The sequence below is a fragment of the Coprococcus sp. TM115-187 genome (assembly GCF_027679115.1).
Taxonomy (GTDB): domain Bacteria; phylum Bacillota; class Clostridia; order Lachnospirales; family Lachnospiraceae; genus Allocoprococcus; species Allocoprococcus comes.
The window spans coordinates 57,672-107,022 of record NZ_JAQEKS010000010.1; the positions used below are offsets into that span (position 1 = coordinate 57,672).

40 protein-coding genes, 1 pseudogene and 1 riboswitch are annotated in these 49,351 nt (G+C 43.1%); of the genes and pseudogenes, 30 read left to right on the top strand and 11 right to left on the bottom strand.

Going from position 1 to position 49,351, the window contains the following annotated elements:
- Positions 1–125 precede the first annotated feature (125 nt).
- From PGW42_RS08735 to PGW42_RS08785, 11 genes are all read left to right on the top strand, one after another.
- On the top strand, positions 126–2,735 hold the full coding sequence (locus PGW42_RS08735; protein ID WP_270203200.1) for a cation-translocating P-type ATPase: 2,610 nt from the start codon (positions 126–128) through the stop codon (positions 2,733–2,735).
- A gap of 71 nt (positions 2,736–2,806) precedes the next feature.
- Positions 2,807–4,048 (top strand): AI-2E family transporter, encoded by a 1,242-nt coding sequence (locus PGW42_RS08740; protein WP_270203199.1) that lies wholly within the window; start codon positions 2,807–2,809, stop codon positions 4,046–4,048.
- A gap of 337 nt (positions 4,049–4,385) precedes the next feature.
- On the top strand, positions 4,386–4,997 hold the full coding sequence (locus PGW42_RS08745) for a nucleoside recognition protein (protein WP_270203198.1): 612 nt from the start codon (positions 4,386–4,388) through the stop codon (positions 4,995–4,997).
- 169 nt (positions 4,998–5,166) lie between these two features.
- Entirely contained in the window at positions 5,167–6,162 is a 996-nt protein-coding gene (locus tag PGW42_RS08750) for an ABC transporter substrate-binding protein (RefSeq protein WP_270203197.1), read from the top strand.
- 24 nt (positions 6,163–6,186) lie between these two features.
- Positions 6,187–7,122 carry an ABC transporter permease gene (locus tag PGW42_RS08755; protein ID WP_118218425.1) on the top strand — a complete coding sequence of 312 codons (936 nt, stop codon included), beginning with the start codon at positions 6,187–6,189 and terminating at the stop codon, positions 7,120–7,122.
- An 8-nt stretch (positions 7,123–7,130) separates the two neighbouring features.
- Entirely contained in the window at positions 7,131–7,925 is a 795-nt protein-coding gene (locus tag PGW42_RS08760; protein WP_172679847.1) for an ABC transporter ATP-binding protein, read from the top strand.
- Positions 7,926–8,187: 262 nt separating this feature from the next.
- Positions 8,188–9,759, top strand: a complete 1,572-nt coding sequence (locus tag PGW42_RS08765) for an ABC transporter substrate-binding protein (protein WP_270203196.1) — start codon at positions 8,188–8,190, stop codon at positions 9,757–9,759.
- 70 nt (positions 9,760–9,829) lie between these two features.
- The gene (locus PGW42_RS08770; protein WP_055297364.1) at positions 9,830–10,780 is read left to right on the top strand and encodes an ABC transporter permease; all 951 of its coding nucleotides are present in this window, start codon (positions 9,830–9,832) and stop codon (positions 10,778–10,780) included.
- A gap of 12 nt (positions 10,781–10,792) precedes the next feature.
- Positions 10,793–11,656, top strand: coding sequence for an ABC transporter permease (locus PGW42_RS08775; protein WP_117824651.1), 864 nt, complete (start codon positions 10,793–10,795; stop codon positions 11,654–11,656).
- Complete coding sequence (locus tag PGW42_RS08780; RefSeq protein ID WP_055297360.1) at positions 11,649–12,620, top strand: ABC transporter ATP-binding protein; 972 nt, start codon at positions 11,649–11,651, stop codon at positions 12,618–12,620. The genes PGW42_RS08775 and PGW42_RS08780 overlap by 8 nt, the downstream gene beginning before the upstream one ends.
- Before the next feature lie 13 nt (positions 12,621–12,633).
- A complete protein-coding gene (locus PGW42_RS08785) occupies positions 12,634–13,611 on the top strand; it encodes an ABC transporter ATP-binding protein (RefSeq protein ID WP_117824653.1) in 978 nt (325 codons plus the stop codon).
- Between the two features lie 266 nt (positions 13,612–13,877).
- Here PGW42_RS08785 and PGW42_RS08790 read toward each other — a convergent pair whose 3' ends face one another.
- The gene (locus PGW42_RS08790) at positions 13,878–15,857 is read right to left on the bottom strand and encodes an ABC transporter ATP-binding protein (protein ID WP_270203195.1); all 1,980 of its coding nucleotides are present in this window, start codon (positions 15,855–15,857) and stop codon (positions 13,878–13,880) included.
- Positions 15,854–17,617, bottom strand: coding sequence for an ABC transporter ATP-binding protein (locus PGW42_RS08795; protein ID WP_270203194.1), 1,764 nt, complete (start codon positions 17,615–17,617; stop codon positions 15,854–15,856). Before PGW42_RS08795 ends, PGW42_RS08790 begins: the two co-directional genes overlap by 4 nt.
- A gap of 203 nt (positions 17,618–17,820) precedes the next feature.
- On the opposite strand from PGW42_RS08795, the gene PGW42_RS08800 reads away from it, so the two are divergent.
- The 4 genes from PGW42_RS08800 to PGW42_RS08815 all read left to right on the top strand — a co-directional run bounded on the left by PGW42_RS08800 (position 17,821) and on the right by PGW42_RS08815 (position 23,492).
- A complete protein-coding gene (locus PGW42_RS08800) occupies positions 17,821–19,185 on the top strand; it encodes an MATE family efflux transporter (RefSeq protein ID WP_055248143.1) in 1,365 nt (454 codons plus the stop codon).
- An 87-nt stretch (positions 19,186–19,272) separates the two neighbouring features.
- Positions 19,273–19,797, top strand: coding sequence for a spore maturation protein (locus PGW42_RS08805; RefSeq protein WP_270203193.1), 525 nt, complete (start codon positions 19,273–19,275; stop codon positions 19,795–19,797).
- 186 nt (positions 19,798–19,983) lie between these two features.
- On the top strand, positions 19,984–22,227 hold the full coding sequence (locus tag PGW42_RS08810) for a beta-L-arabinofuranosidase domain-containing protein (protein ID WP_270203192.1): 2,244 nt from the start codon (positions 19,984–19,986) through the stop codon (positions 22,225–22,227).
- Positions 22,228–22,439: 212 nt separating this feature from the next.
- Complete coding sequence (locus PGW42_RS08815) at positions 22,440–23,492, top strand: PTS transporter subunit IIC (protein ID WP_270203191.1); 1,053 nt, start codon at positions 22,440–22,442, stop codon at positions 23,490–23,492.
- Between the two features lie 95 nt (positions 23,493–23,587).
- Here PGW42_RS08815 and PGW42_RS08820 read toward each other — a convergent pair whose 3' ends face one another.
- Positions 23,588–25,351 carry a DUF885 domain-containing protein gene (locus PGW42_RS08820; RefSeq protein WP_270203190.1) on the bottom strand — a complete coding sequence of 588 codons (1,764 nt, stop codon included), beginning with the start codon at positions 25,349–25,351 and terminating at the stop codon, positions 23,588–23,590.
- 185 nt (positions 25,352–25,536) lie between these two features.
- On the opposite strand from PGW42_RS08820, the gene nadA reads away from it, so the two are divergent.
- From nadA to metG, 5 genes are all read left to right on the top strand, one after another.
- Positions 25,537–26,445: a quinolinate synthase NadA gene (gene nadA / locus PGW42_RS08825; protein ID WP_118199142.1), complete on the top strand. Its 909-nt coding sequence runs from the start codon at positions 25,537–25,539 to the stop codon at positions 26,443–26,445.
- Positions 26,446–26,515: 70 nt separating this feature from the next.
- Positions 26,516–27,718 carry an L-aspartate oxidase gene (locus PGW42_RS08830; protein ID WP_270203189.1) on the top strand — a complete coding sequence of 401 codons (1,203 nt, stop codon included), beginning with the start codon at positions 26,516–26,518 and terminating at the stop codon, positions 27,716–27,718.
- Positions 27,719–27,753: 35 nt separating this feature from the next.
- Entirely contained in the window at positions 27,754–28,605 is an 852-nt protein-coding gene (gene nadC / locus PGW42_RS08835; protein ID WP_022220419.1) for a carboxylating nicotinate-nucleotide diphosphorylase, read from the top strand.
- 110 nt (positions 28,606–28,715) lie between these two features.
- Positions 28,716–29,231 (top strand): transcription repressor NadR, encoded by a 516-nt coding sequence (locus tag PGW42_RS08840; protein ID WP_118218414.1) that lies wholly within the window; start codon positions 28,716–28,718, stop codon positions 29,229–29,231.
- Positions 29,232–29,665: 434 nt separating this feature from the next.
- Positions 29,666–31,570: a methionine--tRNA ligase gene (metG, locus tag PGW42_RS08845; RefSeq protein ID WP_270203188.1), complete on the top strand. Its 1,905-nt coding sequence runs from the start codon at positions 29,666–29,668 to the stop codon at positions 31,568–31,570.
- 64 nt (positions 31,571–31,634) lie between these two features.
- On the opposite strand, the gene PGW42_RS08850 is transcribed toward metG, so the two are convergent.
- The 4 genes from PGW42_RS08850 to PGW42_RS08865 all read right to left on the bottom strand — a co-directional run bounded on the left by PGW42_RS08850 (position 31,635) and on the right by PGW42_RS08865 (position 34,998).
- A complete protein-coding gene (locus tag PGW42_RS08850) occupies positions 31,635–31,871 on the bottom strand; it encodes a hypothetical protein (protein WP_117558755.1) in 237 nt (78 codons plus the stop codon).
- A gap of 172 nt (positions 31,872–32,043) precedes the next feature.
- Complete coding sequence (gene thiC / locus PGW42_RS08855; protein ID WP_117824574.1) at positions 32,044–33,354, bottom strand: phosphomethylpyrimidine synthase ThiC; 1,311 nt, start codon at positions 33,352–33,354, stop codon at positions 32,044–32,046.
- A 273-nt stretch (positions 33,355–33,627) separates the two neighbouring features.
- Positions 33,628–34,134, bottom strand: coding sequence for an energy coupling factor transporter S component ThiW (gene thiW, locus PGW42_RS08860; protein ID WP_270203187.1), 507 nt, complete (start codon positions 34,132–34,134; stop codon positions 33,628–33,630).
- Positions 34,135–34,274: 140 nt separating this feature from the next.
- A riboswitch (TPP riboswitch) is annotated at positions 34,275–34,383 on the bottom strand.
- 324 nt (positions 34,384–34,707) lie between these two features.
- Positions 34,708–34,998, bottom strand: a complete 291-nt coding sequence (locus PGW42_RS08865) for a hypothetical protein (protein ID WP_022220418.1) — start codon at positions 34,996–34,998, stop codon at positions 34,708–34,710.
- 205 nt (positions 34,999–35,203) lie between these two features.
- On the opposite strand from PGW42_RS08865, the gene PGW42_RS08870 reads away from it, so the two are divergent.
- The 6 genes from PGW42_RS08870 (at position 35,204) to PGW42_RS08895 (ending at position 40,411) form a co-directional block, all read left to right on the top strand.
- Positions 35,204–35,965, top strand: coding sequence for a TatD family hydrolase (locus PGW42_RS08870; protein ID WP_270203186.1), 762 nt, complete (start codon positions 35,204–35,206; stop codon positions 35,963–35,965).
- Positions 35,966–35,998: 33 nt separating this feature from the next.
- Complete coding sequence (rsmA, locus tag PGW42_RS08875; protein ID WP_270203185.1) at positions 35,999–36,883, top strand: 16S rRNA (adenine(1518)-N(6)/adenine(1519)-N(6))-dimethyltransferase RsmA; 885 nt, start codon at positions 35,999–36,001, stop codon at positions 36,881–36,883.
- On the top strand, positions 36,873–37,556 hold the full coding sequence (locus tag PGW42_RS08880; RefSeq protein WP_055248162.1) for a TIGR00266 family protein: 684 nt from the start codon (positions 36,873–36,875) through the stop codon (positions 37,554–37,556). Before rsmA ends, PGW42_RS08880 begins: the two co-directional genes overlap by 11 nt.
- Before the next feature lie 110 nt (positions 37,557–37,666).
- A complete protein-coding gene (locus PGW42_RS08885; RefSeq protein ID WP_008374090.1) occupies positions 37,667–39,055 on the top strand; it encodes a citrate/2-methylcitrate synthase in 1,389 nt (462 codons plus the stop codon).
- A 151-nt stretch (positions 39,056–39,206) separates the two neighbouring features.
- A complete protein-coding gene (locus tag PGW42_RS08890; protein ID WP_055155739.1) occupies positions 39,207–39,464 on the top strand; it encodes an HPr family phosphocarrier protein in 258 nt (85 codons plus the stop codon).
- A 47-nt stretch (positions 39,465–39,511) separates the two neighbouring features.
- Entirely contained in the window at positions 39,512–40,411 is a 900-nt protein-coding gene (locus tag PGW42_RS08895; protein WP_008374087.1) for a LysR family transcriptional regulator, read from the top strand.
- 16 nt (positions 40,412–40,427) lie between these two features.
- Here PGW42_RS08895 and PGW42_RS08900 read toward each other — a convergent pair whose 3' ends face one another.
- Positions 40,428–41,516 carry a DUF3810 domain-containing protein gene (locus PGW42_RS08900; RefSeq protein ID WP_270203184.1) on the bottom strand — a complete coding sequence of 363 codons (1,089 nt, stop codon included), beginning with the start codon at positions 41,514–41,516 and terminating at the stop codon, positions 40,428–40,430.
- 632 nt (positions 41,517–42,148) lie between these two features.
- Positions 42,149–43,519, bottom strand: a complete 1,371-nt coding sequence (locus PGW42_RS08905; protein WP_117824578.1) for an MATE family efflux transporter — start codon at positions 43,517–43,519, stop codon at positions 42,149–42,151.
- A gap of 305 nt (positions 43,520–43,824) precedes the next feature.
- On the opposite strand from PGW42_RS08905, the gene PGW42_RS08910 reads away from it, so the two are divergent.
- The 4 genes from PGW42_RS08910 to guaA all read left to right on the top strand — a co-directional run bounded on the left by PGW42_RS08910 (position 43,825) and on the right by guaA (position 47,579).
- A complete protein-coding gene (locus PGW42_RS08910) occupies positions 43,825–44,055 on the top strand; it encodes a hypothetical protein (RefSeq protein ID WP_156330642.1) in 231 nt (76 codons plus the stop codon).
- A 62-nt stretch (positions 44,056–44,117) separates the two neighbouring features.
- Complete coding sequence (spoIIID, locus tag PGW42_RS08915; protein WP_055155744.1) at positions 44,118–44,372, top strand: sporulation transcriptional regulator SpoIIID; 255 nt, start codon at positions 44,118–44,120, stop codon at positions 44,370–44,372.
- 100 nt (positions 44,373–44,472) lie between these two features.
- Positions 44,473–45,837: an MATE family efflux transporter gene (locus tag PGW42_RS08920; RefSeq protein ID WP_270203183.1), complete on the top strand. Its 1,365-nt coding sequence runs from the start codon at positions 44,473–44,475 to the stop codon at positions 45,835–45,837.
- A 194-nt stretch (positions 45,838–46,031) separates the two neighbouring features.
- The gene (gene guaA / locus PGW42_RS08925; protein ID WP_008374035.1) at positions 46,032–47,579 is read left to right on the top strand and encodes a glutamine-hydrolyzing GMP synthase; all 1,548 of its coding nucleotides are present in this window, start codon (positions 46,032–46,034) and stop codon (positions 47,577–47,579) included.
- A gap of 75 nt (positions 47,580–47,654) precedes the next feature.
- Here the strand turns inward: guaA and PGW42_RS08930 are convergent.
- Both PGW42_RS08930 and PGW42_RS08935 read right to left on the bottom strand, forming a co-directional pair.
- Positions 47,655–48,844: pseudogene (locus tag PGW42_RS08930) on the bottom strand (tyrosine-type recombinase/integrase).
- Positions 48,845–48,879: 35 nt separating this feature from the next.
- A complete protein-coding gene (locus PGW42_RS08935; RefSeq protein WP_009265203.1) occupies positions 48,880–49,074 on the bottom strand; it encodes a DUF3173 domain-containing protein in 195 nt (64 codons plus the stop codon).
- Between the last annotated feature and the right edge of the window lie 277 nt (positions 49,075–49,351).

Consider the following 49,351-nt stretch of genomic DNA (forward strand, 5'->3'; position numbering starts at 1 on the left):
GAGACTTTTATTGCATTATTTGTTGTGCAATAAGGGTTTCTTTTTTTGTACATTTTTATCGAAAGAGAGCTTCGTTGCATAAGAAATTCAGGAATGTGAATACTCAGAAACAGGAGGCGGAAAGGATGAAAGAAATTTATCAGTCATCGGTAAAAGAAGTGCTTGGACAGATGGGAAGCAGAGAAGAGGGACTTACGATAAAAGAAGTGGAAAAGTCCCGTGAAAAATGTGGATGGAATGAGCTCGCGGAGGGAAAGAAAAAAAGTGTGCTGCAGATTTTTTTGGAGCAGTACAAGGATTTCCTGGTGATTATCCTGATTGCATCAGCGATTATTTCAGGAATTTTAGGAGACGCAGAAAGTGCGGCAGTTATTGTGATCGTCATTACAATGAATGCGATTTTGGGAACCGTGCAGACGGTAAAAGCAGAGCAGTCGCTTCAGAGCCTGAAAAAGCTTTCAGGACCGGAGGCGAAGGTTCTCAGGAATGGTACGGTGACACCGATTCCGGCAAGAGAACTGGTAGTTGGAGATGTGATCCTTCTGGAAGCCGGGGATTATGTTCCGGCAGACGGACGACTGATCGAGAATGCAAGTCTGAAGATCGATGAAAGTGCACTGACCGGGGAGAGTCTTGCAGTTGAGAAGAGCCTGGATGAAATCGAAGAGGAAGTGCCGCTTGGTGACCGGAACAATATGTTATTTTCGGGAAGCTTTGTTACTTACGGACGTGGAAAAGCCGTTGTGACAAGTGTAGGTATGCAGACAGAAGTCGGAAAGATTGCCGGACTTTTGAAATCAACATCTGAAAAGCAGACTCCGCTTCAGGTGAATCTGGAAGAGTTCGGAAAGAAGCTTTCGGTTCTGATCCTGGTATTTTGCGGAATCTTATTTGGAATCAGTGTATTTCGTGGAGAAAATATCGGAAGCGCGTTTATGTTTGCAGTAGCACTTGCGGTTGCAGCAATCCCGGAGGCATTAAGTTCAATTGTAACAATCGTCCTTTCTTTCGGAACGCAGAAGATGGCCAAGGAGCATGCAATCATTCGAAAACTGCAGGCGGTAGAAGGTCTTGGAAGTGTCTCCGTGATCTGTTCGGATAAAACCGGAACTCTCACGCAGAATAAGATGACTGTTGAAGATTATTATATAGAAGGCAGAAGAATCCGGGCAGATGAGATCGATATGGTAGATCCGGCACAGAGATTTCTGCTTGATTGCAGCATTTTATGTAACGATTCTACCAATGAAAATGGAGTGGAAATCGGAGATCCGACAGAGACAGCGCTGATCAATCTGGGAAGCCGCTATGGAGTGGAAGCTGCAGAAGTAAGAGAAAGTTATCCAAGAGAAGATGAGATTCCATTTGACAGTGACCGGAAAATGATGTCGACGCTTCACCGGATAGACGGCGAAAACCGGATGATCGTCAAAGGTGCGGTTGACCGTCTCCTGGATCTGACAGACCGGATCTGGACAGAAAATGGAATACGGGAGATTACAAAAGAAGATAAAGAAAAGATTCAGAGCCAGAATCAGGAATTTTCAATGGAAGGTCTTCGAGTGCTGGCATTTACCTTCCGGGAGATTCCGGAAGAACATCTGCTGACCGCAGAGGATGAGGACCATCTGGTATTTCTCGGAATGATCGCAATGATGGATCCGCCGAGGGAAGAGTCAAAAGCTGCAGTAGAAGAATGTATCAAAGCAGGCATCCGTCCGGTGATGATCACGGGAGACCATAAGATCACGGCAGCAGCGATCGCAAAACGGATCGGCATTTTAAAGGATTTATCCGAAGCCTGTGAGGGCGCGGAGATTGAAAATATGAGTGACGAGGAGTTGCGGGGATTTGTCCCAAAGATTTCTGTCTATGCAAGGGTTTCGCCGGAACATAAGATCCGGATTGTCCGTGCATGGCAGGAGCGCGGAAATATTGTATCGATGACCGGCGACGGTGTCAACGATGCACCGGCTCTTAAGCAGGCAGATATAGGTGTTGCAATGGGAGTAACCGGAACAGAAGTTGCCAAAGATGCAGCGGCGATGGTACTTACAGACGATAATTTTGCCACAATTGTAAAAGCAGTGGAAAACGGACGAAACTTATACCGTAATATCAAGTATGCGATCCAGTTTCTGTTATCGGGAAACTTCGGTGCAATTCTCGCTGTTTTATATGCATCGATCGCAGGACTTCCGGTTCCGTTTGCACCGGTTCATCTGCTTTTTATCAACCTGCTGACGGATAGTCTCCCGGCAATTGCACTGGGAGTAGAACCGCATACCAGTGATGTGATGAATGAGAAGCCAAGACCGGCAGATGAGTCGATCCTGACAAAGGATTTCCTCGCGAAGATCGGACTGGAAGGCCTGGTGATCGGCGCAATGACCATGGTCAGTTTTCTGACTGGATATCACCAGGATGGTGCACTTCTTGGAAGTACTTATGCATTTGGAACACTTTGCCTGGCGCGGCTTTTCCATGGATACAACTGTAAATCCGATCGGCCGGTGATTTTTACAAAGCGGTTTTTCAATAATAAATGGATGCAGGGCGCATTTGTACTTGGCGCAGTCCTGATCACGGCAGTACTTACTGTTCCGGGACTGCATCAGGTGTTCAAAGTAGAAACATTGAACTTTGAACAGCTTGGAAATGTCTACCTGTATGCATTTGCCTGTTTCCCAATCATACAGCTTCTGAAGTGGGTACGTGGAAAATTATCTGAGTAACAATATGGGAAAATTCTTACTGGCTGTAGGGGAATTACCCATAAATATGTTGTAGTAGAATGGAGAAAATAGTGGAATTTAGTAAATTATCGATGAAAAAAATCCGGGAACTGATCGTATTTACAGCGCTGATCGTAGTTGCATTGTGGAAATTTGATGTGGTTCTTGGCGTGATCAAGGCGGTATGGGGGATTATTTTCCCCTTCGCTCTTGGCGGTGCAATCGCGTTTGTGATCAATGTTCCGATGAGCTTTCTGGAGAAAAAATTATTTGGAAAGGCAAAAGAGAAAGGAAGTAAAGCGGCAGGAAAGCTTGCAAGACCGATCAGTCTTCTTCTTACGATCGTACTGGTAGTGGGGGTGATTGTGCTTGTTATGTTCGGTCTGATTCCGCAGCTTACGGCAACAATTGGAAGTCTGATGAACAGTATTGCAGAATTTATTCCGCAGATGCAGAGCTGGGTACGGGAATTTACGCACAATAACCGGGAAATCATGGATCTTGTGAACCAGGTGGAGTTCAATCCGAATAAGGCAATCCAGTGGGGGATGAGTATTCTCGGAAATGGTGCGGGAAATTTTATGAATACAACGATGACAGCGGTTGGCTCCATCGTCAGTGGAGTTACTACATTTTTTATTGCCTTTTCCTTTGCCTGCTATATTCTTTTCCAGAAAGAAAAACTGCATGTGCAGGTGAGAAAAGTGTTTTTCGCGTTTATTCCAAAACGAAAAGCAGAAGTGATTCTTGAAGTCTGTTCCCTGACCTACCGTACCTTCGCAAACTTCCTTACCGGACAGTGTCTGGAAGCAGTCATTCTCGGAAGTATGTTTGTAATTACATTAAGCATACTGAAAATGCCATATGCCCTGTTGATTGGAATCATCATATCCTTCACAGCCCTGATCCCAATCTTTGGAGCCTTCATCGGCTGCGTACTCGGCTGCCTCCTGATCTTCATGGTGAGCCCGAAACAGGCAATCCTTTTCATCCTTGTATTTCTGATCCTTCAGCAGATTGAAGGTAACCTGATTTACCCACACGTAGTCGGCAGCTCCGTAGGGCTTCCCTCCATCTGGGTCCTCGCTGCAGTCACCATCGGCGGCAACCTCCTGGGAATCGTAGGAATGCTCGTCTTCATCCCGCTAGTGTCAGTCCTTTATACCCTCTTCCGGGAATATGTGTATTTGCGTTTGAAAAAACAACACATCAAGAAAGTGACGAAAACTGAGGTAGAAGAGTATACTCAAGAAGAAATTGACAAAATGAAAGAACTATACGAAAAAGAGCACCCTGAAAAATGTCTTGAATAAGGAAGCAATTTCATACATATAAATGTATTGAAATCGCAGCAAAAGCCTGCAACTTTGAGATGCAATCTCAAAGAGCAGGCTTTTCGACTCCCCATTTATAGTTTGGCGGAAAAGTATGACTTGTAGAATGTCAGCCGGGCGGAAAATAAATTGTGTTCAAATTCAATTTTTTGTGCAATGGAGACGAAACTCAGGAATCGTGGAAGCCATTGCTGAACACGATTCTCGCTCTAAGAGGTTCGTCGGAATGGTTTGCACAACTTGAATTTGAACACAATTTATTTTCCACCCGGCGTCCCCTTTCCCAACGTTTCCCCCATCCAAGAAAGGAGAAAAAATGCTCAACTACCTGTGGTCGGGAATGATTCTTATTGGCATCCTTTTTGCCGCTTTCTCCGGCAAAATGCCGGACATCACCACCGCCGCCTTAGATTCCTCCAAAGAAGCTGTCACACTCTGTATTACCATGATGGGCGTCATGTCCTTCTGGACCGGACTCATGGAAATCGCAGAAAAATCCGGCATTCTGAAAACGGCAACCGTCCGCCTTTCCCCTCTGATCCATTTCCTCTTTCCAGAACTGCCAAAAGATCACCCGGCAGAAAAACCAATCGCGGCAAACATCATTGCAAATATCCTCGGACTTGGCTGGGCGGCAACTCCGGCAGGTCTTGAAGCAATGGAAGAACTGCAGAAGCTAGAAGAGGACCGCCGCCTTGGAAAAGCGACAGGACCGGTAAGAAAAAGAGGCGTTGCAAGCAATGAGATGTGTACCTTTCTGATCGTAAATATTTCTTCACTGCAGCTGATCCCGGTGTCGGTGATCGCCTACCGGAGCCAGTACGGAAGCGTGAATCCGACAGCCGTTGTTGGACCTGGGATTGTGGCAACGGCGGTCAGTACCGGGGCGGCGATTTTGTTTTGCAGGATAATGGACCGGAAAAGCTAGAATTTCTGTAGCTTTTTGTAACATACCTTGACTAAAGTACAAAAAAACGCTATAATCAATATCACGGCAAAGCTTTAAACCATTGAAGTTTAAACCGCTAAAGTTTAAAGCTGTAAAGCCAAAACGGAAAAAGTTTGTTCGAAAAGAACATAGATGGAGGTATGTTATTATGAAAGCAAGAAAATTATTAGCAGTATCCCTTACTGCGGCAATGACACTGGCACTTGCTGCCTGTGGCGGAAGTTTATCAGACAAAGAATCTTCTTCAAAGGATTCATCAGACAAGGTATATAAGATCGGTATCTGCCAGCAGCTTGAGCATGCAGCTCTTGACGAGGCAACCAAAGGATTTGAAGAAGCCTGTGAAGAAAAATTTGGAAAAGACAAAGTGAAGTTCGATCTGCAGAACGGACAGGGTGAACAGGCAAACTGCGCAACCATCGTAAACAATTTTGTGGCAGACAATGATGACTTGATCCTTGCAAATGCAACAACTGCTCTTCAGTGTGCAGCAGCTGCAACAAGCACGATCCCGATTCTTGGAACATCTGTTACAGATTATGCAACTGCTCTTGATATTTCTGACTGGACAGGATCAACAGGTATGAACATTTCAGGAACCTGTGACCTTGCACCGATCGATGAACAGGAAGCAATGCTTAAAGAGCTCCTTCCGGATGCAAAAACAGTAGGTATCCTTTACTGTTCAGCAGAACCGAACTCAGCATACCAGGCGAAGAAGTTTGAGGAAGCACTTGAAAAAGATGGAATTAAGTATAAAGAATACACAGCAGCAGATTCTAATGAAATCCAGTCTGTAGTGACAAGTGCAGTAGATGAGTGCGACGCACTTTACATCCCAACTGATAATACAATGGCATCTAACACAGAGATTATCAACAATATCTGTCTTCCGGCAAAAGTACCGGTAATCGCAGGTGAACAGGGAATCTGTGAAGGCTGTGGTATTGCAACTCTTTCTATCAGCTACTATGACATCGGATACAGAGCAGGTGAAATGGCTTACGATATCCTTGTAAATGGAAAAGATATCTCAACCATGGATATTGAAAGTGCACCGAATGTTACAAAGATGTATAACAAAACAATTTGTGACGAACTCGGAATCACTGTTCCGGACGATTACGAAGCAATTGAGGAATAATCAGTATAGAAAGAGGCAAGAACAATGTATTTAGCAGCTTTAGATCCGATGTCTCTTGTGCGTGCACTTCCGGGAAATGTAGCGCAGGGGATCATCTGGGGAATTATGGCGCTTGGCGTTTATATCACCTTCCGCATTCTGGATTTTGCGGATTTGACGGTTGACGGATCGTTGGCGACAGGTGGAGCAGTTGCAGTTATGCTGATCCGCGGCGGTATGAATCCGGCACTGGCACTTCTTTTCGCATTTCTGGCAGGTATGGCAGCCGGATTTGTGACAGGTATTTTACATACGTTTTTTGGAATTCCGGGCATTCTGTCCAGTATTCTGACGCAGATCGGACTTTACTCGGTGAATCTCGGAATCATGGGAAAATCCAATCAGGCAGTCAATGTTATGCAGTATAAATTGGTTGCATCTCTTCGTTATGTGACCGGCGAAGGAAGTGAACTGTTTTTTGTAAAACTGATCGTGGCAGCACTTATCCTGATCGCAATTATTTACTGGTTCTTTGGAACCGAGCTTGGTGCATCGATCCGTGCAACCGGATGTAATCCGCAGATGGCAAGTGCACAGGGAATTAATACAGGCTTTACAAAGGTTCTGGCGCTTATGATCTCCAACGGACTTGTGGGACTTTCCGGTGGGATTTACGCACAATACCAGGGAGCAGCCGATGTTAATATGGGACGTGGTGCCATTGTAATCGGACTTGCAGCCGTTATCATCAGCGAAGTTATTTTTGGGAAATTCTGTGCAGGCAGAAAAGCAGCCTTTGCATTTACACTTGGAGCAATCTTTATCGGAGCGATTATTTACTATATTGTAATCGCACTGGTATTGTGGCTGAAGATGCCTTCTGATTATATGAAACTGTTCTCAGCGGTAGTGGTTGCATGCTTCCTTGCAGTTCCGTACATGAAGGGTAAATATTTTACAAAGAAACGGAGGACTGCATAATGGGATATATGTTGGAAATCCAGAATATTCATAAAACCTTTAATCCGGGAACGATCAACGAAAAGGTCGCACTTAACGGAGTGAATCTGAACCTCAATCCGGGTGATTTCGTGACTATCATCGGTGGAAATGGTGCAGGAAAATCCACCACACTGAATGCGATCGCAGGAGTGTGGTCTGTAGACGAAGGAAAGATCATCATTGACGGAGTGGATATTACAAAGCTTTCAGAGCATAAAAGAGCACTTTATCTGGGAAGAGTTTTCCAGGATCCGATGACTGGAACGGCGGCAACCATGTCGATTGAAGAAAATATGGCGATCGCAGCCAGACGTGGTGAGCGCAGAGGTCTTGGATGGGGCATTACGAAAAAAGAGCGGGAGCGCTATAAAGAAGCCCTGAAAGAACTTGATCTTGGACTGGAAGACCGTCTGAGCAGTAAAGTCGGACTTCTTTCTGGCGGACAGCGTCAGGCGATCACTCTTTTGATGGCGTCTCTTAAGAAGCCAAAGCTTTTACTTCTGGACGAGCATACTGCAGCACTTGACCCGAAAACTGCAGCGAAGGTACTTGCCATCTCTGATAAGATCATTCAGGAGCATCAGCTTACTGCAATGATGGTAACACATAATATGAAAGATGCCATCGCGCACGGCAACCGCCTGATCATGATGCATGAAGGAAAAATTATCTACGATGTATCAGGAGAAGAGAAGAAGAATCTGAAGGTTGCAGATCTGCTGGCGAAGTTTGAAGAAGTCAGCGGCGGCGAGTTTGCGAATGACCGGATGATGTTGTCGTAGAGAATAATTTAAAAATGAAATAATAGTAGAAAACAGGAACGAGGTTTTACGATTGATGTAGAGCCTCGTTTTTTTGCACGTCTTGTTTAAATGTACTATTAAAAAACAGAGCAGATTCTGAAATACTATAAAATTATAGAGAATACCTATTAGTAATACAGGATAGAAATTATCAATTGGACTTATAAATAGAGTAGTAGTACAATAGAAAAAACAGCAACATGTCGAATGTCGACAATGTTATATTATTAGGAGGTTTACAATGAAGAAGAAAGTACTCAGCGCTTTACTTTGTGCAGCTATGGCAGTTTCTATGCTTGCCGGATGCGGCGGATCAAAGTCAGACAGCAAAGAAGCTGACAAGAGCGCAACAGAATCAACAAAAGCAGCAAGTGATACATTTACATTTGCAATCGGTGGGGACACAGGTAATACACTGAATCCGATTACTGCAGATGACCGATGGGGACTTATGACATGTCATATGGTTTATTCACCTGCGTACTATATTTACCAGGATGGAACAATCGACTGGATTCTTGCAGAAAGCATGGATGCGTCAGAAGATGGTAAAGTTTATACGATGAAGTTAAAAGAAGGATTAAAGTGGAGCGATGGAGAACCGTTAACAGCAGATGATATTGTATTTACTTTTAATTCTATTAACGATATGAAGCAAAATCTTTATGTAGGTGGGGAACCGATCAAAGTTGAGAAAGTAGATGATACTACAGTAACATTTACACTTGCAGAACCAAGTGCTTCTGTAGTAGAACTTCTGTCGGCAGAGACATTTATTGTTCCAAAGCATATCTTTGAAGGAAAAGGAAGCTTTGACGTGAATATGCTTGAAGATAAAGTTGTTGGATCTGGTCCATATATGCTTGAAGAATATAAGACAGGTGAACATCTTAAATTTGTGAAGAATCCGAACTACGCAAACGGAGAAGCAAATATTGATACAGTTGTATATAGAATTATTGAAAATTCTGATACAGCAGGTCTTGCACTTCAGAAACAGGAAGTAGATGCACTGAGCGTAACTGTTGATCAGGTTGACACATTTGAAGGTGATGACAACTTTAACGTTTCAAAATACAGCGAAGGTCGTGTTTCTTATCTGAGACTGAACTCTGTTGCACCGAGTATGAAAGACAAAGATTATCGTGAAGGAATCTTCAGAGCTCTTAATCGTGATGAAATCATGACTGCAGCATTTACAAGTGAAGATTATTACAAATTAGGATATACGTTCCTTCCGTACTCAAGCAGCTACTACACAGAAGACGGAGTTGAAAAGTGGGATCAGGATATAGATAAAGCTAAGAAGCTGACTGCAAATGGTGCAAAATCCTTAAAACTCTGCTATGTTGAGGAAAGCACAGAACAGAAAAATGAAGCACTTACAATCCAGGCTGAATTAAAAGCAGTTGGTATTGATGTTGAGTTGTGTGGTGTGAACCAGGCCGCATACATGAGTGCAGCTTATGATCCGGAATCTACAGATTATGATATGTTCCTTGGAGCATACGTAATGGGTATCGACCCGGATACATTTGCACCGCTGTTTGATTCAACAAAAGATGATATGATGAACTTCCACAATGCAGACATTGATGCAAAATTCAATGAAGCAGCTACAACTCTTGATGATTCTAAGAGAAAAGAGCTGTATAGCGAACTTCAGGTTTTGGTATCGGAAGAAGCACTTCAGTATCCAATGGGTACAAGTATGAAGACAGTTGTTACAACTGCCCGTGTTGGAGGACTTGATGATGCACAGTTCGTACCGATTTATACATTCGGAGATGTATCAAAATTAACTTTAAAATAATGGATGACGGGGAGGAGGGTTAATAAGCCTCCTCCCTTTTTTAGCAGAAACTATATTTGGAGGAAGAGGAATGAAATATATTGTAAAACGTATTTTACAGGCAATTCCATTACTGCTTATCATTACATTTATCTGCTTTATGCTGATCAATCTTGCGCCGTATGATGCAATTGATTCAATTACGACACCGGATATGACAAAACAGGAGATAGAGGCAAAGCGAGAAGCGTATGGACTAAATGATCCTGTAATTGTTCAGTATGGAAGATGGCTTGGGAATATCTGCAGGGGTGAATTTGGTTATTCACTGAGATCCAGAACAAGCATTTCTTATGATCTTAAGAGCAGAATTCCGTCTACGATCAAACTGGTGTTGCCGTCATATCTGACAGCTTTTTTACTGGCAATCGTATTAGGACTGGTTGCCGGAAGTCATAAGAATCAGTGGCAGGATAAGCTGATCGATGGAATCTGTTCCATCGGAATTGCGACACCAACTTTCTGGTTTGCGATGATCATCATGTTTTTCTTTGGTTATAAGTTAGAGCTGTTCCCTCTGATGGGAATGCATACGATTGGAAAAGAAGATTCTATTCTGGATTTTCTGCAGCATTTTATTATGCCGTATGTAGTTCTTACTGTTGGATTTATTCCGGATCTGACCAGATATGTGCGTGGCTCTACAATTGGGCAGCTGAAAGAAGATTATGTAATTGTGCAGAAGTCATTTGGCGCAAGCAAAGCAGAAATTTTGTTCAAGCATGTCAGCAAGAATGTCCTTCTTCCGCTGATTACCAAACTTGGTATGGCGCTTCCGATGCTTGTAACCGGAGCGGTTATTACAGAGACGATCTTCTCATGGCCGGGTATCGGGCCTTATTTTGTAAGTGCAGTACAGGCAATGGATTATCCGATCGTTATGAGTATTCTTGTGCTTTCAGGAACCCTTGTTATTCTCGGAAATCTGTTATCGGATATTTTATATTGTGTGACAGATCCTCGAATTAAGTCAATGAAATAGAGGGGGGTAAAGATGAAAAAGAAGAACAGAAGACTTGAGAATGTAAAATATGAGTTTAAACATAATAAGCTGGCTATTTTTGCGGCGGTATATTTGATTGCAATTATTTTAGTCAGTGTTTTTGTTGTATTCAGCAGTGTAGATCCGGATGCTCTTGACGTAGCGCATAAACTGCAGTCACCGTCATCTGCACACTGGTTTGGAACAGATGAGCTGGGACGGGATTATTTTATCCGTGTATTATACGGTGGACGTGTATCACTGGTTGTTGGGGTACTGGCGATGCTGACTTCGATTGTAATTGGTGTAACCGTTGGTATGGTAGCGGGCTATTTTGGCGGAATTGTGGATAATATTCTGATGCGTATTGTTGATGTGTTCAGTTCTATTCCATGGATCATTATGGTAACCGTTGTCGGACTGTTATTTAAGAAAGGTCTTGTATCTATTATTATTGTAATTGGTCTGTTCAGCTGGATGGAAATCGCCAGACTGGTGCGTTCGGAAGTGCTTTCTGCAAAAGAGAGGGAGTATGTGCAGTACGCAGATTTTATCGGAATTCCTTCTGGAAAGGTTATCATGTCACACGTATTTCCGACCGTATTTCCAACGATCATCACAGCAGCAACAGCACAGATAGCAAGTGCGATCATGGTAGAAAGTTCACTTAGCTTCCTGGGACTTGGTGTTGCGGCACCGATGTCCAGCTGGGGAAGTCTGCTCCAGAGCTCACAGCAGTATCTTCAGAAGGCACCTTATATGGCAGTTCTGCCGGGCATTCTGATCATTCTGACCGTGTATTCTTTCAATAAATTAGGGGATGTACTTCGTGTGTTTGTAGAACCGAGAATTACAGCAGGTGATAAAGATGAGTAAGAAGAATGTATTAAATGTAAAAAATATGAATGTTTCTTTTAAAAGTCATGGACAGGAAGTAAAGGCTGTAAGAGGAGTCAGCTTCAGCGTAGATCAGGGTGAAATCGTAGGTCTGGTTGGAGAATCCGGAAGTGGAAAATCTGTAACCATGAAAGCAGTTATGGGGATTCTGCCAGACAACGCAGAAAGAACTGCTGAGTCTATCTTTTTAAATGAAAGAGAATTAAAAGATCTGTCGGATGAAGAATGCAGAAAGGTCCGTGGAAAAGAGATGACCATGATTTTCCAGGATCCGATGACCGCACTGAATCCACTGAAGAAAATCGGAAGCCAGATCGAGGAAGTTATTATCCGGCAGAGAAAATGTTCTAAGAATGAAGCGAAAGAAAAAGCATTAGAAATGCTGAAGAAAGTAGGTATCCCGAATCCGGAAGTCAGACTTGGACAGTATCCACATGAATTTTCAGGCGGTATGCGCCAGAGAGTTCTGATCGCGATGGCACTTGCCTGTGAACCGAAGCTGCTGATCGCAGACGAACCGACGACAGCACTTGATGTTACGATTCAGGCGCAGATTCTGGATCTTTTACATGAACTGAAGGATGAATTCCATACTTCGATCATGCTGATCACACATGATATGGGTGTAGTAGCAACTGTCTGCAGCAAGGTTATCATTATGTATGGTGGTCTGGTGATGGAGAGCGGTACGGTTGAAGAAGTATTTTATGAACCAAAGCATCCATATACAAAGGCACTTCTGAAAGCAATTCCTTCACTGGATCTGAAAGAAGGCGAGCGTTTACAGTCTATTCCGGGACTTCCGCCGTCACTGATCGATCCTCCGAAAGGATGTCCGTTCGCGGAACGCTGTGAGTATGCAACTGAAAGATGTAAAAATGAGAAACCAGAGTATACCGAATTTACAGAAACACACAGAGCAATGTGCTTTTTAAATGAGTAAGGTGGGGAGATAGATGAATAAAGAAATATTAATATCTGCAACGGATTTGAAGAAGTATTTCCCGGTTCATAAATTTATGGGCGGTAAGCAGTATGTAAAAGCGGTAGACGGTGTAAGTCTTGAGATCAATAAAGGCGAAACTTTTGGTCTGGTTGGAGAATCAGGCTGTGGAAAATCAACACTGGAACGTACCCTGATCCGTATGTATGATATCACAGATGGAAAAGTAACCTATAAAGGAAAAGATATTACAAATGAAAAAGCGAAGAATCTGCAGTGGATGAAGGATGAAGTGCAGATCATTTTCCAGGATCCGTATTCTGCTTTAAATCCATTCTGGAATGTTCGTGAAATTATCAATGAACCTCTTAAAAAAGCCGGAATGGAAGAGAAAGAGGCAGAAGAAAGAATTGAGTATTTATTAAATAAAGTTGGAATGTCAAAAGCAGATATGGATAAATTCCCGTATGAATTTTCCGGTGGACAAAGACAGAGAATCGGAATCGCAAGAGCACTTTCAGTTAATCCGGAATTCATCGTATGTGATGAGCCGATCGCAGCACTGGACGTATCGATCCAGGCACAGGTTGTCAATATGCTGGAAGATCTGCAGAACGAATTCGGTCTGACGTATCTTTTTGCAGCACATGATCTTTCAATGGTACGCTACATCAGTACCCGAATCGGAGTTATGTATCTTGGAACATTGGTTGAGGTGGCAGAGAGCAATGAACTTTATACCAATCCGATGCATCCGTACACAAAGGCACTGCTTTCCGCAATTCCGATCGTGGATCCGTTAAAAGCAAGAGAACATAAAAGAATCCAGCTCAAAGGCGAGCTGCCAAGTCCGATGAATATCCCGGAGGGCTGCCGTTTTGTGACTCGTTGTCCATATGCGACAGAAGCCTGTAAAAACGGTGTCCCGAAACTCCAGGAGATTTCAAAAGGACATTCCGTTGCATGCCATAGGGCGAAAGAAATCTTGTAAAGAAAATTGACATAAAAGTGTAAAGATGCTAGTATAATAAATAGAAAAGGTGCTACCGATGACGGTTCGCCTGATATTATTTGGTTATTAAAAATAACCGCTCATGTTTTCTCAGGACGATGGGCGGTTATTTTTGCGTCTTGGAATCATGCTTTCCACGCACATACCCAAGACTGTAAAAAGTCGCACACAGTGAAATAGCACCTTGAACTTATGGTAACAAACATAAAGGAGAAAATCAATATAAAATAAAATGACAGAATTGTCTAATCCATCAACTGCAATTCATACAATTTCTTATACAACCCATCCTTCGCCAGCAGCTCCTGATGGGTTCCGGATTCTTTTATTTCCCCGTGATGCATCACAATAATTTTATCTGCATGCTGGATCGTAGAAAGCCGGTGTGCGACCATGATCGTAGTTCTTCCATCCATTAGCCGCGCAAGTGCCTGTGTGATCAGTGTTTCGGTTTCTGTATCGATGTTGGCAGTTGCTTCATCGAGAACAAGGATCTTTGGATCATAAGCAAGTGTCCGTGCGAAGGACAAAAGCTGGCGCTGACCGGCAGATAGAGTACTTCCGCGCTCTGTGACCGGCTCATCATATCCGTGCGGCAGTTTCTGAATAAATGGATCTGCATTTACAATTTCGGCAGCCCGTCTGACATCGTCCGGTGAGATTGCTTCATTATTCAGCGAGATATTACTTTTGATGTCTCCGGTGAAGATGAAGACATCCTGTTGAACCTGACCAATCGCACCGCGGAGCACATCCAGATCAATTTCATGAATATCAATCCCATCAATCAGGATCTGTCCCTTCTGGATATCAAAATATCTTCCGATCAGATTTAAAATTGTAGATTTTCCTGCTCCGGTAGCGCCGACAAAAGCAGCCTTTTCACCCGGATGGATTACAAAACTTACATCTTTTAAAATATAATTTTCCTCTTCGTAGGCAAACCAGACATGGCGGAATTCAATTTCACCAAGAATATTGACCGGAGCCGGATCGGTCGGAGATACGATTTCTGGTTTTACATCAAGAACACTGAAAATCTTTTCTGCGGAAGCAATGGAAGACTGCAGGGTTCCAAGCTGTTCGGAAAGCTCCTGGATTGGCTCAAAAAAGGAGCTGATGTAGGTGATAAACACGAACAGGGTTCCGAGAGAAAGACTTCCATTTAACACAGAAAGGCTTCCGGTACGGATAACAAGGATCATGGCAATGACCGAAACCAGATAGATTGAAGGCCGGAAGATCGCAAAAGTCATGATCTCGCGGAAATTGGCACGGTACAGTTCCATAGATTTGCCTTCAAATTCACTGTATTTCTCTTTTTCGCGTGCAAAGATCTGGATCAGCTTCATACCGGAAATATGTTCGGACAGGAAGGTGTTCAACTCTGTGATTTTATTTCTTGTGATCTGGTAAGCTTTTCTGGAGAGATGCCGGAAAACAAAAGTCAGGATTGCAACCAGAGGTAAAAGCAGGAAGGATATACCTGCCATTTTCACATTAATTGAGAGCATGACAACAGCGTAACCAATAATCTTAACAACGTTTTTAAAAAGTTTCACAAGAATGGTGGAAAACAGTTCGTTGACTGCTTCAGTATCGTTAGATACACGTGTTACGAGCTTGCCAACCGGTGTTGTATTGAAAAAAGAAAGTGACAGGCTGTGTATATGTGTAAATGTTTCTTCACGCAGTTTGTACACGATCTGCTGGCCCATCTTCTGCAAAAGCCAGGTGTCGGCAAGGTTCAGGAAAAATCCGCTAAAAAGCAGCAGAAGAAACAGGATTCCGGCTTTTAGGATCCCCTTAAAATCATTTTGTCTTAAAACCTTCAGATCATTGGAAGTAAGCTTCTGTGCACCTTCTCTGACATAATTTTTTAAAACAGATGTATCGGCATTTTGTAGTGCAGTACATTCAGAGCGGGTGAGATTTTCTGCCATGTAATAGTGATCCTTCCAGAGAAAAATCTGATAAAAGGAAGCAGAATCCGCCTTAGATACTGCCTGGTCGCGCGACAGTACAAGACCGTTCCAGTTTATAGCGTCCGAAGCGGAAACGTCGGCTTCTACATACGGATGATAATAACCGTTGATATACTGGTCGATTGCATTTCCGATGATGATCGGGCGGTAAAGTTCCACAGCAATGATAAAGAGAACCAGGACAGTTGCCAGGGTCATTACCCATTTATGCGGTTTTAGATAACTTAAAAGTCGTTTCATCTTATGGCTACCTCCTGTTCTCCAATGGAAGCTTCCAACTGTTGCTTTTCAAACATATCTTTATAAATACCATTTTTCTGAATCAGTTCGGTGTGTGTTCCAAGCTCTTTCATTTCCCCGTTTTCAAGTACCATGATCAGATCGGCATGCTGTACTGTGGAAATGCGGTGTGCGATCAGGATCGTTGTTTTCCCTTTACGATCGTCCCTGAGATTATGCAGGATATGTTCTTCCGTATCGGTGTCGACAGCGGAAAGGGAGTCATCAAGAATCAGGATCGGCGCATTTTTCATCAGGGCGCGGGCGATGGAGCTGCGCTGTTTCTGACCGCCGGAAAGCGTAACGCCACGTTCGCCGACGATCGTATCATAGTTGTCAGGAAAATTTGCAATATTATCGTGAATGCAGGCTGATTTTGCTGCGGCGATAATACGGCTCATATCCTGTGACTTTGTGCCGAATGCAATATTTGCTTTCAGAGTATCGGAAAAAAGAAAATTATCCTGTGGTACATAAGCAATATTTTCACGCAGAGTTTTCAGCGGAATTGTGTTGATATCATGGTCATCCAGATAAATCATGCCTGGCTCGGTGTTGTAAAGCCGGAGCAGAAGATTGACCAGAGTGGATTTTCCGTTGCCGGTGCGCCCGATGATGGCAAGGGTTGTCCCGGATGGGATGTCCAGATTGATATCATGCAGTACCGGAGAAGTATTTCCAAGGTGTGCAAAGGTCAGGTGGTTAAAACGGATATCCCCGTGCAGGGTGTCTAAAGTCGTGACAGAAGCAGTATCTTTTACATTTGTCTGTGCTTCCAGGATTTCCTGTACACGGCGGATGGATGCAGTTCCCTGGGAAAACATGACGGCAGCTTCCGAACAGGCGAGCATCGGCCATACCAGCATATTGACATACTGATTGAAAGCTACGAAGCGTCCGAGTGTAATCTGTCCGATCAGGGCGAGGTATCCCCCATAAAGGAGTGAGGCAAGACTGGAAAATCCGATGATCACATCCAGAAGCGGGATCAGGATGGCTTCCAGCTTTGCGATGCGCATACTTTTATCCATGGTGTCCTGGTTCTTTTTGGAAAAAGAAAGGATTTCTGCCTGCTTGCGAACAAAGGCCTTGATCACACGGATCCCGGAGAAGCTTTCCTGTACAAAGTCGGCAAGATTGGAAACACTGTCCTGACGTTCGGTGTAGAGGTTATCCAGTACCTTTCCGTAATGCATATAGCCGAAGCAGATGATGACCATCGGGATCAGTGCCAGAAGGGTCAGTTTTATATTGACATAATACATCATCTGGCAGACGACCAGGAGCGTCATGACTACGGAATCAAAGATGCAGATGACAGCAGGACCAAGTGCCATGCGGACCGCATTTAAGTCACTGGTAAACCGGGTCATCAGATCACCTGTTTTGTGGCTGTTGTAGTATTCCACATCCATAGTTTCCAGATGGGAAAACATTTCATTACGCAGTTCACGCTCGATAATACGTGCGGTTCCAAAAAGAAAATAACGCCACAAAAAACGGCCGACTGCAAGCAGAAGACCAATCAGAAAGATCCCAAGAAGACAGGTACGAATGGAACTCCAGGTAATGCTGCGCGCGGTAAGACCATCGGTAATGATACCGGTAAGTTTTGGAATAAATACACTTGCCGCATCTACAGCAAAAAGAGTAAGGATTCCGGCAATATAGCGATATTTGTATCGTCTGACATATTGCATGATAAAGGGCAGTGGTTTCATATCAATGCCTCCTGAAAATGATAATTTTTTTCTATATAAATTATTATAGAGGATAGAATCTGGGGTGTCAAAGATTCCGTCAAATAAACGGGAAATACTTTGTGAAACAGGGGGAATTTCGTGAAAACGACAATTGCAATTTAAGATACATTTTTCTATAATGACGGGAGGTAAAATGTTAATGAGATAAACAGAGGGATTATATGAAAACATTACAGAAAGATTTGACGACCGGGAATCCGGGAAAAATTATTTTTAATTTCACACTGCCGATCTTCATTGGAAATGTATTTCAGCAGTTCTACAGTATGGCAGATACGATTATCGTAGGAAAGTTCGTGGGAACCAAAGCACTTGCGGCTGTTGGAAGTACGGGAACGATCATGTTTCTGATCAATGGATTTATTCTGGGAATGACGGCAGGATTTACCGTACTTACAGCACAGAAATTTGGCGCGGGTGATATGAAAGCAATGCGCAAGACTGTAGGAAATGCCGCGATTCTGGCGATTATTATGTCTCTTATTATGACTGTGCTCGGAATGATGGCAATGAAACCGCTTCTTGGGATTATGAAGACACCGGATGATATTTTCAAGGATGCCTATGCGTATATTATGGTAATCTGTGGTGGAATTGCGGCGCAGATGCTATATAACTTTTTATCCAGTGTCTTGCGGGCACTTGGTAACAGCAAGGTTCCGCTATATTTCCTGATTCTTGCGGCGTTGCTCAACATTGTGCTGGATATGGTATTTATCATTGCATTTCACATGGGCGCAGCCGGTGCGGCATGGGCGACCGTGATTTCACAGGGGATTTCGGGAATCCTGTGTCTGGTATATATTGTGAAGGCGGTTCCGATCCTGCATTTACATAAGGAGGACTGGCGTCCGAGCGGACATCTGCTGAAGATCCAGCTTGCAGTCGGAATTCCGATGGCTCTTCAATATTCGATCACAGCAATCGGAACCATGATGGTACAGACTGCCCTGAATCTGCTTGGCTCCACACAGGTAGCAGCATTTACCGCAGCGAATAAGATCGAGCAGATCGTGACGCAGGCATATGTTGCGATGGGAACCACGATGGCAACCTATTGCGCACAGAATATTGGAGCAGGTAAGATCAAAAGGATCCGTCAGGGATTTAAGTCAATTACGATCATGGGAAGTATCTATTCAGTCGTAGTTGCGGCGATCATTATGACAGTTGGAAAATATATGACGTATCTGTTCCTGTCTGGGGATCTGACAGAAATTATGCATTCCGTGGATATTTACCTGAAATGCGTCGGTACTTTCTTTATTCCGCTTACAGTTGTAAATGTTTACCGGAATGGAATCCAGGGAATGGGATATGGACTGCTTCCGATGATGGCTGGTGTGGCTGAGCTGGTTGGCAGGGGCGTTGTTGCCATGATCGCGGCAGGGCAGAAGAGTTACTTTGGGGTATGTATGGCAAGTCCGGCGGCATGGATCCTGGCAAGTGCGTTGCTGATCGTGATGTATTATTATGTGATCCACCAGAATGAGAAGCGGTTTGCGAAGTATGCGGATGAGGAATAGAAAAGTTTTCTTTATAAAGCAAACGGAATGAATAACAGCTCCGGCGAATATACTTTTTAGTAAAGTGGTTCGCCAGGAGCTGTTTTTATGCGCCTTTTTTTATACATATCTGACTTTATTGTCCCTTTTATGATTTTGTCCATTCTTATATATGGAATTTTTGCAGGAGTGAATGTATATGACGCTTTTATTCAGGGGGCAAAGCGTGGATTTGGGACGGTTGTGCGGCTGATGCCGACGTTGATCGGATTGATGACGGCAGTGGGGATTTTACGTGTATCAGGTTTTCTGGAATTTATATCGGAAATAATTGGAAATTTGACGGAGCAGATTGGATTTCCAGGGGCATTGGTTCCACTTACGATTGTGAAAATGTTTTCGTCCTCTGCCGCAACGGGATTATTGCTTGATATCTACAAGGAATTTGGAACAGATTCGAGAAATGGAATGATTGCTTCAATTTCGATGGCGTGTACGGAAACGATTTTCTATACGATATCGGTGTATTTTATGTCAGCAAAGGTGAAAAAAACCAGGTATACTCTTGCCGGAGCATTTATTGCAACATTTGCAGGGCTTGTAGCGAGTGTGTGGCTGGCAGCACTTGTATAAATAAAAGTTGTATATAAAAATTATCGAATGTTGTATTCAGATCTTTTTGAAAAATGTATATATCGCACAATAAAAATGATTACAATTAACAAAAAATGTGCAAAATCTTGACAAAGAATGGAGAGAAACATAGAATATAGTCTATAGATGGTTCGAATCCAATTTTTATACGAAAAGGAGCAAAACATGAACGCAGCAGAAATTATTAAAAAAGAGTTGGATGCAATTTATATTGGGAATCTGAGCACGGTAGATGACAATCTTACACTCCCGGAGAACGGAAAATATGGTGCTCAATTTACCTGGGAGACAGGGGAAGAAAGATTTATTGACAATACAGGAAAGGTACATCGTCCGCTGCATGGCATGGGAAACCGTAAGGTTACACTGACGGTTACCGCAACATATGAAGGATGTAGTGAGTCAAGAGAATATGTGGCGACCGTATTGCAGGAAGCAAAAGAAAATATCGTAAAAGAAGTACGTAAAGTCGTTCTTAATGCACTGGTCGGTGAAAAAGCACATCTTCCGTCTGTTGTGATCGTATATACAGAAGATGGACGTCGCATGACAATGCCAGTGAAATGGAATACATATGAGCCGGCAAAAGAAGAGACAGTGGTTGCAGTTGCAGGTGTGATCGATGGTACAGAAAAGGAAGCATCTGCAGAGATCCATTATAAAAAGGAAATAGTACCAGTAAAAGGACCGGAGAAAAAAGTGGGTTATTTTCCACTTGGACAGGTTCGTTTGAAAGAAGGAACTCTTTATTATAAATACCAGAAGCTGATGGAAGAATATCTTCTTGGAATTGACGATGACCAGATGCTTTATAATTTCCGCAAAGCGACCGGACTGGATACAAAAGGGGCACCTCCGATGACCGGTTGGGATGAGGAAAGCTGTAAACTGAAAGGGCACACGACAGGACATTATCTGTCAGGTATTGCACTTGCATTTGCAGCAACCGGCAATCCAAAATTTTTAGATAAAGTCAATTACATGGTAGCAGAGCTGAAAAAGTGCCAGGATGCATTTGCGGCAACCGGCAAATATCACAGAGGATTTTTAAGTGCATACTCAGAGGAACAGTTCGATCTTCTGGAAGTATATACCAAGTATCCGGAAATCTGGGCTCCGTATTATACTTTGGATAAGATTATGTCCGGATTATATGATTGTCATGTACTTGCCGGAAATGAGACGGCAAAAGAGATCTTGGACTTGATGGGAGACTGGGTATATGACAGACTTTCCCGTCTGCCAAAAGAAACACTGGATAAAATGTGGGCAATGTATATTGCGGGCGAATTTGGTGGTATGCTTGGAACAATGGTAAAAGTCTATGAGCTGACCGGAAAAGAAAATCATCTGAAGGCTGCAAAACTTTTTGAAAATGAAAAGTTATTCTATCCGATGGAAGAAGAATGCGATACATTGGAGGATATGCATGCAAACCAGCATATTCCGCAGATTATCGGTGCAATGGATCTGTATCGGGCAACTGGTGATGAGATTTATTGGGAAATCGGAAAGAATTTCTGGAATATCGTGACTGGTGGACATACATATTGTATCGGTGGGGTTGGTGAGACTGAGATGTTCCATCGTGCAAATACAACGTGTTCTTATCTTACGGATAAGGCTGCTGAAAGCTGTGCAAGTTATAATATGCTGCGCCTGACCAGTCAGTTATTTGAATATACTCGAAGCGGCGATCTGATGGATTATTATGATAATACGCTGAGAAATCATATCTTGACATCAAGTAGTCATAAATGTGATGGTGGAACGACTTATTTTCTTCCACTTGGTCCGGGTGGCAGAAAAGAATTCTTCCTTTCAGAGAATTCCTGCTGTCATGGAACCGGTATGGAGAGCAGATTCCGTTATATGGAAAATATTTATGCGCAGGATGAAGATGCGCTTTACATTAACCTTCTTGTAGATTCCGTGCTGACGGACGAAAATGGAAAAACGATGATTGAACTTCAGAGTGTGGATGAAGAAGGTGTAATGGAAATCCGTTGCCAAAAGGATCAGAAAAAAGTTCTTAAAATCCATATTCCGGCATGGGGGCAGAAGGATTTTAACGTGTCTGTAAATGGAAAAGTTCTTGCAGATACAGCACTTCATGATGGATATCTGGTAATTGATGCAGATCCGAAAGCCGGAGATGTGATCCGACTGGAACTTCCAATGGAATTTCGTGTGTTGGATAACAAGTCTGATGCGGCATTTGTCAATCTTGCATATGGGCCATATATTCTTGCGGCACTTTCAGAGGAAAAAGAATTCCTTGCAGCACCGGCAGTAGAAGAAATTCATATGGTTGATGGAAAATTACAGTTTGAAGCGAATGGAATGAAGATGATCCCTCTTCCGGAAGTAGATATGGAAGCTTATCATGTATATTTTCATAAAGAATAAAAATAAGAAATAAAAAGCAGGAGTGTGCAGTTAAAAAATGTACACTCCTACTTTTTTGTCATATCAGTTATATCATACTTTTGCGAAGATAAGAGATTTAAATAAAATCTTCTTGACGGATTCTGCAAAACAGTGGATAATATTGCACAGTAATCACATGTGACAAGACAGTAGATTATACACTAAAAGAATGACAGGAGCAGGAGAAAGTTATGAAAGAGTTTCTAAGAAAGAAAAATATTATCTTTTCAGCGAAGCGATACGGAATCGATGCGCTTGGTGCAATGGCGCAGGGACTGTTTGCATCGCTTCTGATCGGTACGATCATCAGCACACTCGGAGAACAGCTTGGTATAGGAATCCTTGTAACAGTAGGCGGTTATGCGAAAGGAGCAACCGGAGCTGCGATGGCAATCTCGATCGGAGTAGCACTTCAGTGTCCGCCGCTTGTATTGTTTTCACTGGCGGCAGTCGGAATGGCAGCAAATGAACTTGGGGGTGCCGGAGGACCTCTTGCGGTTTTGGTCGTTACGATTTTTGCAGCAGAATTTGGAAAACTGGTTTCAAAAGAAACAAAAATAGATATTATTGTGACACCATTTGTGACGATCTGTGTGGGGGTTCTGCTTTCACTGGGATGTGCACCGGCGATCGGAGCAGCGGCAAGTACCGTAGGAACTGCGATCATGTGGGCGACTGAATTACAGCCATTTTTCATGGGAATTATCGTATCTGTGATTGTTGGTATTGCGCTGACACTTCCAATCAGCAGTGCAGCGATCTGTGCGGCACTTTCACTTACCGGGCTTGCAGGAGGTGCTGCTGTAGCCGGCTGCTGTGCACAGATGGTTGGTTTTGCGGTTATGAGTTTTAAGGAAAATAAATGGGGTGGTCTTTTTGCACAGGGAATAGGAACCTCGATGCTCCAGATGGGAAACATTGTGAGAAATCCGAGAATCTGGCTTCCGCCAATACTGGCATCCGCAATTACCGGTCCGGTCGCAACCTGTATCTTTCATTTGAAGATGAACGGTGCGGCAGTGGCATCCGGAATGGGAACCTGCGGACTGGTCGGACAGATTGGTGTGTACACTGGCTGGGTAAATGATATTGCAGAAGGAACCAAAGCTGCAATCACCGGAATGGACTGGGCAGGTCTGGTGCTGATCTGTTTTATTCTTCCGGCAGTGCTTTCCTGGGCGATTGCGATTCCGATGAGAAAATGTGGCTGGATCAAGGAAAATGATCTGAAACTGGATCTGTAGATTCAAGTGTAAATTATATAAAATGTGTTTGATGGGCTATCCTGTGGGAATGTTTCGGATTCTCACAGGATAGTTTTATTTTGTGTGAAATAGGATCAATCTAATAAATTTTTTTCCACCTCATCATATACGATCTTAAATGGCGCCGGTCCCACATCCAGTACCGCCCTGTGAAATTCTTTCTGGGAGAATTGATTTCCCAGGGCATCTGCCATCTCCTTTTTCAATTCATAAAATTTCAGGTATCCAATATAGTATTTCAGATAATTGGCAGGACTTCCAATGATCAGTTTGTAGACACTCTGTACTGCATTTGGATCATTGATCCCGTAATCGCTGAAAAAGCGGACTGTATCAGTTACAGACCAGCCGTCATAATGAATTCCCATGTCTGCAAGCGCATAAAGTCCAAGAATGACAGAACTGTTTTTCTGGAGAAGGGATGCTTCAGTCTTAGGGAGAGGTGCAAGGTAGTAGGACATCATTTCTGCATAGGTGGCCCAGCCCTCAACGTATCCGCCAAAATCAAGAATGCTCCGAATAGGATCCGGCTCAGAAGCAGAAAAATAGACGGTCTGGTACAGATGTCCGGGATAGCCTTCGTGAGCAAGGGTTGTGTAGAGATTCAGCCCTGAGGCGGTCTGCCCGTTGTTAATGTAGATGACATTTTCCGTTAGATTGTCAATGGCAGGGATCATATAGAAAGCTGGACTTAGATAATCCTGCATGGATTCCGGAACATATTTGACCTGGAAATCAACATCAGGAATTTCCGGGAATGTATCTGTGATTTTGGACCTGAGATCGTCCAGCATGGAATCAGGAGATGTCTGTTCCAAAACAGATGCCTGGGTAAGTGCTGCGTCAGCAGGGAAGAGAACCTTCTGCATGGCACTTAGATCTTCCAGTATCTGTGCCCTGGTCATCAGTCGCAGACGGGAAATGGACTCATTGCAGCCGGTAGTCTGACGCACCAGATATTCATAGTATTTTTTTCCATAAGGGAAATGGCTAAGTCCCTGTTCATTCATTCCTTTTCCTTTCAGCGATTTGATAGCGGTGATCAGATTTTGATAAGCGGGATAAATCTCTTCTGTTACAAGTTTCATATTTTCTTTCTGAAAAGAATCTTTTTTGTTTTCAGGTAAAAGATCCAGTGACGCGATCCGCTCGTTAAATGTACTGACCAGATAATTCTCTTTACCCATATCGATAAAAGACTGGCAGGTGTCCAGAACAGAATCAGCCTGGTAATCCGGCATAAAAAGACCGGAAGCAGCTTTTTTCTGCTCAAACCGGATGACAGAATCAAAATAGGAAGGCGTTTCTTTTAAGAGAGCCAGATAGGTTTCTACATCCTGTGTGTCGTAAAAGCTGTATTCCGAGAGCAGAACAGGCAGCTGCGTATGGATACCGGATACGGGGCCCAGAGGCTCCTGATAAAGCAGATAATCTGTCCCTGTGGATGCATTTTTAAGATAAGTATCCAGGATTTTAAAGGTTAGTGCATTTTCCGAAGAAAGAGTGTCGGGATCAAATTCCTGCAGAGAAGAGAGAACATTTCTGACAGAAGCCTTTGCAGCAACGGGATCAGAAGAAAGACTGCCGTATGTAGCCGGGATGTCCGCGATGCCATAGTCAGAAGGAGAACGCAAGGTATAGTGAAGGCTGATGGTATTTGCGGATACTTCTGTCTGGAAGAGACTACGTGTGAAAGTACGGAATTGCCGGTCGGAGGATTCTGCATGCAGGGAGCTCCAAAATGCATTGCCAGACAGAAAAGAAATCAGAATGACCAGCAGACAACAGGGAAGGATCAGAAAAATTTTTTTCCGGTGTTTAAGAATTAAATGAAACATAAAACTCCAGAAGAAATGATGTTGTTTCTATGTATATGATTTTGATTCTGGAAATATGTATCTCAAACGAAACTTTACAGAAATAAAACAAGTGTCTTGTCAGATGTAAAGTACGGTGCTATAATGGGCACTATGCTGAAAAAAGATCAGAGATGAGAAAAGAGTCAGTAAGGGAGGATCACGTTATGACAACGGTGGAAGAGATACAGAAGCTTAAAAAAGAGAAGAATGCTGTCATTCTGGCACATTATTATGTGCGGCCGGAGGTGCAGGAAATAGCAGATTATATAGGGGATTCTTTTTACCTGAGCAAGGTAGCAACGAAGCTCCAAGAAAAGACAATCGTATTTTGTGGCGTTTCTTTTATGGGGGAGAGTGCGAAGATCCTGAATCCGGAGAAAACGGTTCTGATGCCGGATATGACAGCAGACTGTCCGATGGCGCATATGGCAGATGTGGAGACGATCCGGAAGATGCGGAAAGAGTATGATGATCTTGCTGTTGTCTGTTATATCAATTCAACGGCAGCACTGAAAGAATACTCGGATGTCTGTGTGACATCTGCAAATGCAGTGAAGATCGTAAAAGAACTTCCGAACAAGAATATTTTCTTTATTCCGGATCGGAATCTGGCACATTTTGTAGCCGATCATGTACCGGAAAAAAATTTTGTTTACAACAATGGATTCTGTCCGACTCATGAACGGATGGAACCAGAGGATGTAGCCGAAGTGAAAAGGAGACATCCGGGGACACAGATCGTCGCACACGGAGAATGCCGTGCAGAACTTCTTGCGATGGCAGATTACGTGGGAAGCACATCAGGAATCATCCAGTATGTAACGGCAAGTGATTGTCAGGAATTTATTGTCTGTACAGAAGAGGGTGTGGGTTACAAGCTGAAGGAACAGAACCCGGAGAAGACATTCTATTATCCGGACAAGCTACCGGTATGTCCGAATATGAAAAAGAATACGCTGGAGAAGGTATTGCATGTTTTGCAGACTGGTGAAAATGAGGTTCACGTAGATGCAAAACTTCGGGAAAATTCCAAAAAACCGTTAGAGAAAATGCTTGAGCTTGCTGCAAAATAAAAGAACTGGAAAATCAAAAATAAGAAACAACAGGTGACCGGCTAAGAGAACCGGAATTGGAGGGATAAAGTTGGAGATTAAGACAGATGTAGTGATCGTTGGAACGGGAGTTGGTGGAGCGTTTTCAGCACTGAATCTTCCGGAGGATAAACAGATCCTTATGATTACCAAGTCAGATCTGGAAAGCAGTGATTCATTTCTGGCACAGGGTGGAATCTGTGTACTTCGTGATGATGAGGATTATGAGGGATATTTTGAAGATACAATGCGCGCAGGTCATTACGAGAACAGGAAAGAATCGGTGGATATTATGATCCGCAGCTCGCAGGAAATTATTCATGATCTGATTGGATATGGCGTGGATTTTGCCAAAAAAGACGGAAATCTTGCATTTACAAGAGAAGGTGCGCATTCCAGACCAAGGATTCTTTTTCATGAAGATATTACAGGGAAAGAGATTACGAGTAAACTGCTCATGCATGTAAAGAAACGAAAAAATGTACAAATACACGAATATACAACTATGACAGACATAATTGTTAAAAATGGAAGATGTGCAGGTATTTTAGCAAAGACGGCAAACGGTGAAGAGATGAAGATCTATGCACAGGATACGATTTTTGCAAGCGGTGGAATCGGAGGAAGATATCAGCATTCTACAAACTTTCCACATCTGACAGGAGATGCGCTTGATATTTCCAGGAAGCATGGAATCCGTCTGGAGCATCTGGATTATGTCCAGATCCACCCGACAACTTTGTATTCTTCAAAACCAGGGCGAAGATTTCTGATTTCAGAATCTGTCCGTGGAGAAGGCGCAGTTCTTTATAATAAAGACGGAGAACGTTTTGTAAATGAGCTTCTTCCGAGAGATGTGGTGACAAAAGCAATCCGGGAACAAATGGAAAAAGACGGAACGGATCATGTATGGCTTTCCATGGAAAATATTGATAAGAATACGATCCTGGAGCATTTCCCAAATATCTGTGAGCGGTGCCGGGAAGAAGGCTATGACGTGACAAAAGAGTGGATCCCGGTTGTTCCTGCACAACACTATTTCATGGGAGGCATCTGGGTAGACAGCGACAGCAGAACTTCGATGGAGCATCTGTATGCGGTTGGAGAGACCAGCTGCAATGGCGTCCATGGGGCGAACCGTCTGGCAAGTAATTCTCTGCTTGAGAGCCTGGTGTTTGCAAAACGTGCGGCACATAAGATTTCCGGAGTGGAAAATGCAGTAAATCCTGTACTGTTCTGTAAAGAGGCAATATAAAAGAAAAAGATCTGTTTAGAATGAGGAAAAAAGAAATGAATAAGATTACGATGACATTGAATGTAGACCATCTGATAAAAGAAGCACTGCAGGAGGATATTTCCAGTGAGGACGTGACCACCAATGCGGTGATGAAAGAAGCGGTGACCGGAGAGGTGCAGCTGATCTGCAAACAGGATGGAGTAGTTGCCGGGCTGGATGTATTTCATAGAGTATTTGAAATTCTGGATGAAAATGTGAAGACAGATTTCTATTGTAAAGACGGTGACGAAGTGAAAAAAGGAGAATTGATGGGGATTATTACAGGCGATATCCGTGCGCTGCTCTCAGGGGAACGGGTGGCACTGAATTATCTGCAGAGAATGAGTGGAATTGCGACTTATACACATTCGGTTGCAATGCTTCTGGAAGGAACAAAGACGAAGCTTCTGGACACCAGAAAGACAACGCCGAATATGCGTATTTTTGAAAAATATGCGGTCCGTGTCGGTGGAGGATACAATCATAGATATAATCTTTCCGACGGAGTGCTTTTAAAAGACAATCATATCGGAGCGGCAGGAAGTGTGGCAAAGGCGGTGGAAATGGCAAAGGAATACGCACCGTTTGTCCGCAAAATTGAGGTAGAAGTTGAGAATCTGGATATGGTGCGTGAGGCTGTTGATGCGGGAGCAGATATTATTATGCTGGATAATATGTCGCCGGAGGATATGAAGGAGGCAATCCGGATTATTGACGGACGTGCAGAGACAGAATGTTCCGGAAATGTAACAAAAGAAAATATTGACCGTCTGACGTCTCTTGGAGTAGACTATATATCAAGTGGGGCACTTACCCATTCTGCTCCTGTCCTTGACATTTCGCTGAAGAATCTGCATGCTATTTAAGCCGGTCTGGATTCAGTAAGAGTGAAGACAGGATTTGGCAGACAGAAGAGGAAAGTCTGTAATACGTCAGGCACAGAGCAGAATTGCAGAAAAAGGAGAGTTATATCGGGATGACAGGTTCCAGACGAAGAGAAGAGATTGTCAGCAAAATAAAGAGCAGTGAGGTTCCGGTACCCGGGAAAGAACTGGCGAAGGTATATGATGTAAGCCGTCAGGTCATTGTACAGGACATTGCGCTGATCCGTGCAGCCGGATATGATATCATTTCAACCAACCGGGGATATATTCTGAATGCACCGCATTCGGTAACAAGAGTGTTCAAAGTCAGTCATACGGATGAACAGATGGAGGATGAGCTTTGTTCGATCGTAGATCTGGGTGGCAAGGTGGTAAATGTAATGATCAATCATCGGATTTATGGGCATATGGAAGCGCCTCTTGATGTGGCATCGCGAAGAAATGTCAAAGAATTCATGGAAGGAATCCACAGTGGAAAGTCCAGTCCGCTTAAGAATATCACTTCCAACTATCACTACCACACAGTTGAAGCGGATTCGGAAGAGACACTGGATCTGATCGAGCAGGTATTGAAGGAAAAAGGCTATCTGGTGTCAAATACGCCTTGACAAGTTTCTGATATCTGTGATACGATTTTTCTGATATAGGAAAAGCGATGATGAAGAGAGTAGGTCTTTTGAATGTTTACAGAGAAGTCCCGCAGAGGCTGAGAGGGATGGCTGGAGAAGGACTGAAGATGGCTTCTGAGCAGCGCAGGTGAACATAAGGAAGCAACGAATCAGTTTCTTGTGCAAGCATGCGATGGGTTCCGCCCGTTACAGCGGCGAGTGCAGATATAGACTGCCAAAAGCAGCAGACTGTACCCGGTGAGATTCTTCCTGTGAGGGAAGGATGAAGAGAAGTGGTAACACGGTAATAATCCCGTCTTCTATATTTTATAGAAGGCGGTTTTTTATTTAACAGGAAGTTTCTGTTAAATAAAAGGCACTACGTGCCGGAGATGTGCACTTTTTTAATTTAAAGAAAAAGGAGATAAAGAATCATGGCAGACAAACCAAAATATTATATTACAACTGCAATTGCCTATACATCAGGCAAGCCACATATCGGTAACACATACGAGATCGTGCTGGCAGATGCAATTGCACGTTATAAGAGAAGTCAGGGATATGATGTTTTTTTCCAGACAGGAACTGACGAACATGGACAGAAAATTGAATTAAAAGCAGAAGAAGCGGGCGTTACACCAAAGGAATTTGTAGATAACGTATCCGGGGAGATTAAGAGAATCTGGGATCTGATGAACACTTCTTATGACAAATTTATCCGTACAACGGATGATTATCATGAGAAAGAAGTACAGAAGATATTCAAGAAACTGTATGACCAGGGAGATATTTACAAAGGACACTACGAAGGAATGTACTGTACTCCATGTGAATCCTTCTTCACAGAATCCCAGCTTGTAGATGGAAAATGTCCGGACTGTGGACGCCCGGTACAGCCTGCAAAGGAAGAAGCATACTTCTTCAAGATGAGCAAATATGCAGACAGACTGATTGAATATATCAATACACATCCGGAATTTATCCAGCCGGTAGCACGTAAGAATGAGATGATGAACAACTTCCTTCTTCCGGGACTTCAGGATCTTTGTGTATCCAGAACTTCTTTTAAATGGGGAATTCCGGTAGACTTTGATCCGAAGCATGTTGTTTATGTATGGCTTGATGCACTTACCAACTATATCACTGGTATCGGATATCACTGTGATGGTGAAAGCGATGAAATGTTCAATAAGAACTGGCCGGCAGACCTTCATCTGATCGGAAAAGATATCATCCGTTTCCATACGATTTACTGGCCGATCTTCCTGATGGCACTTGGACTTCCGCTTCCGAAGCAGGTATTTGGACATCCGTGGCTTCTTCAGGGCGATGGAAAGATGAGTAAATCAAAAGGAAATGTACTCTATGCAGATGAACTCGTAGATTTCTTTGGCGTAGATGCGGTCCGTTACTTCGTGCTGCATGAAATGCCGTTTGAAAATGATGGCGTAATCTCCTGGGAGCTGATGGTAGAGAGACTGAACTCCGATCTTGCCAATACACTGGGTAACCTTGTAAACCGTACTATTTCTATGACAAATAAATACTTTGGCGGAACTGTGACAAATAAAGGTGTTACAGAAGAAGTAGATGCAGATCTGAAAGCTGTAACAGAAAATACGCCGAAGCTCGTAGAAGCAAAAATGGAAGAACTGCGTGTAGCAGATGCGATTACAGAAATCTTCAGTTTGTTTAAACGCTGTAACAAATATATTGATGAGACCATGCCTTGGGCACTTGCAAAGGATGAAAGTAAGAAGGACCGTCTGGAGACAGTACTCTGGAATCTGATCCAGAGTATTTCCGAAGGTGCAAAACTTCTGGAATCCTTCATGCCGGAAACAGCTGAAAAGATCCTGGCACAGCTTGGTGGCGGACATGTGGTAGAAAAACCGGAAATCCTGTTCCAGAGACTCGACCTGGAAGAAGTCATGAAAAAAGTAGAAGAGCTTCATCCAAAGGTTAAAGAAGAAAAGGAAGAGGAAGAAGAAGGAATCGACATCGAAGCAAAACCGGAGATCACTTTTGAAGATTTTGAAAAGATGCAGTTCCAGGTAGGTGAGATCATTTCCTGCGAAGCAGTCAAGAAATCCAAGAAGCTTCTCTGCTCCCAGGTTAAAATCGGAAGCCAGGTAAAACAGATCGTTTCCGGAATCAAAGCACACTATACACCGGAAGAAATGGTAGGTAAGAAGGTTATGGTTCTTGTGAACCTGAAACCTGCAAAACTCGCCGGAGTGCTTTCAGAAGGTATGCTGCTCTGCGCAGAAGATGCAGATGGTAATCTTGCGCTGATGACACCGGAGAAGAAGATGCCGGCAGGAGCAGAGATCTGTTAATTAAATGATTGGATAAATAAAAACGAGGAGAAGAATCCAGGATCTGGAAACTTCTCCTCAATTTTTAATGTTGAGAATTGTCTGATTTTTTTTCATCTGTGATACTTTCTTCGCTGTTCAGCTTTGATTCTAAACCTGTATTCTTTTCTTTCAGTGTGGCAAGCTGGTGATTCAGCTCCAGATTTTGTGAGTACAGTTTTTTGTTCGACTGTTTGAGTGTATGTATTCTGCACATCGAAAAAATAAGGAGAATAGCAAGTACAATAAGAGTAACATCTTTCCACATTATTTTATTTTTCATAAACCTTTCCCTCCCGTTGTATCCTTTTTGCTGTGTAATAATTATACATCAAACCCGAAAATTTACCACTGGCAAAGTGCTATATTTTGTAGAACAAATAGAGCGAAAATTAGTGAAAAAGAAAAGAACCGGATAATTTCCGATTCTCTTCTTTTGCAAGCAATCTTTAAGTTTACAGAATATCAATATATTCTCCGGCAAGTGCTTTGTTCATACTTCTTACAGCACAGAATTTTCCGCACATACTGCAGGTATCGCTGTGGTCGTCTTCTGGTTTACGACTGTCACGGATTGCCTTTGCTGTTTCAGGATCGAGAGCGCAGGCGTACTGTGCATCCCAGTCAAGAACACGGCGTGCATCTGCCATCTTGTCATCGATATCACGTGCATGCGGGATACCTTTTGCAATATCAGCGGCATGGGCTGCAATCTTAGAAGCAATGATTCCCTGTTTGGTATCTTCTACGTTTGGAAGAGCAAGGTGTTCTGCCGGTGTAACGTAGCAAAGGAAAGCAGCTCCGCTCATAGCGGCAACAGCTCCACCGATGGCAGCTGTGATATGGTCATATCCAGGAGCGATATCAGTAACAAGAGGTCCAAGTACATAGAACGGTGCGCCCATGCAGATACTCTGCTGTACTTTCATGTTGGCAGCAACCTGATCCAGCGGCACATGTCCAGGTCCTTCTACCATAACCTGTACATTATGATCCCATGCACGTTTGGTCAGTTCTCCGAGGCGGACAAGTTCTTCAATCTGGCATACATCTGTTGCATCAGCAAGACATCCCGGACGGCAGGCATCACCAAGAGAAATAGTTACATCATATTCTTCGCAGATGTCGAGAATTTCATCGTAATGCTCATAGAATGGGTTCTCTTCTCCGGTCATGCACATCCATGCAAAGACAAGACTTCCGCCACGGCTTACAATGTTCATTTTACGTTTATGTTTTTTGATCTGTTCGATGGTTTTTCTTGTGATTCCACAGTGAAGTGTGACGAAGTCCACGCCATCCTCAGCATGAAGACGGACAACATCAATAAAATCCTGTGCAGTAAGAGTTGCCAGGTCTCTCTGATAATGAATAACACTGTCATAGACCGGTACAGTTCCGATCATAGCCGGGCACTCGTGTGTCAGCTTCTGACGGAATGGCTGGGTATTACCGTGGCTGGAAAGATCCATAATTGCTTCTGCACCGAGATTAACGGCACTCATAACTTTCTGCATTTCAATATCATAATCTTTGCAGTCGCGGGAAACGCCTAAGTTGACATTGATCTTGGTACGGAGCATACTTCCGACACCTTCCGGGTCAAGGCAGGTATGGTTCTTGTTGGCACAGATAGCAACCTTGCCTTCTGCGACAAGCTGCATCATCTTTTCAACAGGCATATGTTCCTTTTTTGCTACGGTTTCGATTTCCGGAGTCAGAATTCCTTTTCTGGCAGCGTCCATCTGGGTTGTGTAATTTCTCATGTTGTTTTGCCTCCGTTTCTTATTGGTTTGTGAGTATCACAAAAATCTGGCGTCAGCAAAACACGGACAGCGTACACGAAAAAAACCAGACACAGCCTGATGGGTACACTTCCAGTTCGGAATGATAGAATTGCTAACGCCTTTGTCGGAAAATTTCCGGCAATGAACAGGATTTTATTTGAAAATCTCTGCCTTTTATTACGCGATACAAGGTGGTGTCCCCGGTGTAACGCGGTTTCATTTACAGCAGAGTGCTGTAAGAATGAATGATGATTATGCTTCTTTGATCTGTGACATAACGCCGCCTTTTTCCAGAACTGTGATCAGGATGAAAGCAAGGATGCTTCCTGCGACAGTGGAAATAAGGAATGGAACGACATAAACGAAAAGTCCTGCCGGCGCAATTCCCATCAGATACAAAGCAACCGGATAAGCGGCAAGTGCGCCAAGGAATCCGGTTCCGATCGCTTCGGCAAGGCAGGTAAGACTTAAGATGTGGCATTTTTTGTAGACAAGACCACAGCATAAAGCACCGACCATGCTTCCAGGGAAAGCCATAAGGCTTCCGAGGCCGAGCAGATTGCGGAGTAAACTTGCACAGAATGCAATGCCGACGCCCCATGCAGGACCAAGTGTTACGGCGGCAAGAATGTTGACCATATGCTGTACCGGAGCGCATTTGCTTCCGACAACCGGTACACTGATAAAGCTTCCGACGATTGCAAGCGCGGTGAGAACACCGGCAAGTGCGAGTTTCTTTGTTGTATTATTTTGTTTCATAGTAGAGTTCTCCTTCCTTTTAAATAAAAAAGGAACTCCACACCTGAGTGGAGTTCCTGCTGTCCGTAATCACGGAACACGTTGTCAGCGTGTTCTGATCTGTCATGTAAAAAAATAAGAGATGCGGAGGCATCTCTATCAAATACATGGTATACATTCCCTCCGTTGGCATTATCCAAATCAGGTTACAGGTCGGGACAGATAAAATCCCCTCTCAGCCAGTTATCTCCAGCTCCCTGGTACATATGAACTTGTACAAGTAGAATTATAGCGCGGCAAGCCGGATTTGACAAGAGGAAATGAAAAAGTATCTCAGAAAAGACATTGTGCAGTTACTGTTCACTCCCGTGTCAATCACTCCGCTGATTGACACGGAGGATGCATGTTTTGGCTTGAATGCATCTCGCCCCATCGCCAAAGGCGATTTAAAATGGCGAGATGCGTTGCTGGTCGCACATCGTGTGAACAGTAACATTGTGCAGAATCAGAGTACATTTTTGTACAATAAAAGACGGACAGAAAGTTCTGCCCGTCCGGAATTTCATTACCGTCTTATGTAGAATACAGCAGAGATTAGCTGAGCTCTACCTTTAAAGCATCTTCCGGTTTGAATTCATTGTAAAGGTCATAGATGTTGTGACCAGTAGACTCGCTGAGGACACGACCTTCCAGAGAGTAGCAGCGGATGAAACGCTTTTTGTCGATTGCTGACCAATGCTCTACATCCCAGCTCATGTATCCGTCTTCATCAGACTTCTTTTCTTTCAGGTATACATCAACCTGGCGTCCGTCTACCATAATGTCTACAAGTTTCTTTGTGTCGGCTTCCAGCTCGACATTGTTTACAGTGTCAAATACTTTCATTTTAAAATCCTCCTATAATATCTGATCAGAATCTTCAGAAATATATTCCCCATACATTTGCAGATGTGATCTATTTGCACTATCTATAGTATACATAGAAGAAACCGGATAAGCAAGTAAAAAAGTGACTATTCAGCGGCTAAGAATGTGTGGTATACTTAGAACATCTGAGAGCAGTCAGTAAAAAGAAAGCGAGACGAGGAAAATGATATTTGATACACATGCACATTATGATGATGAACAGTTTGACGGGGATCGGGATGAGCTTTTAAAATCTATGCCGGATCTTGGAGTTGGAACGATCGTGGATGTAAGTGCGACTTATGAATCCTGTGAGAAGGTTTTGGCACTTGCCGGAAAGTATCCATATGTTTATGCTGCAATCGGTGTGCATCCGGATGAGGTTGGAGAACTTAACGAAGATAAGATCCAGCACATGAAAGAACTCTGCCGTAACAAAAAAGTGGTTGCAGTCGGAGAGATCGGTCTGGATTATTATTGGGATAATGAATCACATGAGATACAGCAGAAGTGGTTTATCCGCCAGCTGGAGCTTGCGGGAGAAGTAAAGAAACCAGTAATCATCCACAGCAGGGAAGCTGCCGCAGATACCATGTATATCATGAAAAATTATGCACAGGGGCTTGGCGGAGTTATTCACTGCTATTCCTATTCGCGTGAAATGGCTGAAGAATATGTGAAGATGGGATTCTATATTGGAATCGGCGGAGTCGTCACATTTAAGAATGCAAAGAAATTAAAAGATGTCGCAACTGCGATCCCGATCGAGAAGATCGTGCTGGAGACAGACTGCCCGTATATGGCACCGGAGCCGTACCGTGGCAAACGGAATCAGTCTTCTTATATCCGGTATGTGGCTGAGAAAATTGCAGAGTTAAAAGAGATGAGTCCGGAAGAAGTGATCGCTGTGACAGAGAAAAATGCGAGAGATCTGTACGGCATCTAAGACGCAGGCAATGAATAATCAGGAGAATAACAGATGAAAACACCTACACTTGGAAATCCGCAGAATACCATTGAGGTTCTGCAAAAATATAATTTTAATTTTCAGAAAAAATTTGGACAGAACTTTCTGATCGATGAGCATGTGCTGGATAAGATCATTCGTGCAGCCGAGATCACAAAGGATGATTACGTGTTGGAGATCGGCCCTGGAATCGGGACGATGACACAGTACCTTGCCTGTGCGGCAAGAGAAGTAACTGCAGTTGAGATAGACCGTGCGCTGATTCCAATTCTTGAAGACACGCTGAAAGAATATGACAACGTATCGATCATCAATGAAGATATCCTAAAGGTGGATATTGCAGCACTTGCAAAGGAGAAGAACGGAGGACGGCCGATCAAGGTGGTTGCGAATCTTCCATATTATATAACGACACCGATCATCATGGGCTTATTTGAAAGCCATGTGCCGCTTGAGAGTATTACGGTTATGGTACAGAAAGAAGTGGCTGACCGTATGCAGGTAGGGCCGGGAACAAAGGATTATGGTGCACTTTCACTTGCTGTACAGTATTATGCAGAGCCGTATATTGTTGCAAATGTACCCCCGAACTGTTTCATGCCGCGTCCGGCAGTCGGATCAGCAGTAATCCGCCTGACAAGACATCAGAAGCCTCCGGTAGAGGTTATGGATGAAAAACTGATGTTCCGTCTTATACGGGCATCCTTTAATCAGAGGAGGAAGACTTTGGCGAATGGTCTTAAGAATTCAGGAGAGCTGAATCTTTCGAAGGAAGTCGTTACTGCTGCGATAGAGAAACTCGGAAAAGGAAGCAGTGTCCGGGGAGAAGCACTGGATCTGGAAGAATTTGCCAGACTGACTAATATTATAAAGGAGGAAATGGAGCATGAGGTATGAAATCAAGGGTGATACCCTTCCGGTAGTGATCTGCCATCTGGAAGCTGGCGAGAGGATGATCACAGAGCGGGGATCCATGGCATGGATGTCTCCGAATATGAAGATGGAGACTTCGACAAATGGAGGATTTGGAAAAGCATTTGGAAGAATGTTCTCTGGAGAAGCGATGTTCCAGAATATCTATACCGCACAGGGCGGGAATGGACTGATCGCATTTGCATCCAGCTTTCCGGGGTCGATCAAGGCATTTGAAATCGGACCGGGGCAAGAATATATTTTTCAGAAAAAAGCATTCCTTGCTGGCGAACCTGGAGTAAATATATCTGTTCATTTTCACAAGAAAGTGGCTTCAGGACTATTTGGAGGAGAAGGATTTATCTTGCAGAAGGTATCCGGAAATGGAATTGTATTTGCAGAATTCGATGGACATGTGGTAGAATACGAATTACAACCGGGTCAGCAGATCGTGATTGATTCCGGTTATCTGGCAGCGATGAGTGTAACATGCCAGATGGATATCCAGACTGTGCCGGGACTTAAGAATATTGTCTTTGGCGGAGAAGGATTATTTAATACGGTTATTACAGGACCGGGACATGTATGGCTTCAGACAATGCCGATCAGCAGTGTGGCAGATTCATTGAGACCATATTTTCCAACAAGTAGTAAGTAGTTTACAAATAAGAAGAAGGGACGGGGGACGATGCTAAAAGTGCGTGTTTCCGTCCTTCATTCATACTTTCTGCAGTATTTGCAGAGCCTTTAACAGAAAGGAGTAGATGTATGACAAATTCAGTGAACAGTGCGAAAGATCTGGATAGCATTCTGTTTGATATTTCGCCGAAAATCAAGGAACTTGCCGGATTATGTGAAGCGAATACCGGGATCGACAAAGAACTTTTTGTAAAGCATGATGTAAAAAGAGGTCTCCGTGATGTAAACGGAAAAGGAGTCCTTGCGGGACTTACCAACATTTCCGATGTATGTGCCAAAAAGATTGTAAATGGCGAAGAAGTTCCGTGTGCCGGTAATTTGTATTATCGAGGCTATAACATCAAGGATCTGGTTCGTGGATTCCTGGATGCGGATCATTTTGGATATGAAGAAATTGCATATCTGCTTCTTTTTGGTGAACTTCCGACGGTTGTACAGTTGGATGGGTTTCATGAGACACTGACGGAGAGAAGGACACTTCCGCCAAATTTTGTGCGCGATGTTATTATGAAGGCACCGAGCCATGATATGATGAACAATATTTCAAGGGCGATTCTGAATCTGTATTCTTACGATGAAAAAGCTGATGATACTTCAATCCCGAATGTTCTCAGACAGTGTCTGAACCTGATCAGTGAATTTCCGATGCTGATGGTCTACGGATATCATGCATACAATTATCGTCAGGGTCAGGATATGTACATCTATGCACCGGATCCGCAGAAGTCCACCGCGGAAAATATTCTGATGATGCTTCGTGAAGACCGACAGTATACGGAGCTGGAAGCAAGGATCTTGGATATGGCACTTGTGCTGCATATGGATCATGGTGGTGGAAATAACTCTACATTTACTACCCACGTTGTCACTTCGTCCGGAACAGACACCTATTCTACAATTTCTGCTGCAATGGCATCGTTAAAAGGTCCGAAGCACGGCGGTGCGAACATCAAAGTGACGCAGATGTTTGCTGATATGAAAGAAGAGGTCAAAGACTGGGAAGATGACGATGAGGTAAGAGCATATCTGGAAGGTCTGCTTGCAAGGGAGAGGTTTGATAAAAAAGGTCTGATCTATGGAATGGGTCATGCGATTTATTCAGTATCTGATCCACGTGCTGAGATTTTCAAGAAATTTGTGGCTCAGCTTGCACATGAAAAAGGATACGATAAAGAATACGCACTTTATGAGAAAGTGGAACATATGGCACCGGAAATCATTGCCGAAAAAAGAAAGATGTATAAAGGAGTAAATGCAAATGTCGATTTTTACAGCGGACTGGTTTACCATATGCTTGGAATTCCGGAGCAGCTTTATACGCCGATCTTTGCCGCAGCGCGAATCGTTGGATGGAGTGCACATCGTCTGGAAGAGCTGATCAATGTGGATAAGATTATTCGTCCGGCATATATGCCACTGGCAGAGTATAGAGAATATAAAAATTTAAATGACCGATAGTGTTGACAAACTGCTATGTAGTATGTAAAATAAAGAAACAACTGATATGTTCAAATGACATATCAGACATTTCAAAGAGACATTTCTCAAATTGTACGATATTGTGTAAACTAGACATCAGGAAAAAAGACTTGCGGAGGGTTGACCTATTATGGTACAGAGGAATATACGTTTTATGACTACAGGACAATTGATGACTTTTTGTAATGTTTGCCAGAAGATGAATGCAGATATTACGGTAAAGGATGTGACAGGACGTTTCGAGATCGATGCCAAATCGATCGTGGGACTGATGACGATAAGAATGGGAGAGAAGATGCATCTTCTGATCGAAGGCGAAGAGGAACATCTGGCCGACAGTTATTTTGAAAAATTTGACTGTACACCGGTTACGATTCCGTTCAGTTAAAGGCGGCACTGGATATGCCGGAGATATACGGAACAAGGAGCAGGAAGATGGAAGTTACCTATGATTATTACCGTATTTTTTATTATGCGGCAAAGTATAAAAGTTTCTCACAGGCGGCGACAATCCTGATGAGTAATCAGCCGAATGTAACGAGGGCAATCCACAATCTGGAAAGTCAGCTTGGATGCAGATTATTTATCCGGTCTAACCGGGGAGCAGAGCTTACACCGGAGGGAGAACGGCTTTATTCACATGTTGCAATTGCATACGATCATCTGCATGCAGCAGAGCTAGAGCTTGAAAATGAAAAGAAGCTGGAACAGGGAACCGTAACGATCGGGGTAAGTGAGATTGCATTGCATTTGCTTCTGCTTCCGGTGCTGGGAGAGTTTAGAAGAAAGTATCCTAAAATCAGACTTCGCATTTCGAGTTATACAGCACCACAGGCGATACAGACGGTTCGGAACGGACTTTCAGATTTTGCGGTAGCATCTACACCGGCAGAGGTGAAAAAGCCTTTAAAGGCAATTCCGCTTCTTTCATTTAAAGAAATTCTGGTTGCGAATGCGGCGTACAAAGATATGTTTAAAGAACCGGTAAGTTTGAAAAAGCTGGTGGAGTATCCATTTATCTGCCTTGGGAAAAACACGTCAACTTATGATTTTTATACCAGATTTTTTCTGGAGCATGGAATTGCAATGACGGCAGATACCGAAGCAGCAACCATCGATCAGATTCTGCCGATGGTAAGACAGAATCTGGGAATCGGGTTTATTCCGGAACCGCTTGCACAGGAAGTGATCGAGCAAGGCATTGTCATTCAGGTTCCACTATTGGAAGAACCACCGGTAAGAGAAATCTGTTTTGTGGAAGATAAGAGCAGCCCTCACAGCATGGCGGCAAACGTATTGAAAGAGATGCTGTTTCAGGCTGGAGAGAAAGAGTAAACTTTATAAGAAAGAATTATTTTGACCGGAACCAGGTGATCATCAGATCAACCATCCGGTCATAACTTTTTATCCCGTCACTTTGGCCATTTGCTTTCAGATAGTGGTCATTGATCTGACCAGATACTTCGGTGACCTTGCTGTCATATCGCTTCCAGAAGCTGCTGTTAGCCGAAAGATCTGTCTTTACATTGTCAGAAAGCCTGCTGTAGATTTCCTCAAAGGTGTCGTAGTCGGCTTCGTAAAGTTCATTGGTTGCGTAGATCCAGCCAAGAAGATAACCGCTGTAGTTGAAGGCGGTATCATCGGTATTTACACAGGCGAGAAAACCGATAAAATTTGCTTCTTCCTCCTGCATAAATCCACGCAGATGCGAAAGCTCGTGACAGATGGTAAATGGAAGATTGTAGGAAACCATTGCGGAGTTATAGTTTGCCTCAATGGTAAATGGTGAATAGATCCCGGAAAGATTCTGTACCGAGAGAAAAGCCGGAAATAAAAGACCTTTTGGCTGTGGATAGTATCCGGAAAGTTCAGGGTAGGTAGCACCGAGGGAGAACATAGCAGCCCGTGCACGATCCTGCAGATCCTTACCCATATCAGCAAGACCGTCAGAATCCCGGTCTAAAGAGTCAGAAAGTGCATTTAACTGATCAGTCAGTTCGTTGCATAAAGAGGTCAGTTCAGCCAGAGTATACTGACCGGATTCCAGGTGATATTTTTCTGCAAATGAAGTATGTCCGTAGTTGATTCCGCAGAAAAAAGTATAAATGGTAAACAGACATCCGCAGAGAAGCAGGAGTGAGGAACCGTAGCCGAGCCAGGCAGGGTTCTTTTTTTGGGCATACATTTTGTAAATGGAGCTGATCAGCATCCAGATCAAGGAAAGAAACAGAAGAATGACAAAAATATACAATCCAATTTCAGAAACAGAAAATTGGAAGATTCCAAAAAAGCGTCCGATGGACGAAACGAAAAGCGGGTAAATGGTGGAAGAATACCAGTCCGCGAATGCAGAGCTTTTGTGGCTGGTGAAAAGAGCAAGGAAACTTATGGCAAATAAAAGAATTGAAAAAATCAGTTTATGTAAAGTAGGGCGTTTCATAATAAATCCTTTCCGGTAATTGAGGATAAAAAGTATGATGTACCAGAGAGACATTCGTGCAAGGTCGTAAAAGGTTTGAGTTCATTTGATGATGAATGGCCGTGACTAACGTTCTATGCGGGTAGATATCCGGGCATATGGTACTGCATTTACAAATAAAATATGGGACGGAGGATAACCTTCGTCCCAGAATAATAGTCTGTAAAAATCAAAGTGTGGCAATCGGGCATGCCCGATTGCGTTCACTTTATGAGGGGGGAGATAGTTGTTTCCCAACTATCCATTTATTACTATACGATGAAAATGTGTCAAAAGTGTTAAGAAATTATAAAATCTGATTAAAAATGATAGGTTTATAGAATATTAAAAAAATCCACAACGCAAGAACCTCTCCATAATGGAGAGGTTCTTGGTGTTTTTATTGTTATCTAAAAGGAATGAGAGTAAAGTGCAGCAATCAGAATTCTGACTGCTTCTACTTTATGAGGGGGAGATAGTTGCTTTATCAACTATCTGATTATTAGTATACAGATAATTTGTGACAGAAATATGTTCAAACTCTAAAAAAAATCAAAAAAATATGAAGAAGAAATAAACAAAACAGGAAAAAATAAAAAAGGTGGGTAGTTAAATTAATTGTCATTAGCGTCAGGTAGGTGTCTGCTGGTGTGGTGGAAGGTGAAGTAGAAAACAATTCCTTTGGTGATAGAGGTAATTGTAAGTGCCCACCATACACCATTCAGACCGAGACCGGTTTGAGTGAGGATCATGGCAAGTGGGATTCTGGCACTGGTGAGGACAATGCTGATGATACTGCAAAGCTTTGTCATACCAAGACCGGAAAGTGCGCCGATGGTCATAAGCTCAATGGTCATAAAGGTTTCGCTGAATCCGATGATGATCAGATAGTTGATCGCAATCGCCAGAACATCTTTTTCGTGGAAGAAAAGGGAAGCAATCGGTCCTGGCAGGAATACGAAAGCACCGGTTACAATGAGTCCCCAGACAGCGAGGATTTTAAATGAAATATTATATCCTTTCCGAATACGGTCTGGTTTCTTTGCACCGTAGTTCTGACCAACGAAAGCATTTAACGCAGCAGCAAAGCCGTCAGCAGTGTTCCATGAAACAGATTCAATCTGTCCGCCGACTCGCTGTGTGGCAATGGCACCTGCCCCAAATGCAGAAACCATTCGTGTGAGAATCATGGAAATCATGCAGTAAATACTGCTCTGTACTGCTGTCGGAAATCCAATTTTAAAAATACTGATGTAGTATTTTGCAGGGAAACGCGACAGTACATGCATGTTTTGCAGAATATTTGGTTCCAGATCAGAGTGCATAATCCGAATCAGCATGACGATCAAAACCAGTATCTGCGAGGTCACGGTAGCAACTGCAGCGCCAACAACCTCAAGCCTTGGAAATGGTCCAAATCCGAGGATCAGAATCGGATCCAGGATCATATTGCCAACCAGTCCAAGAAGATTTGCCATAAGCGGTGTCTTGGAATCTCCCTGCGCAGTAGAAAGTCCGGTCAGAGTCAGATTTAAAAATGAAAACAGAATCAGTCCGCAGGTGATCAGTGTATATAATTTCGCAGCGGTATAAGTTTCTGCATCTCCAAGGTTAAAAAAGCCGAGCAGCGGATGAATAAACACGATACATACTGCAGCAAATAAAATTCCCAGTAAAAATGTAAGTCGCAGAGCGGAAGCGGCATATCCCCTTGCCTGTTCATAGTCTCCACGTCCGCAGGCCTGTGCGACATTGACCTGTCCGCCCATTCGCGGAAGTGCCACGAGTCCTTGTGAGAGCCAGACGTACATTCCCCCAACGCCCACCCCGGCAACGGCTTTGGAACCCAGCATGCCGATCCATGCCATGTCCGTAATATTGTAGGCTGTCCCCAGCAGCGAGGAAGCCATGATCGGAAGTGCCAGCTCTGCCAGCGTCTTTAGAATCGGCCCGGAAGTCAGGTCGATTGTTTTTGTTTTACTCATTTTCTCAAATCCTTACCTGTAAAAATAATAAAATTCACCAGTGCTGCAAATATGTCAGCATGGCGTACTATGATAAGGATAACTTATGGGGAGGGGAAAGTCAATCTGGAGAATTCGCGAAATAAACATGCCCTTTCAAGGAAGGATGGAGAAGATAACCAGAATTCCAAAATAAAAGCCTTTGACTGCACGCCGCGTGCAGCTATAGGCTAGAAAGGGAAAGGAGGATATTATTGATGTGATCCGGGAAAGCGTGGATATTCTTGAGGTTATGAAACCAGTGTATAACTTTAAGGCATCCGGAGATGATGGACCTTGGAAGAAGAAAAACAGGAAAGCAGGGGAAGCTGATGGAAAAAATAATAGTACAAAAACTTCATGAAATAGAAGAAAAAGAGCATGGTAAAATATTACTGGCAGGTCAGTGGATTCTGGAGAGTGAAATAGCAGGATTGAGAGAGAAAGCGGGAAAATTAGGGGAAGAAAAAAAGGTAAGTTGGGAGAAATTGAATGAGATATTTTTGAAGGAAGTTTAATCAGACATACATCCCTTCGCCTTTGCATAGATTGTAAAAAAACAAACTATGCAGGGGTTTTTATGAAAGATTATATTGAGGAGAGAGCGGTTGAGATTGCTTATTATATTATTGAAAATAAGGCGACGGTGAGGCAGACGGCGGTGGCGTTTGGGGTAAGTAAGAGTACGATACATAAAGATGTAACAGAACGTCTTCTCCAGATCAACCCATCTCTTGCAGGTGAGGCGCGAAAGGTTCTGGATCTGAACAAATCGGAACGGCACATCCGGGGCGGACTTGCTACCAGAGAAAAGTACCTGCATCAGCACGCATAAAAAATCCTTTTCTTTGCAAAAAGATGGTGTATTACATTTTTACAGTATATAATAGAGAAAACGGGGATATACAAAAGAGAAGGGACAGGAAAAGAGAAGAATGGGGAAAACGAAACAAAAACAGGATCGAAGTCATTATCTGTTTTCCAATCGGGAACTGGCAAATTTGATCGGACCTTTGGTAATCGAGCAGTTATTGGCAGTTTTTGTTGGGATGGCAGATTCTATTATGGTTGCAAATGTTGGAGAAGCAGCTGTGTCGGGCGTGTCGCTGGTTGACAATATTATGATTCTGATCATCAATATTTTTGCAGCACTGGCGACTGGTGGAGCAGTTGTTGCCGGACAGTATATTGGCAGGAAAGATGAAAAATCAGCATGTAAAGCGGCTACACAGCTGGTATGGTTTGTGAGTCTTAGTGCGGTTGCGATCATGATATTGGTTTACCTTGGAAAAGATATAATTCTGAATCAGGTATTTGGTCACATTACAGCGGAAGTAAAAGGACATGCAGATATTTATCTGCTAATTGTAACAGCTTCGATTCCATTTATCGCGTTATATAATGGTGGGGCAGCAATTTTCCGTGCGATGGGGAATTCGCAGGTATCCATGCGGGTATCTCTTTTGATGAATGCGATTAATGTAACCGGAAATGCAATTCTTGTGTTCGGATTACGGATCGGAACGGCGGGTGTTGCAATACCGACACTGATTTCCAGAATGGTTGCCGCGATAGTGATAACAGTGTTGCTCTGCAATCAGACACGTATCTTGCATATTGAGCGTACACTGAAAATCCGGTTTGATGGAAGAATGATACGGAAAATACTTGCAATTGGGGTTCCCAATGGTCTGGAAAACAGTATGTTTCAGCTGGGCAAAATTTTAGTGCTGAGTCTGGTTTCAACCTTCGGTACTTATGCAATTGCGGCAAATGCAGTTTCCAATGCGATTGCGCTGTTCCAGATTCTTCCTGGAATGGCGATCTCGCTGGCAATTACGACAGTTATTTCCCAGTGCGTCGGCGCAAATGACTATGAACAGGTACATTACTATCTGAAAAAACTGCTTGCGATCATTTATGTGGCAATGGTGGGAACGGTAGCACTTATTTTCCTTGCACTTCCATTGATTTTGAAAGCATACAATTTGTCAGATCAGACAGCTGCGGCAGCAACAAATATTATTCATTTCCATGGAATCAGTGCAATGATTATCTGGCCGCTTTCATTTGCTCTTCCAGCAGCGTATCGTGCGGCAGGAGATGCAAAAGCCTGTATGTATACATCGATTGTGTCGATGTGGATTTTCCGGATCGGATTCAGTTATCTGGTAGGAAAATATATGGGACTGGGAGTATTTGGCGTGTGGGTTGCAATGGTGATCGACTGGGTAGTACGTGCAATCTGTTTTATTATCCGGTACTTTAATGGAAAGTGGAAACATGGGGCAATTGTGTAAATACAGAAGAAAGTTGTCATTTGTGTTAGAAAGATGATGCTTGAATATGAGTTTTAATTGCAGACCAGAGTTCAAACTTTGGTTCGGGCGATAGAAAATGCTTGTAAAACATCCAGAGCTCTACTATAATAAAATATAAAAGCAATAAATAGAAAAAGCGGTCTGAAAGGATCGTATTTTACAGGAGGAAAACCTTGAAGAACGAATTAGTGATTGTACTTGACTTTGGTGGACAGTATAACCAGCTTGTCGCAAGACGTGTCAGGGAATGTAATGTATATTGCGAAATTTATTCTTATAAGATTGATATCGAAAAGATTAAAGCAATGAACCCGAAGGGAATTATCCTGACAGGAGGACCGAATAGCTGTTACGAACCGGATTCACCGACTTATTCTGAAGAACTCTTTAAGCTTGGCATTCCGGTACTTGGTCTTTGTTATGGTGCACAGCTTATGTCTCACGTACTTGGCGGAAAAGTTGAAAAAGCTGACGTCAGAGAATATGGTAAGACAGAAGTCATCATCGACAAGAAAGATTCCAAAGTATTTGAAAATGTATCTGCAACAACAACCTGCTGGATGAGCCATTTTGATTATATTTCGCAGGTGGCACCGGGATTTGAGATTACTGCACACACAGCAGACTGTCCGGTAGCAGCAGCAGAAAATGCAGCAGAAAAGCTTTATGCAATCCAGTTCCATCCTGAAGTGCTTCATACACCGGAAGGAACCAAGATGATCAACAACTTTGTAAAGAATGTCTGTGGATGTGTCGGCGAATGGAAGATGGATGCATTTGTTGAAAATACCATCCAGGAAATCCGTGAAAAAGTTGGGGACGGAAGAGTACTTCTTGCGCTTTCAGGCGGAGTTGATTCCTCTGTGGCAGCAGGACTGCTTTCCAGAGCAATCGGTAAACAGCTTACCTGCGTATTTGTAGATCACGGTCTTCTTCGTAAGAATGAAGGCGATGAAGTTGAGGCAGTATTTGGACCGAATGGTCAGTTTGACCTGAACTTTATCCGTGTCAATGCACAGGAAAGATACTACAACAAGCTTGCCGGAGTTACAGAACCGGAAGCAAAGCGTAAAATTATCGGAGAAGAATTTATCCGTATTTTTGAAGAAGAGGCAAAGAAGATCGGTGCAGTGGAATTCCTTGCACAGGGAACGATTTATCCGGACGTTGTAGAAAGCGGACTTGGCGGAGAATCAGCAGTGATCAAGTCTCATCACAACGTAGGAGGACTTCCGGAGTATGTTGATTTCAAAGAAATCATTGAACCACTTCGTGATCTCTTCAAAGATGAAGTCCGCAAGGCAGGTCTTGAACTTGGACTTCCGGAGAAGCTTGTATTCCGTCAGCCATTCCCGGGACCGGGACTTGGAATCCGTATCATCGGAGAAGTAACGGCTGAAAAAGTACGGATCGTACAGGATGCAGATGCAATTTATAGAGAAGAGATTGCAAACGCGGGACTTGACCGCAGCATCGGACAATATTTTGCAGCCCTGACCAACATGAGAAGCGTTGGTGTTATGGGTGACGAGAGAACTTACGATTATGCAGTTGCACTTCGTGCAGTGAATACGGTAGATTTTATGACTGCTGAGGCAGCGAAGATTCCGTATGAAGTACTTGATAAAGTAATGAGCAGAATTATCAATGAAGTTCGTGGGGTTAACAGAGTATTCTATGATCTGACGAGTAAACCGCCGGGAACGATTGAGTTTGAGTAGTTGAAGCTGAGCTGTAAAGCCTTTGTTTACAAGGGTTTTACAGCTTTTCCTTTATAGGATTGCATTTTCATTGCATTATTTTTCTTCAACTGTTCTGTGATAGATTGCTGTATGTTGATTGCTGGTATAATTAGCAATGCTTTCAGTAGCAGATTGTACTTGCAATATTCCAGTCAGCTTTTTAGCAACTTCAAGATTCGTATTTGGATACAGATGACCATAAGTGCCGAGTGTTGTCTGTATTTTTTCATGTCCTAAACGTTCCTTGATAAGTAAAGGATTTTCGCCCATGCTGATAAGCAATGAAGCGTGTGAATGTCGCAAGGCATGAATTTTAATACGATGAACACCTGCTAAATTTGACAACTTTTCCAAAGCTCTGGGAAGCGTTGTTTTACTGGTTGGAGTTCCGTTATAACTTAGTACAAGTGGACAATCGGGAAGAACCTGTTGTTGAACATTTTGCCAAGCCTTTAGCTCATTGAGTGTATCTGAATCAATATAAATAGTACGGATACTTGCCTGTGTTTTCGGCTCAACGAATTTATAGTCCGTCATTGTTCGGTAATATAATGTTTTGGTAATGCTAAGCAAGCCTGTTTCAAAATCTATGTCTGCCCAATGTAATGCTGACGCTTCGCCAATTCGCATACCAGTCATAAATAATAACCAGAACGATATAAACAGATAATGTTCATAATAGTCTTTCTTACAGAGTAAGGAAATAACCTTTTGAAATTCTTCTAATGTCCAGAAATCAACTTTGGTTTTCTTGCTTTTGATATTGCCTATCATACGAGAAGGATTTTTCTTCGCAATTCCAAGAACAATAGCTCTGTCGAATGCGATAGAAAGCATTCCCTGTACGATACGAATGTAATTAGGGCTAAAATCTTTTGCAAGTTTCAACTGCCAGTTTTGAACATGGATAGGTTCGATTTCGTCTGTTTCCATTTTGTAGAAATAGGAAAAATGTTTCTTGATGGTAGTAGCACGATTAAGATAAGTGCTTTCTTTTACCTGTGTTTTATACCATGGCAGGTAGGTTTCTTCTATAAATTGCTGAAAAGAAACGCCATCTTTTTTGGTGTTAATTCTTCGGTAGACGCTAACATCAGTTTTGAATATTCTTCCTTTGCTTCTTTTTTCGTTCTGAATCCACTTCGGTATTTCTGTATCTGTTTTCCGGTAATGGGATTGTAGCCCAAATTAGCTCTGAAATAATAAGTTCCGTTATCTGCTTTCTTAATAGGGTCTTTTGCCATGATTTCACTCCTTACATGATATGCAAGAAGTACAATCAATCGTTTGTGTCTGATAATGTAATCCCTAATAATTCTTCCACGGCTTCTTTGGGTACTCTGTCCAATTTACGGGATTGGTAATAAGTATGCCCTTTTTCAATCATAAGTTTTTTTGCTTTTCTTATGATGTCTGCCGAGAAAGAAGTTCCATAACCTAGTGCTATGAGGTCTTTTTTTGTTACGGTAATCATAATCCTCCTTTCCATAGACCAGATAAGGAAATCTCAATATCTTGTCTATCAGTATATCAAATGATGAGCAAAAAAGCTCTATTAAGATGATTTTTTCTTGCAAAATCGTTGTTAGATAGTTTTATAAGCAATCAGACGGCTTCGGCAAGCTCCGCTGGTATCTCAACCATTCCCATTCCTGTGGGCTGAACCGTGTCATACGGGTGTATCATTATCCTGTGTTGCAGGTCATGGCAGAACAACTTTTCCAACGGTCGCTCCCAGATCATTGCATGAA

Coding starts and splice junctions, on each gene's coding strand:
- PGW42_RS08870 (WP_270203186.1), top strand. CDS start 35,204: ATGATATTTGATACACATGCACATTATGATGATGAACAGTTTGACGGG.
- PGW42_RS08850 (WP_117558755.1), bottom strand. CDS start 31,871: ATGAAAAATAAAATAATGTGGAAAGATGTTACTCTTATTGTACTTGCT.
- PGW42_RS08900 (WP_270203184.1), bottom strand. CDS start 41,516: ATGAAACGCCCTACTTTACATAAACTGATTTTTTCAATTCTTTTATTT.
- PGW42_RS08760 (WP_172679847.1), top strand. CDS start 7,131: ATGTTGGAAATCCAGAATATTCATAAAACCTTTAATCCGGGAACGATC.
- PGW42_RS08735 (WP_270203200.1), top strand. CDS start 126: ATGAAAGAAATTTATCAGTCATCGGTAAAAGAAGTGCTTGGACAGATG.
- nadA (WP_118199142.1), top strand. CDS start 25,537: ATGACAACGGTGGAAGAGATACAGAAGCTTAAAAAAGAGAAGAATGCT.
- nadC (WP_022220419.1), top strand. CDS start 27,754: ATGAATAAGATTACGATGACATTGAATGTAGACCATCTGATAAAAGAA.
- PGW42_RS08750 (WP_270203197.1), top strand. CDS start 5,167: ATGAAAGCAAGAAAATTATTAGCAGTATCCCTTACTGCGGCAATGACA.
- thiC (WP_117824574.1), bottom strand. CDS start 33,354: ATGAGAAATTACACAACCCAGATGGACGCTGCCAGAAAAGGAATTCTG.
- PGW42_RS08745 (WP_270203198.1), top strand. CDS start 4,386: ATGCTCAACTACCTGTGGTCGGGAATGATTCTTATTGGCATCCTTTTT.
- PGW42_RS08755 (WP_118218425.1), top strand. CDS start 6,187: ATGTATTTAGCAGCTTTAGATCCGATGTCTCTTGTGCGTGCACTTCCG.
- PGW42_RS08795 (WP_270203194.1), bottom strand. CDS start 17,617: ATGAAACCACTGCCCTTTATCATGCAATATGTCAGACGATACAAATAT.
- PGW42_RS08905 (WP_117824578.1), bottom strand. CDS start 43,519: ATGAGTAAAACAAAAACAATCGACCTGACTTCCGGGCCGATTCTAAAG.
- PGW42_RS08815 (WP_270203191.1), top strand. CDS start 22,440: ATGAAAGAGTTTCTAAGAAAGAAAAATATTATCTTTTCAGCGAAGCGA.
- PGW42_RS08790 (WP_270203195.1), bottom strand. CDS start 15,857: ATGAAACGACTTTTAAGTTATCTAAAACCGCATAAATGGGTAATGACC.
- PGW42_RS08785 (WP_117824653.1), top strand. CDS start 12,634: ATGAATAAAGAAATATTAATATCTGCAACGGATTTGAAGAAGTATTTC.
- PGW42_RS08775 (WP_117824651.1), top strand. CDS start 10,793: ATGAAAAAGAAGAACAGAAGACTTGAGAATGTAAAATATGAGTTTAAA.
- PGW42_RS08780 (WP_055297360.1), top strand. CDS start 11,649: ATGAGTAAGAAGAATGTATTAAATGTAAAAAATATGAATGTTTCTTTT.
- rsmA (WP_270203185.1), top strand. CDS start 35,999: ATGAAAACACCTACACTTGGAAATCCGCAGAATACCATTGAGGTTCTG.
- PGW42_RS08920 (WP_270203183.1), top strand. CDS start 44,473: ATGGGGAAAACGAAACAAAAACAGGATCGAAGTCATTATCTGTTTTCC.
- spoIIID (WP_055155744.1), top strand. CDS start 44,118: ATGAAAGATTATATTGAGGAGAGAGCGGTTGAGATTGCTTATTATATT.
- PGW42_RS08895 (WP_008374087.1), top strand. CDS start 39,512: ATGGAAGTTACCTATGATTATTACCGTATTTTTTATTATGCGGCAAAG.
- thiW (WP_270203187.1), bottom strand. CDS start 34,134: ATGAAACAAAATAATACAACAAAGAAACTCGCACTTGCCGGTGTTCTC.
- PGW42_RS08885 (WP_008374090.1), top strand. CDS start 37,667: ATGACAAATTCAGTGAACAGTGCGAAAGATCTGGATAGCATTCTGTTT.
- PGW42_RS08865 (WP_022220418.1), bottom strand. CDS start 34,998: ATGAAAGTATTTGACACTGTAAACAATGTCGAGCTGGAAGCCGACACA.
- PGW42_RS08820 (WP_270203190.1), bottom strand. CDS start 25,351: ATGTTTCATTTAATTCTTAAACACCGGAAAAAAATTTTTCTGATCCTT.
- PGW42_RS08840 (WP_118218414.1), top strand. CDS start 28,716: ATGACAGGTTCCAGACGAAGAGAAGAGATTGTCAGCAAAATAAAGAGC.
- PGW42_RS08800 (WP_055248143.1), top strand. CDS start 17,821: ATGAAAACATTACAGAAAGATTTGACGACCGGGAATCCGGGAAAAATT.
- PGW42_RS08810 (WP_270203192.1), top strand. CDS start 19,984: ATGAACGCAGCAGAAATTATTAAAAAAGAGTTGGATGCAATTTATATT.
- PGW42_RS08805 (WP_270203193.1), top strand. CDS start 19,273: ATGCGCCTTTTTTTATACATATCTGACTTTATTGTCCCTTTTATGATT.
- PGW42_RS08890 (WP_055155739.1), top strand. CDS start 39,207: ATGGTACAGAGGAATATACGTTTTATGACTACAGGACAATTGATGACT.
- PGW42_RS08880 (WP_055248162.1), top strand. CDS start 36,873: ATGAGGTATGAAATCAAGGGTGATACCCTTCCGGTAGTGATCTGCCAT.
- PGW42_RS08910 (WP_156330642.1), top strand. CDS start 43,825: ATGATGGACCTTGGAAGAAGAAAAACAGGAAAGCAGGGGAAGCTGATG.
- metG (WP_270203188.1), top strand. CDS start 29,666: ATGGCAGACAAACCAAAATATTATATTACAACTGCAATTGCCTATACA.
- PGW42_RS08770 (WP_055297364.1), top strand. CDS start 9,830: ATGAAATATATTGTAAAACGTATTTTACAGGCAATTCCATTACTGCTT.
- PGW42_RS08935 (WP_009265203.1), bottom strand. CDS start 49,074: ATGATTACCGTAACAAAAAAAGACCTCATAGCACTAGGTTATGGAACT.
- PGW42_RS08765 (WP_270203196.1), top strand. CDS start 8,188: ATGAAGAAGAAAGTACTCAGCGCTTTACTTTGTGCAGCTATGGCAGTT.